General features: G+C 67.1%; 56 protein-coding genes (2 of these 56 cut by a window edge). 25 read left to right on the top strand and 31 right to left on the bottom strand.

What is annotated here, in order from left to right:
* The 3 genes in view from ureC to ATI53_RS06640 are tightly spaced (each overlapping or abutting the next) and all read left to right on the top strand, a layout consistent with a single transcriptional unit that may run on beyond the window.
* On the top strand, positions 1–1242 hold the 3' portion of the coding sequence (ureC, locus tag ATI53_RS06650; RefSeq protein ID WP_009504114.1) for an urease subunit alpha. 462 nt of this gene lie to the left of the window's left edge; the window shows 1242 of its 1704 coding nt (coding positions 463–1704); the start codon falls outside the window, past its left edge; its stop codon occupies positions 1240–1242.
* On the top strand, positions 1239–1844 hold the full coding sequence (gene ureG, locus ATI53_RS06645; RefSeq protein WP_111550001.1) for an urease accessory protein UreG: 606 nt from the start codon (positions 1239–1241) through the stop codon (positions 1842–1844). Before ureC ends, ureG begins: the two co-directional genes overlap by 4 nt.
* On the top strand, positions 1841–2614 hold the full coding sequence (locus tag ATI53_RS06640) for an urease accessory protein UreD (RefSeq protein WP_111550000.1): 774 nt from the start codon (positions 1841–1843) through the stop codon (positions 2612–2614). The genes ureG and ATI53_RS06640 overlap by 4 nt, the downstream gene beginning before the upstream one ends.
* On the opposite strand, the gene ATI53_RS06635 is transcribed toward ATI53_RS06640, so the two are convergent.
* Positions 2607–4052 (bottom strand): amidase, encoded by a 1446-nt coding sequence (locus ATI53_RS06635; RefSeq protein ID WP_009504117.1) that lies wholly within the window; start codon positions 4050–4052, stop codon positions 2607–2609. The two genes, ATI53_RS06640 and ATI53_RS06635, sit on opposite strands and share 8 nt — an antisense overlap.
* Positions 4053–4256: 204 nt before the next feature.
* On the opposite strand from ATI53_RS06635, the gene ATI53_RS06630 reads away from it, so the two are divergent.
* Both ATI53_RS06630 and ATI53_RS06625 read left to right on the top strand, forming a co-directional pair.
* Positions 4257–5294 (top strand): substrate-binding domain-containing protein, encoded by a 1038-nt coding sequence (locus ATI53_RS06630; protein WP_034452182.1) that lies wholly within the window; start codon positions 4257–4259, stop codon positions 5292–5294.
* 129 nt (positions 5295–5423) lie between these two features.
* Positions 5424–5843 carry a MarR family winged helix-turn-helix transcriptional regulator gene (locus ATI53_RS06625; protein ID WP_009504120.1) on the top strand — a complete coding sequence of 140 codons (420 nt, stop codon included), beginning with the start codon at positions 5424–5426 and terminating at the stop codon, positions 5841–5843.
* Positions 5844–5870: 27 nt separating this feature from the next.
* Here the strand turns inward: ATI53_RS06625 and ATI53_RS06620 are convergent, their stop codons facing one another.
* From ATI53_RS06620 to ATI53_RS06605, 4 genes are all read right to left on the bottom strand, one after another.
* Positions 5871–6734 (bottom strand): helix-turn-helix domain-containing protein, encoded by an 864-nt coding sequence (locus ATI53_RS06620; RefSeq protein WP_009504121.1) that lies wholly within the window; start codon positions 6732–6734, stop codon positions 5871–5873.
* Between the two features lie 27 nt (positions 6735–6761).
* Positions 6762–7547 carry a DeoR/GlpR family DNA-binding transcription regulator gene (locus tag ATI53_RS06615; RefSeq protein WP_009504123.1) on the bottom strand — a complete coding sequence of 262 codons (786 nt, stop codon included), beginning with the start codon at positions 7545–7547 and terminating at the stop codon, positions 6762–6764.
* A 145-nt stretch (positions 7548–7692) separates the two neighbouring features.
* Positions 7693–8643 (bottom strand): choline/ethanolamine kinase family protein, encoded by a 951-nt coding sequence (locus ATI53_RS06610; RefSeq protein ID WP_111549999.1) that lies wholly within the window; start codon positions 8641–8643, stop codon positions 7693–7695.
* On the bottom strand, positions 8640–9590 hold the full coding sequence (locus ATI53_RS06605) for a phosphotransferase (protein WP_111549998.1): 951 nt from the start codon (positions 9588–9590) through the stop codon (positions 8640–8642). Before ATI53_RS06605 ends, ATI53_RS06610 begins: the two co-directional genes overlap by 4 nt.
* Before the next feature lie 175 nt (positions 9591–9765).
* Here ATI53_RS06605 and ATI53_RS06600 point away from each other — a divergent pair, with 175 nt between their 5' ends.
* The 3 genes from ATI53_RS06600 to ATI53_RS06590 all read left to right on the top strand — a co-directional run bounded on the left by ATI53_RS06600 (position 9766) and on the right by ATI53_RS06590 (position 14493).
* On the top strand, positions 9766–11025 hold the full coding sequence (locus ATI53_RS06600) for an allantoate amidohydrolase (RefSeq protein WP_009504127.1): 1260 nt from the start codon (positions 9766–9768) through the stop codon (positions 11023–11025).
* A 460-nt stretch (positions 11026–11485) separates the two neighbouring features.
* Positions 11486–12643 (top strand): OpgC domain-containing protein, encoded by a 1158-nt coding sequence (opgC, locus tag ATI53_RS06595; protein WP_009504128.1) that lies wholly within the window; start codon positions 11486–11488, stop codon positions 12641–12643.
* A gap of 605 nt (positions 12644–13248) precedes the next feature.
* Entirely contained in the window at positions 13249–14493 is a 1245-nt protein-coding gene (locus ATI53_RS06590; RefSeq protein WP_111549997.1) for an AGE family epimerase/isomerase, read from the top strand.
* 661 nt (positions 14494–15154) lie between these two features.
* Here ATI53_RS06590 and ATI53_RS23215 read toward each other — a convergent pair.
* Entirely contained in the window at positions 15155–15382 is a 228-nt protein-coding gene (locus tag ATI53_RS23215; protein ID WP_009504131.1) for a hypothetical protein, read from the bottom strand.
* A 28-nt stretch (positions 15383–15410) separates the two neighbouring features.
* Here ATI53_RS23215 and ATI53_RS06580 point away from each other — a divergent pair, with 28 nt between their 5' ends.
* Positions 15411–15743: a hypothetical protein gene (locus ATI53_RS06580; RefSeq protein WP_375342729.1), complete on the top strand. Its 333-nt coding sequence runs from the start codon at positions 15411–15413 to the stop codon at positions 15741–15743.
* Between the two features lie 19 nt (positions 15744–15762).
* Positions 15763–16551, top strand: coding sequence for an SDR family oxidoreductase (locus ATI53_RS06575; protein WP_009504133.1), 789 nt, complete (start codon positions 15763–15765; stop codon positions 16549–16551).
* A 35-nt stretch (positions 16552–16586) separates the two neighbouring features.
* Here the strand turns inward: ATI53_RS06575 and ATI53_RS06570 are convergent, their stop codons facing one another.
* Entirely contained in the window at positions 16587–17909 is a 1323-nt protein-coding gene (locus ATI53_RS06570; protein ID WP_111549996.1) for a formimidoylglutamate deiminase, read from the bottom strand.
* 89 nt (positions 17910–17998) lie between these two features.
* Between ATI53_RS06570 and hutI the strand changes: the two genes are divergently transcribed.
* The 3 genes from hutI to hutU are packed head-to-tail and all read left to right on the top strand — an operon-like array spanning position 17999 to position 22387.
* Entirely contained in the window at positions 17999–19171 is a 1173-nt protein-coding gene (hutI, locus tag ATI53_RS06565; protein WP_009504135.1) for an imidazolonepropionase, read from the top strand.
* Positions 19168–20688 carry a histidine ammonia-lyase gene (gene hutH, locus ATI53_RS06560; protein ID WP_111549995.1) on the top strand — a complete coding sequence of 507 codons (1521 nt, stop codon included), beginning with the start codon at positions 19168–19170 and terminating at the stop codon, positions 20686–20688. The genes hutI and hutH overlap by 4 nt, the downstream gene beginning before the upstream one ends.
* 4 nt (positions 20689–20692) lie before the next feature.
* Complete coding sequence (hutU, locus tag ATI53_RS06555; RefSeq protein ID WP_009504137.1) at positions 20693–22387, top strand: urocanate hydratase; 1695 nt, start codon at positions 20693–20695, stop codon at positions 22385–22387.
* A gap of 58 nt (positions 22388–22445) precedes the next feature.
* On the opposite strand, the gene hutC is transcribed toward hutU, so the two are convergent.
* The 11 genes from hutC to ATI53_RS06500 form a co-directional block, all read right to left on the bottom strand.
* The gene (gene hutC, locus ATI53_RS06550) at positions 22446–23123 is read right to left on the bottom strand and encodes a histidine utilization transcriptional repressor HutC (RefSeq protein WP_009504138.1); all 678 of its coding nucleotides are present in this window, start codon (positions 23121–23123) and stop codon (positions 22446–22448) included.
* Between the two features lie 8 nt (positions 23124–23131).
* Positions 23132–23917 carry an amino acid ABC transporter ATP-binding protein gene (locus ATI53_RS06545; RefSeq protein WP_009504139.1) on the bottom strand — a complete coding sequence of 262 codons (786 nt, stop codon included), beginning with the start codon at positions 23915–23917 and terminating at the stop codon, positions 23132–23134.
* 1 nt (position 23918) lies between these two features.
* On the bottom strand, positions 23919–24578 hold the full coding sequence (locus ATI53_RS06540; protein WP_009504140.1) for an amino acid ABC transporter permease: 660 nt from the start codon (positions 24576–24578) through the stop codon (positions 23919–23921).
* Complete coding sequence (locus tag ATI53_RS06535; RefSeq protein ID WP_111549993.1) at positions 24575–25219, bottom strand: amino acid ABC transporter permease; 645 nt, start codon at positions 25217–25219, stop codon at positions 24575–24577. The genes ATI53_RS06540 and ATI53_RS06535 overlap by 4 nt, the downstream gene beginning before the upstream one ends.
* A gap of 52 nt (positions 25220–25271) precedes the next feature.
* On the bottom strand, positions 25272–26093 hold the full coding sequence (locus tag ATI53_RS06530; protein ID WP_111550013.1) for a transporter substrate-binding domain-containing protein: 822 nt from the start codon (positions 26091–26093) through the stop codon (positions 25272–25274).
* Positions 26094–26274: 181 nt separating this feature from the next.
* Positions 26275–27348, bottom strand: a complete 1074-nt coding sequence (locus ATI53_RS06525) for an ABC transporter ATP-binding protein (RefSeq protein ID WP_111549992.1) — start codon at positions 27346–27348, stop codon at positions 26275–26277.
* Positions 27345–28259: a carbohydrate kinase family protein gene (locus ATI53_RS06520; RefSeq protein WP_205912126.1), complete on the bottom strand. Its 915-nt coding sequence runs from the start codon at positions 28257–28259 to the stop codon at positions 27345–27347. The genes ATI53_RS06525 and ATI53_RS06520 overlap by 4 nt, the downstream gene beginning before the upstream one ends.
* Positions 28256–29275 (bottom strand): SIS domain-containing protein, encoded by a 1020-nt coding sequence (locus ATI53_RS06515; RefSeq protein ID WP_009504799.1) that lies wholly within the window; start codon positions 29273–29275, stop codon positions 28256–28258. The genes ATI53_RS06520 and ATI53_RS06515 overlap by 4 nt, the downstream gene beginning before the upstream one ends.
* Complete coding sequence (locus tag ATI53_RS06510; protein WP_009504798.1) at positions 29272–30108, bottom strand: carbohydrate ABC transporter permease; 837 nt, start codon at positions 30106–30108, stop codon at positions 29272–29274. Before ATI53_RS06510 ends, ATI53_RS06515 begins: the two co-directional genes overlap by 4 nt.
* A 3-nt stretch (positions 30109–30111) precedes the next feature.
* Positions 30112–30996: a carbohydrate ABC transporter permease gene (locus tag ATI53_RS06505; protein ID WP_111549991.1), complete on the bottom strand. Its 885-nt coding sequence runs from the start codon at positions 30994–30996 to the stop codon at positions 30112–30114.
* A gap of 58 nt (positions 30997–31054) precedes the next feature.
* The gene (locus ATI53_RS06500) at positions 31055–32284 is read right to left on the bottom strand and encodes an extracellular solute-binding protein (RefSeq protein ID WP_009504796.1); all 1230 of its coding nucleotides are present in this window, start codon (positions 32282–32284) and stop codon (positions 31055–31057) included.
* An 89-nt stretch (positions 32285–32373) separates the two neighbouring features.
* Between ATI53_RS06500 and ATI53_RS06495 the strand changes: the two genes are divergently transcribed.
* The gene (locus ATI53_RS06495) at positions 32374–33573 is read left to right on the top strand and encodes an ROK family transcriptional regulator (RefSeq protein ID WP_009504795.1); all 1200 of its coding nucleotides are present in this window, start codon (positions 32374–32376) and stop codon (positions 33571–33573) included.
* A 52-nt stretch (positions 33574–33625) separates the two neighbouring features.
* On the opposite strand, the gene ATI53_RS06490 is transcribed toward ATI53_RS06495, so the two are convergent.
* From ATI53_RS06490 to ATI53_RS06465, 6 genes are all read right to left on the bottom strand, one after another.
* Positions 33626–33964, bottom strand: coding sequence for a hypothetical protein (locus ATI53_RS06490; protein ID WP_009504794.1), 339 nt, complete (start codon positions 33962–33964; stop codon positions 33626–33628).
* A 175-nt stretch (positions 33965–34139) separates the two neighbouring features.
* A complete protein-coding gene (locus tag ATI53_RS06485; RefSeq protein ID WP_111549990.1) occupies positions 34140–35258 on the bottom strand; it encodes a DUF3618 domain-containing protein in 1119 nt (372 codons plus the stop codon).
* Positions 35251–35679, bottom strand: coding sequence for a phage holin family protein (locus ATI53_RS06480; RefSeq protein ID WP_111549989.1), 429 nt, complete (start codon positions 35677–35679; stop codon positions 35251–35253). Before ATI53_RS06480 ends, ATI53_RS06485 begins: the two co-directional genes overlap by 8 nt.
* The gene (locus tag ATI53_RS06475) at positions 35679–36254 is read right to left on the bottom strand and encodes a hypothetical protein (protein ID WP_111549988.1); all 576 of its coding nucleotides are present in this window, start codon (positions 36252–36254) and stop codon (positions 35679–35681) included. Before ATI53_RS06475 ends, ATI53_RS06480 begins: the two co-directional genes overlap by 1 nt.
* Positions 36255–36514: 260 nt before the next feature.
* A complete protein-coding gene (locus tag ATI53_RS06470) occupies positions 36515–36784 on the bottom strand; it encodes a hypothetical protein (RefSeq protein ID WP_009504790.1) in 270 nt (89 codons plus the stop codon).
* A complete protein-coding gene (locus tag ATI53_RS06465; protein ID WP_009504789.1) occupies positions 36781–37032 on the bottom strand; it encodes a hypothetical protein in 252 nt (83 codons plus the stop codon). Before ATI53_RS06465 ends, ATI53_RS06470 begins: the two co-directional genes overlap by 4 nt.
* Before the next feature lie 420 nt (positions 37033–37452).
* Here ATI53_RS06465 and ATI53_RS06460 point away from each other — a divergent pair, with 420 nt between their 5' ends.
* Positions 37453–37956 carry a superoxide dismutase family protein gene (locus ATI53_RS06460; RefSeq protein WP_009504788.1) on the top strand — a complete coding sequence of 168 codons (504 nt, stop codon included), beginning with the start codon at positions 37453–37455 and terminating at the stop codon, positions 37954–37956.
* A gap of 161 nt (positions 37957–38117) precedes the next feature.
* On the opposite strand, the gene ATI53_RS06455 is transcribed toward ATI53_RS06460, so the two are convergent.
* The 4 genes from ATI53_RS06455 to ATI53_RS06440 form a co-directional block, all read right to left on the bottom strand.
* The gene (locus ATI53_RS06455; protein ID WP_009504787.1) at positions 38118–38315 is read right to left on the bottom strand and encodes a hypothetical protein; all 198 of its coding nucleotides are present in this window, start codon (positions 38313–38315) and stop codon (positions 38118–38120) included.
* Between the two features lie 167 nt (positions 38316–38482).
* Positions 38483–39865, bottom strand: coding sequence for an NAD-dependent succinate-semialdehyde dehydrogenase (locus tag ATI53_RS06450; RefSeq protein ID WP_009504786.1), 1383 nt, complete (start codon positions 39863–39865; stop codon positions 38483–38485).
* Positions 39866–39996: 131 nt separating this feature from the next.
* Positions 39997–41976 (bottom strand): pyrroloquinoline quinone-dependent dehydrogenase, encoded by a 1980-nt coding sequence (locus tag ATI53_RS06445; protein ID WP_111549987.1) that lies wholly within the window; start codon positions 41974–41976, stop codon positions 39997–39999.
* Positions 41973–42329 (bottom strand): hypothetical protein, encoded by a 357-nt coding sequence (locus tag ATI53_RS06440; protein WP_009504783.1) that lies wholly within the window; start codon positions 42327–42329, stop codon positions 41973–41975. The genes ATI53_RS06445 and ATI53_RS06440 overlap by 4 nt, the downstream gene beginning before the upstream one ends.
* A gap of 405 nt (positions 42330–42734) precedes the next feature.
* Here ATI53_RS06440 and ATI53_RS06435 point away from each other — a divergent pair, with 405 nt between their 5' ends.
* The 6 genes from ATI53_RS06435 (at position 42735) to ATI53_RS06410 (ending at position 48489) form a co-directional block, all read left to right on the top strand.
* Positions 42735–42935 (top strand): hypothetical protein, encoded by a 201-nt coding sequence (locus ATI53_RS06435; protein WP_111549986.1) that lies wholly within the window; start codon positions 42735–42737, stop codon positions 42933–42935.
* Positions 42936–43214: 279 nt separating this feature from the next.
* Entirely contained in the window at positions 43215–43994 is a 780-nt protein-coding gene (locus ATI53_RS06430; RefSeq protein ID WP_205912127.1) for a MauE/DoxX family redox-associated membrane protein, read from the top strand.
* Between the two features lie 175 nt (positions 43995–44169).
* Complete coding sequence (locus ATI53_RS06425; protein ID WP_009504777.1) at positions 44170–46275, top strand: catalase; 2106 nt, start codon at positions 44170–44172, stop codon at positions 46273–46275.
* A gap of 91 nt (positions 46276–46366) precedes the next feature.
* The gene (locus ATI53_RS06420; protein ID WP_009504776.1) at positions 46367–46684 is read left to right on the top strand and encodes a hypothetical protein; all 318 of its coding nucleotides are present in this window, start codon (positions 46367–46369) and stop codon (positions 46682–46684) included.
* A 176-nt stretch (positions 46685–46860) separates the two neighbouring features.
* Positions 46861–47964: a histidine kinase dimerization/phosphoacceptor domain -containing protein gene (locus ATI53_RS06415; protein WP_034452584.1), complete on the top strand. Its 1104-nt coding sequence runs from the start codon at positions 46861–46863 to the stop codon at positions 47962–47964.
* A gap of 24 nt (positions 47965–47988) precedes the next feature.
* On the top strand, positions 47989–48489 hold the full coding sequence (locus tag ATI53_RS06410) for a DUF421 domain-containing protein (protein WP_111549985.1): 501 nt from the start codon (positions 47989–47991) through the stop codon (positions 48487–48489).
* A 22-nt stretch (positions 48490–48511) separates the two neighbouring features.
* Here ATI53_RS06410 and ATI53_RS06405 read toward each other — a convergent pair whose 3' ends face one another.
* The 3 genes from ATI53_RS06405 to ATI53_RS06395 form a co-directional block, all read right to left on the bottom strand.
* Positions 48512–50194, bottom strand: coding sequence for a glycoside hydrolase family 13 protein (locus ATI53_RS06405; protein ID WP_111549984.1), 1683 nt, complete (start codon positions 50192–50194; stop codon positions 48512–48514).
* Positions 50195–50226: 32 nt separating this feature from the next.
* Entirely contained in the window at positions 50227–51915 is a 1689-nt protein-coding gene (locus tag ATI53_RS06400; RefSeq protein ID WP_111549983.1) for an alpha-amylase family glycosyl hydrolase, read from the bottom strand.
* Positions 51916–51978: 63 nt separating this feature from the next.
* Positions 51979–52473, bottom strand: coding sequence for a BON domain-containing protein (locus tag ATI53_RS06395; RefSeq protein ID WP_009504771.1), 495 nt, complete (start codon positions 52471–52473; stop codon positions 51979–51981).
* Positions 52474–52773: 300 nt separating this feature from the next.
* Between ATI53_RS06395 and osmF the strand changes: the two genes are divergently transcribed.
* The 4 genes in view from osmF to ATI53_RS06375 are tightly spaced (at most 29 nt apart) and all read left to right on the top strand, a layout consistent with a single transcriptional unit that may run on beyond the window.
* Positions 52774–53676, top strand: a complete 903-nt coding sequence (osmF, locus tag ATI53_RS06390; RefSeq protein ID WP_009504770.1) for a glycine betaine ABC transporter substrate-binding protein OsmF — start codon at positions 52774–52776, stop codon at positions 53674–53676.
* A 29-nt stretch (positions 53677–53705) separates the two neighbouring features.
* The gene (locus ATI53_RS06385; RefSeq protein WP_211315391.1) at positions 53706–54845 is read left to right on the top strand and encodes an ABC transporter permease; all 1140 of its coding nucleotides are present in this window, start codon (positions 53706–53708) and stop codon (positions 54843–54845) included.
* Complete coding sequence (locus tag ATI53_RS06380; RefSeq protein ID WP_009506185.1) at positions 54842–55771, top strand: ABC transporter ATP-binding protein; 930 nt, start codon at positions 54842–54844, stop codon at positions 55769–55771. Before ATI53_RS06385 ends, ATI53_RS06380 begins: the two co-directional genes overlap by 4 nt.
* Positions 55768–55927 carry the 5' end (the start) of an ABC transporter permease gene (locus tag ATI53_RS06375; protein WP_111549981.1) on the top strand. It continues 566 nt past the right edge of the window, so the window shows 160 of its 726 coding nt (coding positions 1–160); it begins with the start codon at positions 55768–55770; its stop codon lies off the right edge, out of view. The genes ATI53_RS06380 and ATI53_RS06375 overlap by 4 nt, the downstream gene beginning before the upstream one ends.

Genomic DNA, 55927 nt, shown 5'->3' with positions numbered 1-55927 from the left:
TGTACGACAATGATCGGCATGTCTCCGGGGCCGAATTTCGATGTGTCCTGTTCGGGGCCGAACGTGCTTGGGCGGCTCATTCAGGCGGCGGATGAATATCCGCTGAATTTCGGCTTTCTGGGGCGCGGAAACAGCAACCCCGACGCGGTGGCCGAAAGCGTGTCGGGCGGTGCACTTGGGGTGAAGATTCACGAAGATTTCGGCGCGTCCCCCGCGGTGCTGGACGGCACGCTGACCGCCGCGGACAAGTCGGATTTCTCGGTGCATCTGCACACCGATACCATCAACGAATTCGGGTTCTATGAAACCACGATGACCGCCATCGCCGGGCGGTCCATCCACATGTACCACACCGAAGGCGCGGGCGGCGGCCATGCCCCCGACATTTTGGTGGTGAACGGCTATCCCAACGTGCTGCCGTCCTCGACCAACCCCACCAACCCCTACACGCTGCCCGCTTTGGAAGAGGGCGTGCCGATGACCATGCTCGCCCACATGATGAGCTTTGATCTGATCGAAGATGTCGCTTTTGCCGAGGCCCGCATCCGGCCCCAGTCCATGGCCGCCGAGGATCTGCTGCACGACATGGGGGCGATCTCGATCTTTGCCACCGACACCCAGGGCATGGGGCGGCTTGCCGAAAACCTTGCGAAATGCTGGCAGCTGGCCTCGGTGATGAAAGACCGCGCGGGGCGCCTGCCCGATGAGACGACCGCAAGCGCCGACAATCAGCGCATCCTGCGTTACGTCGCCAAATACACCATCAACCCGGCGATTGCGGCGGGGATCGACGATGAGGTCGGCAGCATCGCGCCGGGCAAGATGGCCGATCTCGTGCTGTGGCCGTTCGCCTCTTTCGGGGCCAAACCGACCACGGTGATCAAATCGGGCACCATCGTCTGGGCCACCATGGGCGATGGCAACGGCAGCTTTTCTGGGTCCGAACCGATGATCCACCGGCCGATGTGGGGCGCGCTGGGGACCGCCAGACATCGCCTTGGGGTGACTTTCGTGTCCGAACTGGCGATCAAGGCGGGGACCGCGGCCAGGCTGGGCGTGCAAAAACCCTTTGTCCAGATCCGCGACACCCGAAAGCTGGGAAAACAGGACATGATCCGCAACACCGCGCTGCCGAATATCAGCGTCGATCCACAGACCTTCGAGGTCGAGGCCGACGGCATTCCCCTGACGGCGGAACCCGCCCGCACCGTCCCCCTTGCAAGAAAGTACTTTCTAAGATGACCGCCGCCCGCGTCGGCATCGGCGGCCCCGTCGGCTCCGGCAAGACCGCCCTGATCGAAGCCATCCTGCCGCGCCTGGCCGAATCGGGGATCGACACCGCCGTCATCACCAACGATCTGGTGACGGATGAAGACGCCGAGCGTCTGCGCAGAGGCGGCCGGTTGCCCCCCGACCGGGTGCGCGCGGTGCAGGCCGGGGCCTGCCCGCATACGGTGATCCGCGAAGACCCCACGCTGAACATGGCCGCCGCCGACCGGCTTGAAGCCGATTTTCCGGGGCTGGATCTGATCCTGATCGAATCCGGCGGCGACAACCTGGCCTCGACCTTTTCGCCCGATCTGGTGGATTTCTGGATGTTCGTGATCGACGTGGCCGGGGGCGACGACATCCCGCGCAAAAAGGGGCCGGGCATCTTGCAGGCCAATCTGCTCGTCATCAACAAGGCCGATCTGGCGCCGCATGTGGGTGTCGATTTCCCCAGAATGCTGGCCGAGGCCACCGCGGTGCGCGGCGGCGGCACGGTTCTTCCGACGGTCTGCCGCAAGGGGACCGGCATCGCCGGGGTTGTCGAACACCTGCGCCGTGAGGTGCTGTTCAAGTGAAGGATGCCGAACCGGACCGCGCCCAGGTTTCGCTGATCTGCGGCATCGCGCCGGATGGCGGTACGTCGCTGCTGGACCGGCATGTGGAATGGCCGTGGTCGCTGCCGCGCGGCTATCGGCGGGCCGGGCTGCATGGCCCGCTGACGGTGTTGCCGCAATGCGCCGGGGCGGCCCTGCTGCCCGGCGATCACTGGCGGCACGAGGTGACGGCCAAGGCAGGCGCCGGCGTCGATCTGACCAGCGCCGGGGCGCTGATGATCCACGCCGATGCGCGGCGCGGGCGCGAATGCCGGTCCGACTGGACCCTGCGCGCCGATGCGGGCGCCACGCTCCGTCACCTCGCCGATCCAAACGTGCTGATGACCGGGGCAAAGATGCGCCAGCGGATTTCGGTCACGCTTGGCGCGGGCGCCAAGGCGGTGCTGTTCGACGGTTTCTGCCGCCGCGATCCCGCAGCGCCGGACGTCGGGGGGCGCTGGCGGTCCGATCTGCACATAATGAACGACAGGCGCGAAACCCTGCTGCGCGAACGCCAGCATGTGACCGAGGCCGATCTGATCGCGCTCAGGGCCCTGAAGGGCGGCATGACCGCCTTTGGCACCGTGACGGTCATCGGCAGCGCGCCGTTCGACGACGGTCCGCTGGACCTGCCCGACGCTTATGTCGCCGCGGGGGCCGCGCGCGGTGGGGCAGGGCAGATCATCCGCATCGCCGCAGTGACCGGAGGCGCGCTTGACCGCGCCTTCCGGCAAATCCGCGCGCTTATCTGAACGGCGTCAGATCGGGGCGTCTGGTGTGAAAATCCGTCACCCGCTGGAACCCGGCGCCCAGCTTGAACAGCTTGTCCTCGGTCAGCGCGGGCCCCATCAGCTGAAAGCCGATCGGAGCGCCCCGGCTGTCGAACCCGCCCGGCAGGGTCAGCGACGGGCAGCCGGTGAAATCCGCCGGCGCGGTGAATTTCAGCATATCGCCCAGGTTTTCGTTCTTGCCCGCCGACGGCGCGCCATAGATGTTGTCCAGCTCGGGCATCGGCCCGCCGGTGATCGGCAACAGCACCGCATCCAGCCCATGCATCGCCCGCGCGACCGACCCGTTATAGACCAGCCGCCATTGCATCGCCGCGCCGACCTCCCGCGCGGTCAGGCCGAGACCGTAATCCAGCAGTTCGGTCAGATGCGGCCCGTAGCCGTCGCGCTGTTCGGGGAACCGGCCCTGATGCGCCAACGCCACCTCGACTGCGCAAAGCACCGTCCATTGATCCACCGCGTCGGCGGGGAAGGGAAAGGACATCGGCACGATCTCGGCGCCCAGCGATTCATAGACAGCGACAGCCTCGGTGATGACCGCAGCCGTTTCGGGGGCGGCAGCGTCGATCACCGCCGCGCGGTCCAGGCCGATCCGCATCCCCCGGATCGGCCCGCTGCAGGCGGCAAGGTAGTCCGGCACCGGGGCCATCAGCGCCGTTGGGTCGTTCACATCCGGTCCCGCGATGGCGGTCATGATCGCGGCGCAATCGGTTGCGGCGCGTGCCATAGGACCGACGTGATCCAGACTGTCGGCCAGCGCGAACACGCCGTGACGGCTGACCCGGCCCCAGGTGCCCTTCATCCCGGTGATACCGTTGCACCCCGAGGGAAAGCGGATCGACCCGCCGGTGTCCGACCCGGTTGCGCCAAAGGCCATGCCCGCCGCCACCGACACGCCCGACCCGGACGAAGACGACCCGGCCCAGCATGCCGGGTTCCACGGGTTTTTCGGAACGGGCATCTGGTCGTTGTGACCCGAATAGGCGCCCTCTGTCATGCCCAGCTTGCCGATGGTGATGCAGCCCGCCTGTTCCAGCCGCGCGGTCACGGTGGCGTTGCGCCCCGTGGCGTTGTCCCTGAGCAACGCCAGCCCTGCCGAGGTGGGCGCGAAATCGGTTTCGCACAGATCCTTGAAAGCAACCGGAATGCCGTGCAGCGGCCCCCGGTCCAGCCCGGCGGCGCGTTCACGCGTCGCGATTTCGGCCTGTTCCAGCGCGCGCTCGGCGGTAAGCGTGATATAGGCGGTGAGCGCGCCGTCAACCTCGGACACGCGGGCAAGAACGGCCTGTGTGACATCCAGCGGGGTGGCCTGACGGGACGCGACAAGCGCGCTGACTTCCATCAGAGACAGGTCGGGAATGTCGCGCGTCGACAGGGTCGCGGACTGAGTGCGGGCGTTCATGGGCGTCTCCTTGATTTGATTTCCAATATTTGAAATGGAAAATACCTTGGATGCAAACGCCGCGTGACGCGATACTCGTTTTGTCGCGTTTGTGGGGGCTGCGGGCCCGAGGCTGCACAGAAATCGGGCACTCGGGGCGCCACATGGGCCGCTTACCTCCACAGGATTTGTGGGAAGATGCAACCTGCGCTACCGATTCACGGTATGAAAATCGGTTTGATCCTCTCTCATGACGGGCTCGCGGGCATCTGGACATCCGGTTGCCAGGGGGCCGCGCTGCTGGCCGCCGCAGAGCTGAACGCCGCGGGCGGTGTGCTTGGCCAGGAAATCGAGCTGGTCGAGGTAGATTCGGGCGAAACCCAGGACAGCGCCTTTCAGGCGGCGCAGCGGCTGGCCATCGACGAAAACATCGACGCCGCGATCGGGCTTCAATCCAGCGATCTGCGTCCCGCCGTCCGGCGTGGGCTGTGTGGGCTTGCGCCCTATATCTACACCCCGCATTACGAGGGCGGTTTCTGCGGCCCCGGCACCGCGCAGCTTGGCATCACCGATGCCGAGGTGCTGAACCCAAGTCTTGACTGGATGGTCAGCCACCGCAAGGCACGCCGCTTTTTCTTTGTCGGCAACGACTATATCTGGCCGCGCGCCGCCCACGGCACCACCATGGATGCGGTGAGGCGGGTCGGCGGGCACTTCATCGGCGATGCGCTTCTGCCGTTTGGCAGCCGCGACTATGCCGAGATTCTGGACCGAATCCGCAAGGCGCGCGCCGATGTTGTGGTGATTGCCATGCTGGGCGAGGATTCCATCTGTTTCAACCGCGCCTTTGCCGAGGCGGGTCTGAGCAGCACCATCACCCGCCTGAACCTGGCCTTTGACGAAATGCAGCTGCTGGCGCTGGCCGATGGCGGCACGGAAAACCTGTTCGCCGCCCAGGCCTATTTCGACACCAGCCGGGGCCACGGGCGCGACGCACTGGTGGAACGCTATGACGCCTGTTTCTCGGGGCGACGACCGTCGATGACGGCCAATTCGGTGCAATGCTACGACGCGATCTTCCTTGTGGCGGCGATCGCGAGGCAGGTCGGGCGAATTGATGGCTGCCGCATGGCGCATTTCCTGCGCCCGCGCCTGCAACGCGATCTGGCCTACCGGATGATTGGGCGCGAGGCCGATGCCAACGTGCGGCTGGCCGAGGCGGACGGGGTGGATTTCGTGGTCAGGCGCGCCTTTGTCAGCTGACGGGCCGATCTGCGACATTTGCGCCGCCAGCTATCTGCGCATCGGTATTGGATTTTTCAAATGTTGTGGCATAGTGCAACCATGAGTGCTACATCCGGAGCAGTGTTCAGCTTGTCCAGGGAAAGCGCCATGGCAGATCCTAAGTTTACCGAGCAGCTTGGCTATCTTATCGCGCGGGCGAACCGGCTGATCGAGGATGACCTGGCCAGGCGGCTGTCGGCCAATGGCATCGCCATCGAACAGTACCGCGTGCTCAAATCCCTGGAAGAAGAAGGCCCGCTGCCCATGGGGCGCCTGGCCGAGCGGGTGCTGGTCGAACCCGCCACCCTGACCAAGATCATCGACAGGATGGTGCGCGAGACCCTGGTGTTCCGCGTGCCCGACGAAAAGGATCGCCGCAAGGTGCGCGTCGCCCTGTCGACCGCCGGCGTGGCGATGTGCCGCCAACTTGAAGAAATCGGCGACGATCATGAACGGCACATCTCGGACACGCTGGGCGCCGATCATCTGGGCGACGTGCGGCGCATCCTGTCCGATCTGGGCGCCTGAGCCGAGCAGGCGTTCCGCAAGGCGCGCCTATCGGTCCAGCGGCGCCAGCCCGGCGCGGATGTCGCGCGGTGTGGCCTGGAAATGCCGCGAAAAGCTGCGCGAAAAATGCGACACGCTGCGAAACCCGGTCCGGTAGGCGACCTCGGAAATCGCGACGCCCCCACGGGCGTCCGCCACCAGTATCTCATAGGCCGCTTGCAGGCGCCGGTTGCGAATAAAGCCCGCCACCGTCTCGTTTCCTTCGGCGAACAGCGCATAAAGATAGCTGCGCGACACGCCGACCGCGCTGGCCACGCCGCCCGGATCAAGCGCCGGGTCGGACAGGTGCGTTTCGATATGATCCATGATGCGCTGCCGGGTGCGGCTGCGGCCGGTGCGCGACAGGTTGTCGTCGCAGTCCTCTTCGGCGCCGATCATCAGCGCGGTCAGGGCGACGATTTCGGCCGCCAGCGCCTCGGGGCGGGGGGGCGGCGCGGCGCTGCGGAACACCTGCGCGGTGGCCGACAGGGTGCGCGACACCAGCGCGGACATCTGCGGATTGGGGCGGAACCGCCCGCCGACATGGGCCTCGGCGCCCGCCAGCCGGTCCCGCAGCGCGCGGGCGGGCAGCACCGCCGCCCATTGCGCCAGATCCGTGGCCGCGCGCAGGTCATAAAACCGGTCGGCGCGCAGCAGAACATAGGCCCCGGGGCGCGCCTCGCCCGTCAGGCCGGACTGGCAGAAGCGGACCGGCGCGTGCGTTGGAAAGATCAGGTGATAGCCGGGTGCGGCTCCGGGGGCCGCCGCGTTGACGTGATGCGACCGCCCCTGGCCCCGGTGCAGGATTTGCAGGCTGCCAAGCGTGACGCGCAGCGGGTCTGTCAGGGTCAGCGAAGGCGACCGAAGTATCATGGGGGCGTGTCCGTCCAGGGCGCGCGTTCAGGCGGCGCGGGATTGAATGACGCCGACGCGGCTTGCCGCGAGGGTCAGCGCAAGCGGCCCCTCGGGGGCGGTGTCGGTAATCAGCAGATCGACATCGGCCCAATCCGCGATGCGGGCGAGCGCGGGCTGGTCGAATTTGGAATGATCGGCAAGGATGGCGACCCGGCGGGCCTGGCGGATCATCCTTCGGCAGATCCCGGCGGCGTGATCGTCGATGTCATGCGCGCCAAGCGCGTCGATCCCCGACGCGCCGAGAATGGCCCAGTTGGCGCGATAGCGGGTCAGTTCCTCGATGGCCTGCGGCCCCCAGACATAGCGCTCGCCCGGATGCAGCCGCCCGCCAAGCGCAATGATCTGGGAACTTGCGCCGCCGCACAGCGCCTCGGCCACGGCGTGGTCATTGGTGATCGCCGTGATCTGCGGGCAGGCGGCGGCGATCTGGCGGGCGGCATGCCAGCAGGTCGCCCCGCTGCCCAGCATCACCACATGGCCGGGGGCCAGCAACGTCGCCGCCCTGGCGCCGATCCGTTCGCGCGCGCCCACATGCATGGTCCGGCGTTCCGCGATCGGCGCCTCGAAGCGCAGCGGGCGTTCGGCGCCGCCATAAGTGCGGCGCAGCAGCCCGCGCCGGTCCAGGTCGATCAGGTCGCGACGGATGGTTTCATGCGACACGCCCAGCATCCGCGCCAGCTGCGACGCGCGCAGCGAGGGTTGCGCGCGCAACTCGGCCAGGATCCGGTCCTGCCGGTCGGCACGAGGGCGCCGCGGGCGCGTGGAAGGCATTGTTCGTTCGGCCATTCGTACCCGGCAAGGTGAAAGATCCGCGCCCCGGCGCGGCCGGTTCACTCTCAGGTTCTAAAATTGAACATTCAAGTAAATCTGCGGCAAAAAACCGGTCAGCCGGGGCCGATTGCCTGTTTTCCAGGCGTCAGACCCGCCGCAGCCAGGTATCGAACCGCGGGTCGGTCATCATCGCCCGCCCCCGCATGTATTTCCACAGCCCGTATTTCTGGAAATCGAAATCCCAGTCGGTCAGCTTGCGGTTCACCACCGCCCAACCGCCCCATTTCAGATCCGCGAGCACCCGGCACAGCGCCACCCGCGCCTGCATCTGCGGCGTGACGGTGCCGAAATAGGTTTCGATCAGCGCATCGGTGTCGTCCTCTTCCAGGAACATCTCGCAGGCGAACACGCCGATGTCGTAGCTGCGTTCATTGGCCGAGGCGAATTCGTAGTCGATCAGCTTCAGCGCGCCATCCGGGGCGAACAGGAAATTGCCCGGCATCGGATCGTTGTAGCAGGTCACAAGATCCATCCCCGACGCGGTGAACGCGGCACGGATTTTTTCGTAGTGGTGCAGCAGCCACGGCAGATCCTGCGGCATTGACGAGCCAAGCTCCGCCGCCTGTTCCAGATGCTCGTCGACCAGATCGAAGATCGTCTTGACCTGGCTTAGCACCGGGCCGGAATGCAGGGTGCGAAACAGCCGGATCACCTGGTTGCGCACGTCGGCGCGCATGAAATCCGCTGTGGTGCAGGTGGTGTGATTGTCGAGAAACTCATGCACCTCGATGCCGGTTTCTGGGTCGTGAAACACCACTTCGGGCGCGATGCCAAGGCCATGCGCATGGCGCGCGGCCTCATGGGATGTACTGCGATTGATGAACATCTCGGTGCCCTCGCCGGGGATCTTCAGGAAATAGCTGCGCGCATCCCCCGCCACCTCGATCCGCCAGTTGCGGTTGTTCAGCCCGCCGACCATCATCCTGTAGGACACATGCGCCGCGCGGCCCCGCCAGTCGGGCACCAGCCGGATGGCGGCCTCGGCGTTGCGTTCATCGGTGGTGCGGGCCTCGCCCATGCGACGTTTTTCGATCATGCGCCGACCCTCAGTCTTTCGCCGAAGCGGGGATCGCGAAGGGCGGCGCGCAAACGTACAAGGCGCCACAGGCCGAACTTGTAGAATTCCTCGGTACGGCGCGGGCTGAGGTGTCCCATCAGCATCCCGATCATCGTCCAGCGCAGATCGTCGGCGATGCCGCACAGGCGCACGCGGTCAAACACCGCGTCTTCGTCGGGCAGGCCAAAGGCGGCGGAAGCCCGCGAAAACGCAGCGCGGGCGAGGGGGTCGAACGCGTACATTTCCACCAGCGCGCTGCCCAGCTCGGCGCAGGCGGTGCCCATGCCGGCACGGTCGAAATCGACCAACCGGATGTCGCCCTGGGCGTTGAACATCACATTGGACAGGTTGCCATCGCCGTGAATCGGCACCGGTGGCCCGGCGCCGGCGCGCTCGGACGCGAGCATGACGGTGTCATAGGCATAGCCCAGATCCGGCGCGACCGGCGCGCCGGTTTCCTCGATCAGCGCGTGAAACCGGCGCAGATCGGCGAACACATCGGCGCGACCGGGCAGGGGGGCGCCCGCCGCCAGCCGCGCCCGCGCGTCCAGCACCCGGTCGACGAACCCCGGATCGTCCGCGTGTTCCAGCCCGGCGGTGCGCCAGCCCTCGCCCAGATATTCCGTCACCAGCACCCCGGCCCGCGCATCCGATGCCAGCACGCGCGGGCCCACACCCGCCTCGCCGGCGATGCGCGCGGCGGCAAAGGCATGTTCGGGCGCGATGTAGAATGCGGTATCCGGGTGCAGGTGTTTCACGAACAAACGCGCGCCGGTCTGCGGGTCGCGCGCGACCAGCGGCGCACCGTCCACCCCGCGCCAGGACGGCGAGGCAAGCACCGGGATCGCCGCCTCGATTTCGACCGGGCGGTCCTGCCAGCCGGGAATGCCGGTGATCACGGAACGGATGACTGGGCTGCGGTCCATGGCGTCCTCGTTGTTGCGCGGCCCATGATGGCACGGGGGATTGCCGGAGTCGCGGGGCGATGGCGGGCCGGTTTGTCCCTGCGTCCACCATGTCGTGCCTGTGGGGCGCGGGGGCTGTTCGCGGCGCGGTGCAGGGCGCAGGATGCAGGGCAGCCCAACCCCACAGGACCCCCGGATGCCCGACAGGATTCCCGACGACCTGATCGCCCTTATCGACCGTTTCGCGCGCATCGGCGCAACGCCGGGGGGCGGTGTGCGCCGCCTGACCGGCAGCGCCGAAGACGGCGCCGCGCGCGCCCTGTTCGCCGACCTTGCGCAGGCCCGCGGTGCCCGCGTCGCGGTGGACCCCGTGGGCAACATGTTCGCCACCTTTCTAACAGCGCCGGATGCGACAACCACGGTGCTGTGCGGCTCGCATCTGGACAGCCAGCCCACGGGCGGGCGGTTCGACGGCGCGCTCGGGGTGCTGGCGGCGCTGGACGGCGCGGCGGCACTTTTCGCGCAAGGCATTGATGCCGAGCATAATCTGACGGTGGTGAACTGGACCAACGAGGAAGGCGCGCGTTTCCAGCCAAGCCTGACCGGAAGCTCGGTCTTTTGCGGCAAGTACAGCGCCGATTTCGCGCTGGGGCTGACCGACCGTGCGGGCGTGACAATGGGCGACGCGCTGGGGCAGATCGGCTGGCTGGGCACCGGCACACCGGGGCTGACCCCGGTGCACCATCTGGAGCTGCACGTCGAACAGGGCAGCGTTCTGGAAGACAGCGGCGTGCAGATCGGTGCGGTCACCGCATCCTGGGGCGTGCGCAAGCTGACGCTGGCCTTTACCGGCGCGCCGTCGCACACCGGCCCCACCGCGATGCACAAACGGCGCGACGCGCTGCGCGCGGCGGCGCTGGCCATCACCCGCTTTCACGACCGGATGCAGGGCGAAACCGCGCAGCTGCACTGGTCTGCCGCCAGGATCGTCGCCGAACCCGACAGCCCCAACGTCGTCGCCGCGCGCGTCACCGTCTGGTTCGAAATTCGCAACCCCGATCAACAGATCTGCACCGAGGTCGGGGACAGGTTCCTGCGGGCCATCGCTGCGGACATCGACGCGCTTGGCTGCGGCATCGAGGTGGTCACCGACGAGGCCCGCCCCGGAACCGCGCTGGACCCCGCCGGCGTGCGCCTGACGTTGGAGGTCTGCGAAACCCTCGGGCTGCGCGCGACCGAGATGCGCACGATCACCGGCCATGACGCGCTGGCGCTGGCCGCCGTCATGCCCAGCACGCTGGTCTTTGTGCCCAGCGTCGGCGGGCTGAGCCATTGCGAGGACGAACTGACCCTGCCGGACGATCTGCGCAACGGCGGCGCGGTGATCCGCGAAACGCTGCGCCGTCTTGCCTGTCCGGCAGAGGACGCCGCCCGCGCCCGGACCGACAGTGGCTAAGAGGCCGGACAGAGAGTATCGGCCGCGGCTTGCCGTCACAAACCGCCGGGCGGAGCCTGGGACAAGGCGCGGGAGCGCAGGCGCCGCTGGAAAGACCAAAGCCTGACCGCGCGTCTCCGGGGCGTTTGTTCGGTCGGTGGCAGGGTCCCGCCGGATCGTGCCCCGCAGGGGGCCGGACATGTTTCTCCGGCGGCGGGCGGCGGCGCGCATCCGGCTCGATGTCCGGACCAAAGCCGGCCTTCCCAGGTTGCGCCGCCCTTTTCGATATCTGCCCAAGCGGCGATAACGCGCCGACGCAGGGTCATCCCGCGCGCCAGACCATCACCGCGATTGAGCAGCGGCGACGGCGCGGCTATGGACCACAAGCCCCCCCGTCCCGCGATTCGCGCGAACCGGCGCGGGCGGCGCCCTCAGGGCGTGACAGATCTGGCCGCACCGCCCCGTTGACGAATGGACAATCATGAAACGCCTCGATTTTCTGGATGGGCTTCGGGGGTTCTTTGTCCTGACGATGACGCTGTCGCATCTCGTGCTGCAAAACGGGGTCTGGCTGCAACGTCTGCATTTCCGTGAGGTGATGTTCGTCGAAAGCACCCAGGGGTTCGTGTTCGTCTCGGGGCTGATGTTCGGGCTGATGCAGACCAGACGCATGCTGCGCAGCGGCCCCCGCGCCATGCACCGCGCGGTGGCGTCGCGCATGGTCGAGCTGTGGCTCTGGACCGTCGGGCTGATCTTTCTGGGCCTGCTGGCCCGAGACCTTATGCCGGGCGGCGTTCTGGCCTGGCGCAACTGGCTGGGCACCGCGCCGATCGACGATCCCATGCGGATCTTCGCGATCGTCAGCCTGACCTTCCAGCCGACGTTTCTGGACATCCTGCCGATGTACATCCTGTTCATGGCGGTGGCGCCGGTGATGATCCACTGGGTCGTCTCGGGGCGGTGGATGCTGGCCGCCGGGGCGTCGGCACTGATGTGGACGGCATGCCAGATCGACCTGGCCAGCCTGTGGTCGGGCTGGCTGGACGGGGTGCTGGAAGCGCCGGACACGCAGGGGCTGCGACTCGCATTCGATCCGATGGGCTGGCAGGTGCCGTTTATGGCGGGGCTGATTCTGGGGGCGCTCTGGGCCATGGACCGCCTGCGCTGGGATCGCATCTTTGGACCCGGCACACGGGATCTGGCGCTGGTCGCGCTGCTGTTTCTGGCGCTGTTCGTCCCCGTGCGCATCGCTTCGGCGCATGGGGCGATGCCCCGAGACATGTTCGCGGCGTTTCGCCCGCTGGAATATCGCAGCAACTTCGGGCTGGTCTACCTGCTGAATTTCGCCGCCGCCGGGTTCCTGTTTACCTGGATCGCCATTGCCGGGCAAAGCGACCCCCTGCGCGCGGTGCGCGCCCTGTCGCGCGCGATCACATGGGTGTTCACCCGCCCGCTGCTGTGCCTGCTCGGGCGGCACGCTCTGCACGTCTACATCTGGCACGTCGTGCTGGTTTACGCGGTGCGCTATATCGACAACGCATGGGGACCGGGGGGGCAGGGCGTGAACACGGCGCTGGCCCTGGGCAGCATCGCGTTGCTCTGGCTGGTGCCGATCATCCGCGAGAGACCAAAGCGGTAGGGCCGATTGGCACGGTCAGCGGGCACGCCGGGACTGGTGCTGCCCAGATTACATAATGCGCCTTATCCGACGCGCCGCCACGCGAGAATTGATGTGATGGAAGCTCGACCCGATGATCGCTGGCTGTTCATGCGCGCTTCCCGCCTTTGCTATTCTCAACCGTCCCGTCACAACCTGACCGCTAAAGACAATGATGTCGTCTCGATTGCGCGGGCATGTCGGATTTTGCTGTCAGGCAGTTCCGGTGTCCGCTGCCAACCTGGGATGTTTTTGCTGTCGATCAGCGGTGGGCCATCCATCCACCATCGACGTTCCGCGCTGTGCCGGGGATAAGCGCCCGACGAACCCCTCGCGGGCCGCCACTGAACCGGCGGTTTCAATCAGTCTGCCGCCGACGCGCATTTGCAGCATTCGTGCTCCCGGGGGCCGCACCGGATCGGCAGCGTTTCGGGGGGCCGCTATGGGCGGCGGATAATGCCGCTGCGACCGCCCCCCGGTGTACCATCTCTGTCAGACCTGCTAGCGCTGTGGCCGGAGGCGTTTCCTTCGGATGCGCCTGGCCGCGCGCCCTTTCTCTGCCCTGCCTGTCGCGTTACGGAGTTTCCATGACCACCACCGCATCCCCCCATATCGGCGCCACCGACGCACCGGGTTTCTGGCTTGACGATCCGCAGCACCGCGACTGGTTGCGCCAGGATGCGCGGCGGCAGCTGGATTTCTTTCATGCCAGCCTCGGGGCGGACGGCTGGATCGAACAGCTTGACCGCGCCGGCCAGCCCCGGCCAGGCGCCCCGCAAGAGCTGCATGCCGTCACCCGGCTGGTGCATTCCTACGCGCTGGGAAAACAGGTCGGCGACACGCAGGCCGACGCCATGATCGACGCGGGCATGCAGGCGCTTTGGACCCGGCACCGCGACACGATCCATGGCGGCTATCTTTGGGCGGTCGATCGCAGCGGCGTCGTCGATGACGTCAAGCTGGCCTATGGCCATGTCTTCGTGCTGCTGGCCGCGGCCTCGGCAAAGCAGGTGGGCCATCCGGATGCCGACCGTCTGCTGGCCGACATCCGCGACGTGCTCGACACCCGCTACTGGGACGACAAGGCGGGCCTGCTGCGCGATGAATTCGCGCGCGACTGGACGCCGTTTTCCACCTATCGCGGCATGAATGCCAACATGCATGGCGTCGAGGCGCTGCTGACCGCCTACGAGGCGACGGGACAGGCAGAGTTCCTGCACCGCGCCGGACGCATTCTGGATTTTTTCACGGCCCGAATGGCCCCGGCCCACGGCTGGCGTCTGCCGGAACACTATACCCAGGACTGGCGGGTGGATCCGACCTATGCGGGCAACCCGATGTTTCGCCCCGCAGGCACCACACCGGGCCATTCGCTGGAACTTGGCCGCCTTCTGATCCAGCATTGGGATCTGGACGGGCGGCGCGACCAACACGCGCCGTCCCGCGCACGTCGGCTGATCGAACAGGCGCTGGCGGATGCCTGGCGCGAGGATGGCGGGTTTGTCTACACCCTGGACGCCGAAGGCGGACACGCGATCCGCGACCGCTACTGGTGGCCCGTCTGCGAAGGAATCGGTGCGATGGCGGCCCTGATAAAGCTGGATCGCCAGCCCAGTGACGAACAATGGTACCGCCGGCTGTGGCTTCACGCGGCGCTGCGCCATGTCGATGTGCGGCGGGGTGGTTGGTTCCCGGAAATCGACGAAAGCGGCGCGCCCTGTGAAATTCAGTTCACCGGCAAACCCGATATCTACCATTCGCTTCAGGCAGCGCTGTTCCCGCTGGAGCCCGGCCTGTCGCGGATTGCCCCAAAGCGGTTTGACCGAGGCTGAGGCTGGCCCTGTCCCGCTTTCGTGCCGCCCCGGGTGCGCGTTCAGGCCGTCTTTCGTTCGAAGGCAACAGCGCGTTTCCAGCCCGGTGCTGAATGGCGGCGCGGATCCGGGGCCAGGATCACCGCGAGCGATAACCATCCATCACGCGCCCGGACATAGCCGATGCCCACTGCCCGGCGCTGCATCGCGAAACAATGTCACGACAGCGGTCTGCCCATTTCTGGCTTGGTGCATCTGCTGCGCAGTCCCGATCCGGCGATGTCGAACCTGTGGCCACTGTCCGCCGTAGCCTCCCGCGTGGACTTCGATGAACCGAAACCTCATGGCTTTTGGCCCGCAAAGACCTGCGGTGCTTTTTGTGATCTCAGGTAATCCTTCCCGAAAACTGAGAGATGCTGAAGTCGAATTTTGTCGGCGGGATGAACGGGCATATCGCCGGTCTGCTCGTCGGGCTGACGACCGCACAGAAGATCGGGGGGTTGGCCTCTGCCTCCTGCATCTGCGCAACGTCCAGGGTCATGTCTGGAACGACAAGCGCGGTTGCAGCATGACCGCGGTCCGGAGCTGAATCCCAGCATAAGGCCCTGCAAGCGGCGGAGGCGGAAAAAGCCCGTCGAACTGGTGGTTCCGGAGGTCCCCGACGATGCTGGGTCGATGGATTTCAGGGCGGATCGCCTTCGGCCAGCCAATCTTCCCCCAGGACCCGTTCAAGCATCTGCTCGACGCCTTCGCCGCGACGGGTGAAGCGCGGGTCGGTCGCGGCGGTGCGACGTTCAGCATCACGCCGAAGACGCCCCCGGCGTGGTCCGCAACTCCGGCCTTGGCGCGCGGCGGCGCTGGATCCATCATCGACCACCGCCTGAAGGCTTTCCGGAAACCGCGTATCCACAAGAGTTTCTTTCGCGCAGGGGCAGATATTGTCGGTTTTCCTTTTTCTTCCGATTGGCTATCCCAAGGCAACCCCAACCCCGGAAACCCCGATGAAATCCGCCTTTCACCTTGCGCTGCATGTCACCGACCTTGACGAAACCCGCCGGTTCCATGGCGATGTGCTGGGCTGGACCGAGGGGCGGTCGACCGAGACCTCGGCCGCGCGGTTGCAGGGCGGCGGCATTGACTTTGCCATCCCGCCGGTGTTCCGCTTTAACGGCCAACCGGGCGAAGAATGCACCGCGTTTTTCCGCGACCTCTCTGGAAATCCCCCCGAAATCAAGGGCCTTGCCGACACCAGCGGCATCCTTGCAAGCTGACCCAAACAGGAGATACCCCATGGATCTTGGACTGACAGACCGCCGCGCGCTGGTGCTTGCCTCGTCGCGCGGCCTTGGGCGCGGTATCGCCGAAGCCCTTGCCGCCGAAGGCGCGCGTGTGATGCTGACCGGGCGCGACGCCGCCACGCTGGAAGCCGTCGCCGCGCAGATCAACGCCCGCGGCGCGGGGCAGGCGGACTGGATGCAGGTCGATCTGACCGCGCCCGATTTCGCCGCGCGGACGGCCGAACATGTGCGCGACCGATTTGGCGGCGTCGATATTCTGGTCAACAACACCGGCGGGCCAAAGCCCGGCGCGGCGCGCGACATTGATGTCGCGGTGCTGATGGCGCAGGCGCAGGCGATGGTTGCGTCGGTCATCGACCTGACGGGCCGCCTGATCCCCGGCATGTGCGCCCAGGGCTGGGGGCGGGTGCTGACGGTTGCCTCGTCGGGCGTTGAACAGCCCATTCCCAATCTTGCGCTGTCCAACACCCTGCGCGGGGCGCTGGCGGGCTGGAACAAGACCCTGGCGACCGAGGTCGCGGGCGAGGGCGTGACCTGCAACATGCTGCTTCCCGGTCGGATTCACACCGACCGCCTCGATCAGCTGGATGGCGCGGTGGCCGAGACGCAGGGCAAACCGCTGGATGAGGTCCGGGCCGCCTCGCGCCGCGCCATCCCGGCAAAACGCTACGGGCGGGTCGATGAATTCGGCGCGGTCGGCGCCTTTTTGTGCAGCGAACCCGCCGGGTACGTCACCGGCTCCATGGTGCGCTGCGACGGTGGGATGATCAGCAGCGTCTGACGCGCGCCCTGCGGGCCGAACCCGGACCTGCGGCGTCAGCCCGCCGCAAGCACCCGGCGGACCGCCCGGGCAAAGCGGGCCGCGATGCGGTCGCGGTCGGCGTGGCGCCCGTCACGCACCAGATGGCGCCCCGCGACCCAGACGTCGCTGACCGCCCCGTCGCTGCCGAAAATCCAGCGGTCGGCCAGCGCGTCGCCGATGCCCAGCGGATCGCTCAGCCCGACCAGATCCGCCGGAGCTCCCGGGGCGATCGCCGGGGCGGGCGCACCAAGCGCCCGCGCGCCCCCGTCAAGCACGCGGCGGTATAGCTGCGTTCCGGTCGATCCCGCACCGGCCAGCACGTTGCGCGCCCGCGCAGTCAGGCGCTGGCCGTACTCCAGCATCCGCAATTCCTCGGCCAGCCGGATGCGGATGTTGCTGTCCGTGCCGATGCCGAATACGCCGCCTTCGGCCATAAAGGCCGGCGCGGCAAAGATCCCGTCACCGAGGTTGGCCTCGGTCACCGGGCACAGTCCGACCACCGCGCCCGACCCCGCGATCCGCGCGCCCTCGGACGGGGCCAGATGCGTGGCGTGGATCAGGCACCAGCCGGGGCCGACCGCAGCGATGTCGAACAACCGCTCGACGGGGCGGCGACCATAGGCGGCAAGGCAGTCGTCCACCTCTTTCGCCTGCTCGGCAACGTGAATATGCACCTGGCGTCCGGGCAGCGCCTGCGCCAGCGCCGCCAGATCCGACGCATCGGCGGCGCGCAGCGAATGGGGCGCGTAGCCCACCACGTCGCCGGGCCGCGCCATGGCGTCGCAGCGCGCGACCAGCCCGGCAAAGGCATCGGGATCATGCAGGAAGCGCCGCTGCCCCCGGCTTGCGGGCGCGCGCCCGAACCCGCCATGGGCGTAGAACACCGGCAGATGCGTCAGCGCGATGCCTGTCGCTCTGGCAGCGGCAAAGATCCGCGCGGACATCTCGGCCGGGTCGTCATAGGGCGCCCCGTCAGGACGGTGATGCAGGTAGTGAAATTCTCCGACACGCGTGTACCCGGCTTCGAGCATCTCGGCATAGGCCATTTCCGCGATGGCCTGCGCGTCGTCCGGATCGAGGATCAGCGCAAAGCGATACATCATGTCGCGCCATGTCCAAAAGCTGTCCTGCCCCGGTCCACGCGTTTCGGCAAGCCCTGCAAACCCGCGCTGAAAGGCGTGGGAATGCAGGTTCTGGCCGCCGGGCAGAAGCGCATCGACGCCGCCGCCATGCCCCACCCCGACTCCGACCGACGCGATGACCCCGTGCTGCACCGTGACACAAATGTCCTTGGCCCAGCCATCGGGCAAAAGCGCCCGTTTCGCGTGTATCAGCATCGCGCTACCCTTCCCCCTCGCGGTCCGGGCTTTCCGTGCCCGCGATAATATGTATATACTTATAAAGCCGATGAGGAAAGAGAGGACAGATGCAGACGCTCTGGGCAAACGCGCGCGTGATAACCGGGACGCTGGGCGTGGCGCCACATCCGCTGGATGTGCTGACCGAAGACGGACGGATCGCCGACATCGGCGTCGGGCTGCGCGGCGACCGGGTTGTCGATTGCGGCGGGGCGCTGATGACCCCCGGTCTGGTGGACTGCCACACGCATCTGGTGTTCGGCGGCGACCGGGCGCGCGAATTCGAACTGCGGCTCGAAGGCGCGGGTTATGAACAGATCGCGCGCGAGGGTGGCGGCATCGCGTCCACCGTCACCGCAACCCGCGCCCTGTCCGAGGATGACATGGTCGCACAGGCGCTGCCCCGGCTTGATGCGCTGCTGGCCGAAGGTGTGACGACCATCGAAGTCAAATCCGGCTACGGGCTTGAGATCGAAACCGAATTGCGGATGCTGCGCGCCGCCCGCCGCCTGGCGCGTGCGCGGCGCGTGCGGGTGGTCACCACATGGCTTGCCGCCCATGCCCTGCCCGCCGGAACCACCGACCGCGCCGCCTATATCGACGACATCTGCATCGAAGGGTTGAATCGCGCCCATGCCGAAGGGCTGGTCGACGCGGTGGATGCGTTTTGCGAGGGCATCGCCTTTTCCACCGACGAGCTTGAGCCGCTGTTCGACCGCGCCGCCGACCTTGGCCTGCCGGTCAAGCTGCATGCCGAGCAGCTGTCGCGTCAGGGCGGCTGCCGGTTGGCGGCGCGGCATGGGGCGCTGTCGGCCGATCACGTCGAATACGCCGCCGCCTCCGATGCCGCCGCCATGGCGCGCGCGGGCACGGTGGCGGTGCTGCTGCCCGGCGCGTTCTACACGCTGCGCGAAACCCGCCTGCCCCCGGTCGAGGCCTTCCGCGAGGCGGGCGTGCCGATGGCGTTGGCCACCGATTGCAATCCCGGCACGTCTCCCCTGACCTCGCTGTTGCTGACCATGAACATGGGCGCAACGCTGTTTCGCATGACTGTGCCGGAATGCCTGGCAGGGGTGACGAGCGTCGCCGCGCAGGCGCTTGGGCTGGCGGATGTGGGGGTGATCGCGCCCGGCAAGACCGCCGATTTTTGCCTGTGGAACGCAGACAGCGCCGCGCAACTGGTGGCGCGCATCGGCTTCAACCCGTTGAAATATCGTGTCTTTGCCGGAGAAATCGCATGATTCTCAGCCCCGGCGCCGTGACGCTCGACACCCTGCGCGCGGTTTATCGCGATGAGGTGGCGGTCACGCTCGACGCCTCGTCCCTGCCCGGCATAAAAGCCGCGCGCGCCCGCGTGGCCGAGGTCGCCCGACGGGGCGAGGCGGTCTATGGCATCAACACCGGCTTTGGCAAGCTGGCCTCGGTGCGCATCGCGCCGGGCGATGTGGCGACGCTTCAGCGCAACCTGATCCTGTCGCATTGCTGCGGCGTCGGCGCGCCGCTGCCCGCGCCGATCACCCGGCTGGTGATGGCGCTCAAGCTGCTGTCCCTGGGGCGCGGCGCGTCCGGCGTGCGTCCCGAGCTGATCGCGCTGATGGACGCCATGCTGGCCAAAGGCGTGCTGCCGGTGATCCCGGAAAAGGGATCGGTCGGTGCGTCGGGCGACCTTGCGCCGCTCGCCCACATGGCCGCCGCGATGATCGGCGAGGGCGAGGCCTTCCATGACGGCACCCGCCTGCCAGCGGCGCAGGCGCTGGCGCGCGCCGGGCTGACGCCAATCGAACTGGTCGCCAAGGAAGGGCTTGCCCTCATCAACGGCACCCAGGTGTCGACCGCGCTGGCGCTGGCGGGGCTGTTCGCCGCCGAACGCTGTTTTCAGACCTCGTTGGTCACAGGCGCGATGGCAACCGATGCGGCCATGGGATCGACCGCGCCCTTTGCCCCCGACATCCACGCCCTGCGCGGCCAGCCCGGCCAGATCGCCGTGGCGGATGCCTTGCGGGTGCTGCTGGACCGCAGCGCCATCCGCGACAGCCACCTTGCCGGCGATGACCGCGTGCAGGACCCGTACTGCCTGCGCTGCCAGCCGCAGGTCGCCGGCGCCTGCCTCGACCTGCTGCGCCAGGCCGGCCGCACGCTGGAGATCGAGGCAAACGCCGCCACCGACAACCCGCTTGTCCTGTCTGATGGCAGCATCGTGTCAGGCGGCAATTTCCATGCGGAACCGGTGGCCTTTGCCGCCGATATCATCGCGCTGGCGGTGGCCGAAACCGGCGCGATCGCGCAGCGTCGCGTGGCGATGCTGGTCGACCCGGCGATGAATTTCGGCCTGCCCGCGTTCCTGTCGCCCCGGCCGGGGCTGAACTCTGGCCTGATGATCGCCGAGGTCACCACCGCCGCGCTGATGAGCGAGAACAAGCAGCTTGCGCATCCCGCCTCGGTCGATTCGACCCCGACCAGCGCCAACCAGGAAGACCACGTCAGCATGGCCTGCCACGGCGCGCGCCGCCTGCTGCAAATGACCGAAAATCTGGCCCATATCGTTGGAATCGAAGCGATCTGTGCCGCCCAGGGCATCGCCCTGCGCGCGCCGCTGACCACCTCGCCCATGCTCGCGCGGGCCATCGCGCGCCTGCGCGAAGACATCCCCGAACTGGCCGAAGACCGCCTGCTGGCCCCCGACCTTGGCGCCGCCGCGCGCCTTGTCGCGACCGGCGCGCTCAGCGCCCCCTTTGCCCTGCCCGGACTGAAAGGCTGACCCGATGACCGACCCCCGCCACAACCTGCGCGACATCTTTCCGCCCACCGGCCCAAAGCTGACGGCCAAATCATGGCTGACCGAAGCGCCGCTCAGGATGCTGATGAACAACCTGCACCCGGATGTGGCGGAAAACCCGGCAGAGCTGGTGGTGTACGGCGGCATCGGGCGCGCGGCGCGGACGTGGGAGGATTTCGACACCATCGTCGCATCGCTGCGCGATCTGGAAGCCGACGAGACGCTGATCGTGCAATCCGGCAAGCCCATCGCCATCATCCAGACCCATCCCGATGCGCCTCGCGTGCTGATCGCCAACAGCAACCTCGTACCCGAATGGGCCACATGGGAACATTTCAACGAATTGGATAAAAAAGGCCTGATGATGTATGGTCAGATGACCGCCGGGTCGTGGATTTACATCGGCGCGCAGGGCATCGTGCAGGGCACCTATGAAACCTTTGCCGAGGCGGGCCGCCAGCATTACGGCGGCGATCTGACCGGCAAATGGATCCTGACCGGCGGGCTTGGCGGCATGGGCGGCGCGCAGCCTCTGGCCGCGGTGATGGCGGGGGCGTGTTGCCTTGCGGTGGAATGCGACGAGACCCGTGCCGATTTCCGCATCCGCACCCGCTATTGCGACGAGAAAACCCATTCCATCGACGACGCTCTGGCGATGATCGACCGATGGACAAAGGCGGGCGAGGCGAAATCCGTGGCGCTGATCGGCAACGCCGCCGAGGTGTTCCCCGAGCTTCTCGCCCGGATGCAGGCGGGCGGCCAGCTTCCAAACGGGCGCCCCGACATGGTCACCGATCAGACCTCGGCGCATGATCCCTATCGCGGCTATCTGCCTGCCGGCTGGACCGTGGCGCATTGGCGCGAGACGCAGGAAACCGACCCCGATGCCGTTAACCGCGCTGCGCGCGCGGCGATGAAAACCCATGTGGCGGCGATGGTCGGCTTCTGGAACGCGGGCGTGCCGGTGCTGGATTACGGCAACAATATCCGCCAGATGGCCAAGGAAGAAGGGCTGACCGATGCCTTTGCCTTTCCCGGTTTCGTCCCCGCCTATATCCGCCCCCTGTTCTGCAAAGGCATCGGCCCGTTCCGCTGGGCCGCGCTGTCGGGCGACCCCGAGGATATCTACAAGACCGATCAGGCGATGAAAGAGCTGTTCCCCGACAATGCGCATCTGCACCGCTGGCTCGACATGGCGCGCGAACGGATCGCGTTTCAGGGTCTGCCGGCGCGGATCTGCTGGATCGGCCTTGGGGATCGCCACCGCGCCGGGTTGAAGTTCAACGAGATGGTGGCCAGCGGGGAGCTGAGCGCGCCGGTGGTGATCGGGCGCGACCATCTGGATTCCGGCTCGGTCGCGTCGCCCAACCGCGAAACCGAAGCGATGCGCGACGGGTCGGATGCGGTGTCGGACTGGCCGCTGCTGAACGCGCTGGTCAATACCGCAAGCGGTGCGACGTGGGTGTCGATCCACCATGGCGGCGGCGTCGGCATGGGGTTTTCGCAACACGCGGGCGTGGTGATCTGCGCCGACGGCACGCCAGAGGCGGCAAAGCGGCTGAAGCGGGTGCTGTGGAACGATCCCGCTTCGGGCGTCTGGCGCCATGCGGATGCGGGCTACCCCGAGGCAATCGCCTGCGCCCGCGCCAACAAGCTGCGCCTGCCGCGTATCCTGGGCTGACCGCCGGCCACGGGGCGGCCCAAAATTTCTGGCTGAAAATTTCAGGCGACCGTCGCGCCTAGTTTTGCGACGGGGTGAACCGGGCGGTCAGCCGATGCGCGCCGCCGGGATAGGCAAAGCGGGCCTCGGTCACCGGCTCGCCGTTCTTCCAGGTGCGCCGGGTCATCACCAGCAACGGCGTGCCCCCCGCGATGCCGAGATGGGCGGCGGCATCACCGCTGGCCGCCTCGGCGGTGATTTGGTTTTCCGCTTCGGACCACGGCACATGCGCCAGCAGCCAGGCGCCGGGGGGCTCGTCGATGAACGGTTCATCCCCCGCCCCGGGCACCGCATCCAGATAGATCACCCGCTGTTCCAGACAGAAGGGCGCGTCGTCCTTGCGATGCAGGCAGGCGACCGACACGCGCCCGCCCGCCACATCGCGCGACAGGATGTCGTGGGAATACCAGCCGCCCGCGGCCAGCACCTCGTCCTTGACGTTGTGAATTTCCAGCACCGCATTCTGCGACCGCTGCGGCAGCACAACCGATCCGGCGCGGCGGCGGCGCAGCACCAGCCCGGCGCCGGCAAGCTGCGTCATCACCTTGTTCACGGTCATCCGAGAACAGCCGTAAACGCCCGCCAGTTCCAGTTCCGACGGCACGCGGTGTCCGGGCGGCCAGTCGCCCGACAGGATGCGCGTTTCCAGATCCTCGCGGATCTGGTCGTGCAATGATCGTGCGCTGTCCTCACCCATGCGACAGCTCATTTCAGCATGGACGCGCCGCGGTCAAGGTAAGTGTCGAGGAATTGCTCCAGCCGCGGCTCGCGCGGGGCGGCGAAAACCGCCTGCGGGGTGTCGTGAAACAGCAGCCTGCCGCCATCCAGAAACGCGATCCGGTTGCCGACCGATGCGGCAAAACCGATTTCATGCGTGACCACGACCATGGTCATGCCCTCGGACGCAAGCTGGCGCATCACATTCAGCACCTCGCCCGTCAACTCGGGGTCAAGCGCGGATGTGGGCTCGTCGAACAGCATGATCGTCGGGTCCAGCGCCAGAGCGCGCGCGATGGCGACGCGCTGCTGCTGGCCGCCCGAAAGCTGCGCGGGGTAGTGATGCGCGCGCTCCTTCAGGCCGACCTTGTCCAGTTGCGCCATGGCGCGGTCTTCGGCGTCGGAGCGTGACATGCCGCGCACCTTGCGCAGGGCGATGGCGACATTCCCCAGCGCGGTCATATGCGGCCACAGGTTGAACTGCTGGAACACCATGCCGATCCTGGACCGCACGCGGCGCAGCTCGGCCGGGGACTGGCGGCGGCGCTGGGGCCCGTCGGTGAACCCGAGCGGTTCGCCCTCGATATGGATGCTGCCAGAGGTCGCCTGTTCCAGAAACGCCATGCAACGCAGCAGCGTCGACTTGCCCGACCCGGACGGGCCGATCAGGCAGGACACCTTGCCCGCCTCGACCTGCATGGAGATGTCGCGCAGCACCTGCGTTTCGCCGAACTGCTTGGAAACGTGAGATACGTTGATGGCGGGGTCGGTCATGTCAGGCGCTCAATTTCGAAAGGTTGCGTTCGGCGTACCGGCCCAGCCAGTTGGCCAGCTCGACCAGCGCCCAATAGACCAGCGCCAAAATCACCAGAGATTCCACAAAGGCATATTGCTGAGAGCCGATGGCCTGCACGGTCATCGTCAGTTCGGGCACGGTGATCAGCGACAAAAGCGCGGTTTCCTTCAGCAGGATCACCGACATGTTCAGCGCCGGGGGCAGCACCAGCAGCGCCATTTCCGGCAGCAGGATCGCGGTGATGATCTGGTTGCGCGACAGCCCGGCGCATTCGGCGGCCTCGACATGGCCCACGGGGACCGATTGAAACCCGGCGCGAAAGATCTCGGCGTAATAGGCCGCCCCGTAGATTGAAATGCCCAGCAGACCGGCCAGCCACGGGTCCAGCCGCAGCCCGATATAGGGGCCGCCGAAATACAGCAGGAAGATCTGCACCAGAAACGGCGTGCCGCGCAGGATCTCGATCGGCGCGCGCAGGATCACCTCGATGCCCCGGCCCCCGAAACGACGCAGCGTGGCGACGACAAAGCCCAGCACCACGGCGGCAAACGTGCCCCCGACCCAGATCAGGATGGTGACGCCAAGCCCCGACAGGATCTGCGGCAGCTTGGCGAGGATGACGGCGAAATCGAAGCTCATTTGCCGGGCAACCCCGGAAGCGCGTTTTCCGCGCGTTGACCGATGGCGGCGACCACGAGGTTGATCGCCAGATAGATCACCCCGGCGGCCGCAAAGATCGGCAGCGGCCGGTAGGTCGAGGCCGACAGGTTCTGCGCCATCTTGGTCAACTCGATCAGCCCCACAACCGACACCAGCGAGGACGCCTTCAGGATCAGGATCGCCTCGTTCACCAGCGCCGGAAAGGTCATGCGCAGCGCGATGGGGGTGCGGATATAGATGAAACTCTGCATGCGGGTAAACCCGGCCATCTCGGCGGATTCGATCAGACCGGGGGCGACACCCTCGAACCCGCCGCGCAGGTTTTCCGCCTGATAGGCGGCGGTGCACAGCGACAGGCCGATGATCGCGGTGGCAAGGCTGGGCAGGGTGATGCCGATGACGGGCAGCAGGTTGAAGATCAGCAAAAGCTGGACCAGCAGCGGCACCCCCCGGAAAAAGCTGATGAACACCCCCGCCCCGGCATCGGCCACCCGGCTGCCCGACATGCGCAGCCCCGACAGCACGATGGCCATGACGAGTCCCATCAGGATCGACACCGCGCTGACCAGAATCGTCATCAACGACGCCTCCAGCAGCAGTGAAAACAGTTTCCAGGTCATGCGCGGCCTTGGCCTTGGTCAGGCGGGACGGCACGGGGCCGCCCCGCGGCTATCAGATCTTGGGCTCGATGATGTAGTCGGGCATGTCGAAGGTCGTGCCGAACCATTTTTCCTGCAACGTCGCCATGCGGCCGTCGGCCTTCATTGCCAGCAGGATCTCGTCGATCTTGTCCATCAGCGTGGCGTACTCCGGCTCGATCCGGCCCGGATAGCCGAAATAGGCCGGCGTGCCGAAGGCCGGTTTCACGACCTTGAACACTTCGGGGCGCTGCTGGGCGACAAAGGCGATGTTGGGCAGAGAATTGGCCACGGCGACGATGCGTCCCGCGGCGATGTCGGCGTAGCTTTCGTTGAACGACACATATTCGCCGATGCTGGTGGGCGGGGTATCCAGCGTTGCGGCGAATTCCCGCAGCTGAGCCAGCTGCGCGGTGCCGGTCGCGCCACCGACGGGTTTGCCCGCGATGTCTTCGGGGGTTTCGATGTCGCAATCGGCGCAGGCCAGGATCGCCACGGTCGCCTCGGCAATGGGCGACGAAAAGCGGTAACGCTGCATGCGATCGGCGGTGATGGTGGCGGGGCCTGCGACCACATCGAAACGGCCCGCTTCAAGGCCGGGCAGAACGCCGGTCCAGTCAAGGGTGATCCATTCGATCTCGACACCCATGTCCTTGCCGATTTCCTCGAACACATCCAGGTTCAGGCCGGTGTGTTCCCCTGCGTCGATGAAATCGAACGGGGCAAAGGCGGTTTCGGTGCCGACCTTCAGCACGCCCGCGTCCATGACGCGGTCCAGCGCGTCCTGGGCGTTGGCGGCCATGGCCGAAGCAAAGAGGGCCGCGCCGGTGGCGGCGGCGATAAGCTGTCTGCGCATGTCAAACTCCCTGTGCGGCCCTTCGGGGGCCTTGGCTTGCGACGTATCGACCCGGCCATAGGCGCCCCGGTCCATTTGCATATACAATTGAAACGGGGCGCTTTGGACAGCGCGGATGCGTGCTGACACGGGGGATTTGGGCAGGCGACCGGTGTGATTGCCTATTTGCTGTGCAATTCGATCAGCCCGTCACAACCGGGGCGAGCGTGACGCGCCGCCCGCTGTCGGGATCGAACGCCGATGCCCGCGCCGGATCGGTGTACAGCGTCACCGGCTGCCCCCGCCCGACGCGCTGATCGGCGGGAAGGGTGGCGGCGATGGTGCGGGCGCCCAGATCGACCGTCACGATGCGTTCGGGTCCGGTCAGTTCCACCAGATCCACGGTGCCCGACACAGCCATGGCACCCGCCGCCGGCGCCAGCTTCAGCGCCTCGGGGCGCAGGCCGATCAGCAGCGGCGCGGCGGAGGTGCAGGGCAGCACCGCATCGGTCCCGTCCAGCGCAAGCCCCCCCGGCACCGGCGTCGCGGGCAGCATGTTCATCGGCGGCGCGCCCATGAACTCGGCCACGAAGCGCGTGGCGGGCCGGTCGTAGATGTCTTCGGGCGTGCCCAGTTGTTCGATGCGCCCGCCCTGCATCACAGCGATGCGGCTTGCCAGCGTCATCGCCTCGATCTGGTCATGGGTGACGTACACCACCGTGACCCCCAGCGTCTGATGCAGACGCTTCAGCTCGCTGCGCATTTCCATGCGCAGCTTGGCATCCAGATTGCTCAGCGGCTCGTCGAACAGGAACAGCCGGGGCTTGCGGACCAGCGCGCGCCCGATGGCAACCCGCTGACGCTGCCCGCCCGAAAGATCGCCCGGCTTGCGATCCAGCAGGTGGTCGATCTTGAGAACCCGCGCCGTGTCCTGCACCGCTGCCTCGCGCGCCGCCCGTGGCGCGCCGCGCATTTCCAGCCCAAAGCCGATGTTGCGCGCAACGGACAGGTTGGGATACAGGGCATAGCTCTGGAACACCATCGCGATGTCGCGGTCCTTGGGGTGGACGCCGTTCAGGGACCGCCCGTCCAGCACGATGTCGCCCGACGTCGGCGTGCCCAGCCCCGAGATCATGCCGAGCAAGGTGGACTTGCCGCAGCCGGACGCCCCCAGCAGCACCAGAAATTCGCCCTGCTCCAGCGTCAGGTCGATGCCTTTCAGCGTTTGCGTCGTGCCGAAGGATTTGGTGATGCCGCGAATGTCCAGCGTGCTCATGCCGGTGTCTCCTGTCGCAGGTACTGGCGGGGGTGGGTCGATACGGCGCGCGACGCGATGCGGGTGGCCCGCGCCAGCGCCGTCGCCACGTCGCCCTGTGCCAGTTCAGCCAGAAACGCGGCGTTGAAGATGTCGCCCGCGCCGATCGTGTCGATCACCGTCACGGGAGGGGCAGCCGCGCCGTACCGCCGCCCCCGGTGCATCGCGATGGCGCCCAGGGGTCCGCGCTTGATCGCCGCGATGCCGCCGTCGGGCATGTGCGCGGCGAGGGCCTCAAGCGCGGTATCGACATCCGCGGCACCGCTGAGATGCATCGCCTCGATCTCGTTGAGCAGCAGGATTTCGCTGCGCGCGACCCAGGTCAGGGTGGTCAGGCGGGTCGGGGCGCTCCAGCCGTCCAGCGGCCAGCCGGTGTCCAGCGCCACGCCGATGCCGTGGGCGGCGCAGCGGTCGAACAGCGCGTCGTAGCCGGCGGCAAGTCCGGGCGACAGAAAACAGCCGCACAGCAGCAACCGCCCCCCCGCCAACGCGGGCCAGTCGATCTGCCGCTCCACATCTCGCCAGGACAATCCGGGCAGGTGGCCAGCGGTCGTCAGGAACGTGCGCTCGCCGTCCGGGTGCGTCACCCCGACCGACAGCGTGGTGCGCCCCGGCGCGCGGGGCCAGCGCGCGGCCATGTCGCCGAACCCGGCGCGCAGCCAGTCGCCATACATGTCGCTGCCGGTAGAGGCCCCGATCTGGAACGGCACGCCCATCGCCTGCCAGGCCAGCGCCGCATTGCCCGCGGCCCCTCCGATTCGGGTGTCATCCTGCGGGCACAGCGCCTCGGTCCCCGGTTGGGGCCAGGGCGCAAGCGGTCCCAGGATCAGGTCGACGTTGACGTTTCCGACGGTGGCAAGCGGGCGCATCATTCGACCGTCGTGACCTTGGTGCAGCGGATCGGCGTGCCCGCATCCGGCAGGCGCGCGGCGGCGAAATCCACCATGAACCTTTGCGCGGCGGGCAACAGCGCCACCGCGCCCGCAAGACCGCCCGCCTGCGGGCAGGACACCGTGGCAGCGCCGGGGATCGGCGCCAGCCCCGAGGCATCGAACACCACCACCGGCGAGGCGCTGGAGCTTAGCACGAATTGCGCAAGGCTGGTGACATGGCGGGCCGATGCGTCCGCGTCGCGGAACATGATGACCCCCACATCCGCGCCCAGCATTTCCACGGGACCGTGGCGCAACTGCCCGCCTTCCAGCGCAAAGCACGGCAGGCGCGACAGTTCGGTCAGCCCCAGCGCGATGGCCTCGGCCACGCCCTGCGCGGTGCGCCCCGACGCGACAAGGCAACGCGCCATGGCCAGGTGTTGCACCGCCGCGCCGATGTCGGGTACGGGGGCGTCCATCACCGCCAGCACCTCGCCCAGATCCGCGCCCAGTTCGGCCAGCACCGCGGCGTGCAGCGCCAGTGTCACGGTCAGCGAGCGCGTCGCGGCGAATGGCTTTTCCGACCCGCCCGCCCCGATCAGGCAGGGCGCGAGACCGGCCAGCGTCGAGTCGCTCTCCATCGTCAGGGCAAAGGCATCCGCGGGGGCCAGACCTTCGCGGAACCAGCGCAGCACCTCGGCGCTTTCACCGCTTTGCGAGGTGACGATAACGCTGCGCCCGTCCAGCGGCAGCGGCTTGTCCAGCTGTTCGGACAACGGCAGCGCCACCGCGTCGATGCCGAGCGCCCGGTAGCACGGTTCAAGAATGCGCCCCACCGCGTGCGAGCCGCCCATCCCCAGCAGCACCAGCCGCCCGTTGGCGCGGATCGTGTCGGCGATCTGCGCGGCGCGGTCGGCGTTGCCGGCAATGCTGTCGCGGCTGTCGCGCATCTGCCGGGCCATTTCATCGTACAGCGGTTGCAGCTTTTCGGGCGGGGTGGACAGTACAAGCGTCATCCCTTGACACCTCCGTTGGTCAGCCCCGAAATCAGGGCGCGTTGCATGAGCAGGCCAACCGCGACCGGCGGCAGGGCGGCAATCACCCCGGCGGTCGCGATCAGCCCATAGTCGGACACCCGCCCCCCCGCGAGATCCGCGATGGCGACGGACAGCGTCTTGGCGTCCTGGTTGGACGTGAAGAGCAGCCCGTAGAAAAATTCATCCCAGGCCAGCAGAAAGGCGAATATCAGCGCCGTCGCAACCACCGGCAACGCCAGCGGCAGGATGACGATGCGCAGCAACTGCCACAGGTTGGCCCCGTCGATGGCCGCCGCCTGTTCCAGGTCGCGCGGGATCGGGTCGAACCCGGCCTTGAGCAGCCATGTCACGAACGGCGCAAGGATGCTGAGATACACCAGCGCCAGCCCGAAAACGTTGTTCAGCAGGCCCAGTTTCGCCAGGATCAGGTACAGCGGCACCGAAAGCGCCACGGGCGGCAGCATGTAGGTCGCGATGACCGCGCCCAGCGTCCAGCCCAGTTTCGGGTTGCGCGACGCGGCCCAACCCGCCGGGATGCCCACCAGCAGCGCGCCCAGCGTCGCCATGGCCGCCACTTCGATGCTGTTGCGCAGCGATGCCAGAAACGCCGCCCCGGTTTCGGGGGTCAGCAACTGGCGATAGCGCGACAGGTCGATGCTGTCGGGCCACCAGTGCAGCGGCTTGGCCGACAGGTCTGCGGGGGATGAGACGCTCATCACGAACAGCCAGCCCAGCGGCGCCAGCACCGTCAGCGCGACACCCAGCGCGGCGACGTGCACGAAGATCGCGAACCCGAGGGATCGGTGTTCCATGGCTCAGCCCCCCTGCCCGGCCGCGCGGCGCATCAACGCAAGATAGGCCCCCGCCAGCACGGTGATGATAAGCGTTATGACAAGCGCCAGCGACGCCCCCGACCCGGCGCGCTGAAAGGCGAACGCCTCCTGATAGACCAGCAGCGACAGCGACCGGGTGGAATTGGCCGGCCCGCCGCGCGTCATGATCCAGATCAGGTCGAACACCTTGAACGCCTCGATCGTGCGCAGCACCAGCGCCACCATCAGCGGACCGACAAGATAGGGCAGCGTCACATGGCGGAACCGTTGCCAGGCGTTCGCCCCGTCCGATGTCGCCGCCGCCTGAATGTCGCGCGGCACCGCCTGCAACGCCGCCAGCGCGATCAGCGCCACCAGCGGGAAATTCTTCCACACATCCGCCACGATCAGCGCGCCCATCGCGGTGCCCGGCTGGCCCAGCCAGCTTTGATAACTGTCCGCAAGGCCCAGTTGCGTCAGCGCCGCGTTCAGCGCGCCGTATTCGGGGTTGTAGATCAGCCGCCACAGCGTCGCGTTCACCACCGTTGGCAGCGCCCAGGGCAGGATCATCAGCGCCCGCAACAGCGCCCTCCCGTAGAACCGCTGGTTGAGCAACAGCCCCACCAGCACGCCAAGGCACAGTTCCGCCGCGACCGACCAGACCGAAAAGGTCAGCGTCGCCACCAGCGCCTTGCGAAAGTTCCGGCTGCCCAGCATCCCGGTGTAATTCTCGACCCCGACAAAGGCGCCGCCGGTGCCGACCAGCCGCGCATCGGTGAACGACAGGCGCACCGTATCGGCCAGCGGCCAGCCGATGACGGCCAGCATCACAACGAGCAGCGGCAGCATGAGAACCCATGCCCGCAAGGTAAGGCGGTCGGTGAACATCGTGACGGTCCCGGGGGCTTGGGCGAGGCGGGGCCACACCGGCACCGCCCCGCGCGGTTTACAGGCCGCTGTTTTCAGCCGCGCCTTCCAGCGCTTCGGCGGGCGAGGCCATGCCCAGCAGCGCCTCTTGAATGCCTTGTTGCAGCGCCATCGACATTTCCTGATAGTTCGCTGTCATCGGGCGCGGATACATCACCGCAAGACCCTTGCCCGCCGCCTCGATCAGCTCTTCCTGGCCTTCGGTGACGGCCGGGTCGCTGTAGGAGGATGCCCAGATCGGCAGGCTGAGCCTGGCATAGGCGTTCTGCACCGGCTGCGAGGTCATGTGGACGATGTAGTCCCACGCCTCGTCGGGGTGTTCGGATGTGCTGGTGATACCCAGGCCCATCGACCCGTTGACGGCGCTGTGTTCGGACACGCCCGACACGCCCGGCGCGGCCACAACGCCGACCTTGCCCGCGACGGCGCTGTCTTCGCCCATGTTGGCAAGATTGTACATATAGGTCCAGTTCAGTGCAAAAGCGGCATCGCCATTCTGGAACACCGCGCGCACGTCTTCTTCGAGAAATTCGCGCGAGTTGGGGTTGGTGAGGCCGTCTTCGATGCTGGCGGTCATGTATTCCAGCGCCTCAAGCCCGCCGCCGGTCTGAAAGGCGGGCTGGCCGTCGGTGATGAAATCACCGCCATAAGCGGACAGCAGGGTGGTGTAATCGCACACGGCGGCCTCGGCCTGCGCCCAGCTCATGGCGATGGGGTATTCCACAAGGCCCGCATCCTTGACCTTTTGCGCGGCGGCGCGCAGATCGTCCCAGGTGGCGGGGGGCGCATCGACGCCCGCCTCGGCCAGCATTTCCTTGTTGTAGAACAGGTATTTCGTGTCCAGGATCCACGGCAGCCCGTAGCTGGCGCCATCAAAATCCACCGTGGTCCAGGCGCCGGGCAGGATGCCGGATGTCATCTCGTCGGTGATCTTGTCGCTGACATCCACCAGCACGCCATTCCGGGCGTATTCGGCGGGCCAGATCACGTCGAACAGCACCACGTCATAGGCGCCGCCCGATCCCATGGACAGCACCGTCTTGTCGTGCAGCCCCTCATAGGGGACGAATTCCAGCGTCACGGAAACGTCGGGGTTGGCCGCTTCGAAGGACGCGGTCATGGCGCGAATGTCTTCCTCGCTATAGGCGGCCTGGGCCATGAACAACGCATTCAGTTCGGTATCGGCAAAGGCTGCCGTGCCGGTCAGCGCGGTGGCGGCCATCAGGGCCGCGATGCGGGTCGGTTTCATTCCATCTCTCCTGTCGGGCGCGCCCGCGGGGGCGCCGGGTCTGCCTTCCGAACCTGTTCTGATTATTAGTCCAGTAGGTGGACTTAATCATGGACGAGGCGCTTTCCGCCTGTCAATATGTTTTGATGAACGATGCCGCGAACCCCATCAAAGCCGTGCTCGGCGCGGGCCTAGGCGCTGCCGCCGCGCACAATCGGCGGGCGGTGATCGACGCGATCCGCGTCAACGGCCCGCTGTCGCGCGCCGATCTGGCCCGCGCGACCCGGCTGGCCAAGCAGACCCTGTCCAACATCGTCGAAGAGCTGGAAACCAGCGGCCTGCTGGTCGCCTGCGATCCGGTCACCGAAGGCCGGGGCAAGCCCGCCACCCCCTATGACCTTGCGCCGATGGGCGCGCTGTCGGTGGGGGTGCAGATCGACCGGACCGTGGCGCGCACCGTGGTGATGGACCTGCGCGGCGCGGTGCTGTCACGCCGGGATGCCCCGCTGCGCAGCCGCGATCCCGAAGCGGGGCTGAAGCTCGTCACCCGGCTTCTGGCCGACACGCGCGCCGCCCTCGCCCCCGACGTGCGGGGCCGCATCGTCGGCCTTGGCATTGCCATGCCCGGCCCCTTCGGGCCGGACGCGCCGGCAACGCGGGACGATTACACCATGGCCCACTGGCGCGGCGCCGGACTTGCCGCGCAACTGCACGCGGCAACCGGGCTGGAGGTCGCGCTGCAAAACGACGCCGCCGCAGCCGCCACCGCCGAACGGCTGACCGGGCGCGCCCACGGGCTGCGGGACGTGGTGTGCCTGTACCTTGGCTACGGCCTGGGCGCCGGGCTGATCCTGAACGGCGAACTTTACGGAGGCCGCCACGGCGACGCTGGCGAAATCGGCATGATCCCCCTGCCCGGCAGCGACACCCTGCTGGAACATCAGGTGGCGCTGGCGGGGTTCTGCGAAACCTTTGCCGTGCCGATGGCCGACCCCCGCATGTTTGCCCGGATCGAGGCGGTTCTGACGCGCGGCGGCCCGGCGCTGGACGCCTGGATCGACCGGGCGGCGGCAGGGCTGGGCTGGGTCGCGCAAATGCTGGCGCTGGTCACCGACCCGCAGGCGGTCATCCTGTGCGGCACCGCGCCCCGCCCCCTGCTGGAACGGCTGACGCAGGCGGTGAACGCCGCCGCCCCGCGCGTGGCGCTGCAACTGGGGCACGCCGATCCGTGGGTGGTCGCCATGGGCGCCGCCGCCGAGCCGATCGCGCGCAATTTCGATCCGAAATACGCCGCCCTTCTGAAAAGCTGAGCGCGGCCCCGGAACGGCGGTTTACAGCCCGGATCAGGCAACGCCCGCCCGGCTACATCCCCGCCCAGAGCAGGACAAGCCCGAACAGCAGCGCGCCCCCCAGAACGACCATGCTGACGATGCCGGGCCGCGCGGTTCGTTGCAACTGCGCCGGGGTTTTCTTGGGGTGGTGCGCCGCCTGCGCCGCGCTTTCCGCCTTGCGCGCGGTTGCCATGGCGGCGGCGCTTGTCGGGGTGCCCCCCGCTTCGGCATCGGTGCCAAGAGGGGCCGCGGCGGGGTCGGAAAAGGCGACCTTTTCACCCGTCGCGCCCGCGTCTATATCCTCGCGAAGCCGCGCCGCTTCCGCCCCGCCGGTATCCCCCGCCGCCTGCGTGTCGTTCTGGCCAGTCATTGCAAGTCCTCCGTTCCACATGACGATCCCTTTGCCAACCGCCATTGGCCGCGATTGTTCCGCCACAGGACCGCGGCGCGCAGCCCACCGACACCGTGAACCCTGGGCGGATCGACGCGGAAAAGCCCCCGCAACAGGGCTGCGGGGGCGTCATCGGATCGCACTGGTGCGAATGTCAGCTGCGCTGCGGCTCGGAGCCTTCCTTGGCTGCCTGCGCGCGGACGGCATCGGACACCCGTCGCACCGCATCTTCGGCCCGGTCGACGGCGGCATCCGCGGCCGACCCCTCGCCCGGCGTTTCGCGATCCGCCGCGTCTTTCAGCTGACGGCTCGCCGCATCGACATCTTCGCGCAGCTCGCCACCGATGGCGCGCGCCTCGTCAAGAGCGGCCCCGGCCACGCGTTCGGCCTTGGCACGTTCCTGTTCGAACAGGGCCTCGGCCTCGTCATAAAGCCGGTCGCTGTGCTCGCCGAAATGCTCGTCTTCGAACCGGGTGTTCGGCAAGGTGCCCGCCGCAAGCGCCCCGGCGGCAAGCGCAAGGGCACCGGCAACCAGCGGGTTTTCCTCAAAGAAGTCCTTGGCCCTTGTGGCACCGTCGCGAGCCGTGGCGCGGGCTTTGCGGTTGGCGTCGCCGCCGGCGCGGCGCAGGGTTTCGCCCGCCAGGATCGCGCGTTCGCGGGCGGCAATGACGCGTTCGCGGGCGTCTGCGCCCAGCCTTTCGGTCCCTTCCGACAGCTGAGCGGCGATTTCGGACGACCGGTCGCGCACCCGCGTTCCGGCGCGCGACACGCCATCCCTTGCCGCCCCGGCATGGTCCGCCGCGGACTGCGCGCCGTACTGGACGTAGTTTTCGGTGCGGTACCACTTGGCACGCGCCTTTTGCGTGGCCGACAGGCCCTGCGACCTGGGGCCGATCTCGCCAGCCGGAACGGGACCGCGCGGGGGCGAAAAGCTGGCCGGCCCATCCGCGCCGTGGCGGCTGTCAGTGTCGGTGTCCGCGGCGTTGCGCGCGGAACTGGCGGTGTCGGCGATCTTGTCCGCCGACGGCCCCTTGCCGAACATCAGCCAGCCAAGGCCAACCGCCGTCACACCAAGCGCGAGCGGGTTGGCGCGGGCCGCATCCATGGTCGACCGCCCGAAGTCGCCGCCGTGGCGCCCGACATTGTCGGCGATGCTGCGAAACAGGGTGTCGGGGGTAAAGGTCGCCTCAAGCGAGCGGACCGTGTCTTGCAGCGCGGCGCGGTTGCGTTCCAGTTCGCGCTCGATCTCGTCGGGGGTGCGGATATCACTCATGGGTCATTTCCTTTGCGACAACATCGCGGTCCCGCTCAAGGTTGCGACGGGTCCGGGTCGGGGCGAGGGAGGCGAGCTTCAGGTTGCTCTGGCCCGATTTCACCAGGATCAGCGCGACGACAAGCAGGACGCCACCGACGATCAGCGCGGACCACAATGGCGCAAGTCCGGTGGCGACGATGGCGGTCACGGCGGCCCCGGCAAGCACGTTCAGCGCCACGAGAAGCAGAACAATGCCCCCCACGACCATGCCCACGGCGGCCCCGGCCTTTTTCACGTTCTGGTCAAGTTCGGCGCGGAACAGGTCTATTTCGCCGCGCATCAGCGCGATGACCTGCTGTATCGCCTGGCTGAGCAGGCTGCCGGTCTCGCGGATCTGGGGGCGCACGCCTTCGGGCGGGCGGGTGTCGGTGCTGGACATCAGTGGTCTCCCGGCGTCAGGTGGCTGGCGGGGATCACGGCGGGTGCCGTGACATCCCCGGGGCGGGTTTCCGGCGTGGTGGCAGAGGCCGAGGCGGGCGCGCCGGACTGTGCCGACGGCGCGTTATAGGACGCATCGGCGGGCGTGCGCGGGGTGCCAGACGCCTTGGCGAACCGCGTCGCGGCAAAACCGGCAAGCGCGGCACCACCGAGAAAGCCCAGCGGATTGCGCCGCGCAAAGGCGCTTACCTCGCTGGCGAGGTCGGCCAGATCCCGGTCGCGGATGGCGTCGGAAACGCCGGAAAGACCGTTGGCAACCTGCCCGAAGACCTGTTCCTGCGGCGAGCCTTCGCGCAGTTCGCCGGCAGCCGTGTCAAGCGCGCGGGCGATGCCCGACAGTTCGGACGCAACGCCCGTACGGGCGCGGTCCGCCTGCTGGCCCGCTTCGTCGCGGGCGCGGGCGGCGACGGATTCGGCGGCGGCGCGGGCATCGTCGTGCAGACGTTCGGCAGACTGCTTGACGTCTTCGCCTGCCTCCTGCCCGACGTCGCGGGTGCTGTGATCGAGATCTTGCATGTCACTCTCTTTTTTCTGGTCTCGTCTCTTGGGACGAGAACCGAGGTGGCGGGTCCTGAAACAGATCGCGGCATGGTCGCGCAGGCACAGAACGACCGGGTCCATCGAAAACATTTCGACGGGACAAAGCTTTGACGCCTGTGTGCGGCCATGCCGCGATCCGTTTCGTTGATGCTTCGATAACACCCGGCGCGAACTGCGGTTCCCGCCGGGTATCATTTTTCCGTCGCGCGGCGCCCGGATCGCCGGCGCGCGGTGCGTCAATCGGCGCTGTCGCCGCCCCAGCGGTCGCGGCCGGTCTGCGCAATTTTCCGAAATTCCTCTGCAATGCTCAGCGGCAGCATTTCCACGCCGGTGGGGACGGCGCCGGGGTCTTCCTGACCGTCGCGCAGTACCTCGCGGTCCGCCACCCATCGCAGCAGCTCGTCGCGCGTCCTCGGATCCAGGCTTTCCAGCAGGCGGATCAGCAGGCGGCGGTGGGCGATAAGGCCGGCTTCAAGCTCGATCAGGCGGTCTTCGACGTCCTTCATGGGGTCGCGCCTTCCGGCAGCCGCTGGACCCGGTCGGGAGGCAGGTCCGGCGGAATGTCGGGTTGCGGCATGTCGCCCGGCCCCGGAGGATCGGATTCCGGCACGTCGGGCGGTTCGGGCACCTGCGGCGGGACGGGCGACGGGACATGGTCGGGGGCCGGGCCGGGCGGAACCTCGGCCGGGGGTTGCTGGGCGTCCGCGCGGCGGTGCCCCCCCGGGAAAAGGGTTGAAACGGGGGTATCGGCCATGATGTGTCCTTTCCGTATCTGCAACAGGGGCGGGTGGCTGGCGGTCCGCGCTGCCGTGGGATGACGCTGTTTGGCCCGCCTTGGCCCGCCTTGGCCCGCCTTGGCCAGTGTTGAGCAGGGTTGGCCAGTGCGCGACAAGGCGCGTCAGATGAAACGGCGCAAGCGGTCACCCGGACCTGCGCCTGTTCGACCAACCGGCAAGGGCCGCCGAATGTTCCCGCACGGGGGCGCCTTGACGGGGGGTCTTGCCGGGGGAATCCTGCGGCCCAGCCCCGGCCCCGGTTTTTCCGTCGCGACGTGACGATGCCGGGCTTGTGCCCGCGGGTCGGGAACCCGGCGTGGCTCCGGCCCGTTTCCCCCATGGCCCGGCACGCTGGCGGCTCTGCCGCCGGACCGGGCATTCGCAAGCAGGAGACCATCATGAAAAAACTCACCCTGACGGCGACGGCGCTGTGCATGCTCGCCCCCGCGCTTCACGCGGCCGAAACCTCGGCCGGCATCTCGGGGCGCGACGGCGCCGACCTTGGCACGGTCAGCGTGCGCGACACCCCCTCCGGCGCGGCGCTGGCGACTGTGACGCTAAAGAACCTGCCGGCGGGCACCCACGCCATTCACCTGCACGAAACCGGTGATTGCGAGGCCGAAGATTTCAGCTCTGCCGGCGGGCACATCGCCGGGGACCGCGCCCACGGCGTTCTGGTCGAAGGCGGGCCGCATCCGGGCGACATGCCCAACCTGACAGTGCGGGACGACGGCATCGGAGAGGTCGAGGTGTTCTTGCCGTACCTGCAAGTCGAACGCGATCTGATGGACGGCGACGGCGCCGCATTCGTGATGCACGCCGACAGCGACGACTACGAAAGCCAGCCCTCTGGCGATGCGGGCGAGCGGATCGCCTGCGGAGCGTTCTCCGCCAGCGAGTGACACGCGGCGACAGCGCGCGACGCCGTCCCCGGCCCTGCGGTCATCGCCGCGGGGCCGGGGCCAGATCAGGGGCACGCGCCAAAAGACCCGGCAGCGTCACCGCGCTGCCGGGTCTTTTTCTGCGTGCCTTCGGCGCGATCGCCGCCGGTCGCAGGTGCCGGTCAGTAGGTGCCGGGCGGATCGCTGGCGGGGAAGGATTCGTCGTTCGCCTCGTCCGTGCGATCCCAGGTCGGCGGCGGGTTGCGCATTTGCGACGGCCCCGCGTCGCGGATCCGGAGCGGTGGCGGCGTCCGCCGGGATTTTCGAAAGACAGCGATGGCGCCAAGCGCCGCTGCCCCCAGGATAAGCCTTGCGATCATCTTCGTGCCCTTTCAGGTTTCATCATTGCCGTATTGCAGTGCATGAGCGCGCAGAGGCGGGTTTGGTTCCACCGCGCGGGGACTGATCATCCCCGCGAGAGGCGGGCAGAGAGCGCATATGCCGCCCCCGGCGCCCTAGCCCGCGCCGCGCCCAGGATCGGGCGGCATCAGGCGGCCACGGCAATCGCCTTGGCGTTCACGAACTCGCGCATGCCAAAGCCGCCGTGTTCGCGACCGAAACCGGAATCCTTGACGCCGCCGAACGGCATTTCGGGCGTGGCGAGGTTGAAGTGGTTGATGAACACCATGCCCGTGTCGAAATGCTTGCGCGCAAGGTCCACCGCGCGGCTTTCGTCTTTTGAAAAGATACCGCCGCCCAGCCCGAAGCGGCTGTCGTTGGCGATGCGCATGGCGTCCTCGTCATCGCGCGCCCGGATGACCGATGCGACCGGGCCGAACAGTTCCTCTTCATAGGCCGGTTGCCCCGGCGCGACATCGGTCAGAACGGTCGCTGGATAGAAATACCCCGTCCCCTCGGGCAGGGTGCCGCCGCAGGCGATGCTGGCGCCCCTGTCGACACTGGCGCGCACCTGGTCGTGCAGCGTCTGGCGCAGGTCGTCGCGCGCCATCGGGCCCAGCCCGGTGCCGTCCTCGGTCGGGTCGCCGGTCGTCACCTTTGACATGGCGTCGATGTAGCCCCTGACGAAATCGTCATAGACAGCGTCCGTCACGACAAACCGTTTGGCGTTCACGCAGGTTTCGCCGTTGTTGTAGATCCGCCCTGCCACGCAGGTCTTGATCGCAAGATCGAGATCCGCGTCTTCGAGCACGAGATAGGCGTCGTTGGACCCCAGCTCCAGCACGGCTTTCTTGAGATGCTCACCGGCCTTTTTGCCGATGGCCGACCCGACCCCGGCGCTGCCAGTCATGGTCACCCCGCGCACAAGATCATGCGCGATCACCTTGTCGGACTGGTCGTGGTCGATGGTCAGTACGGTGAACAGATCCCCGGGCAGGCCCGCCGCCTCGTATATCTCGCGCAGCATCATGCCGCTGCCGGTGCAGTTGGCCGCGTGTTTGAGCAGCACGCCATTGCCCGCCATCAGGTTGGCGATGGAATAGCGCACCGCCTGATAGGCGGGAAAATTCCACGGCTGGATGCCGTAGATCACCCCGATGGGGGAATAGGTGATGATGCCCTGCCGCCCGCCCTGCAACGCGCGATGCTCGTCGGCCAGAACCTCGGGACCCTGGCTGGCGGTCCAGGCGCAGATACCGGCGCACAGGTCGATCTCATCGCGGCTGTCGCCGATCAGCTTGCCGACCTCGGCGGTCATCAGCTGGGCGAATTCCTCTTTGCGGGCGGTCAGTTCCTTGCCGATGCGCGCGATGATCGCGGCGCGGTCTTCCACCGGGGTCAGGCGCCATTGGTCAAACGCGGCATGGCAGGATTTCACCGCATCGAACATCTGATCGTCGCTCATCAGATCGTAGCGTGCCAGTTCGGTTTCGGTGAACGGGTTGACCGTGGTGATGGATCGCTCGGTCATGGGATATCCTTTCGCGGGCATGTGTCGAAGGTGTCGATCCCTCAACACATGCGGCAGGCACCTGTTCCGGGGCCTCGCGGTTTCGTGGCCGCGCCGCAAACGACCGTCGCGAGGCCCCCGGTGGGCGCCGGTCAGTCCGGCAGCCGGTAGACCGACACCATGTCGCCGACCGACGGTTTCAGGATCGAATTGCCGCCCGAGACAAAGGCCACATATTGCGCACCCTCGTGTTCGAACACCGCCGGGTTGGCGACCGAGGGCGCTTCGGTCAGGTCGCGCCACAGCTCTTCGCCGGTTTCCAGATCGTAGGCGCGCACCATGCCGTCCATCGTCGCGCCGATAAAGATCAGCCCGCCCGCGGTGATCGCGGGCCCGCCGATGGTGGGCGACCCCCAGCTTTCGGGCATGTAGAACCCGTATCGCTGCGACATCCCGAACGGCTTGCGCCAGAGCGTTTCGCCGCTGGTCATGTCAATCGCCATGATCTCGCCAAAGGGCGGTTCCCAGCAGGGCATCCCCCAGCGGTTGAGGGCGGTTTTCAGCGACATGCCATAGGGGGCGCCGGTCTGCGGGTGAAACCCCGACTCGCCGATGCCCGCCGCGCCGTTGATCTCGTCATAACGGCTTCGGTCGTAAAGCTGGATATGCTGCACGACGTGGGACAGGTTCACCACCGCGATCTGTCTTTCGGGATCAAAGCCGACCCCGCCCCATTGCACCACACCGGCCGAATTGGGATAGGCCCCGGCGCCGGCGCCTTCGGTGGTGGGGGCAGTGTACATGCCGTCATACCGCATGTCCTCCCACAGGGCCGAGCATTCGCCAAAGGACGCGATGTCGGCCAGCGTCCAGACGTCCGGCAGTCTGGACTGGTCCAGCAGGGGGGCGGGAACGGTGGGAAACGGCTGGGTTTCGGCATAGCGTTCGCCGGGAATGTCGCCGGCGGGAACCGGGCGTTCCTCGATCGGCCAGATGTCTTCGCCGGTCTCGCGGTTGACCACGAACAGGAACCCCATCTTGGTGGGCTGCATCAGGGCCGGAACATTTTCACCGTCGACGGTGATGTCCATCAGGGTGGGCGCGGCGTTGATGTCGTAATCCCAGATGTCGTGGTGTACCCACTGGCGCGACCAGATGACTTCGCCCGTGTCGACATCCAGCGCGGTGGTCGAGGTGGCATAGGGGATGTCTTCGGTGCGGTTGCCCCCCCAGTAATTGGGCGATGGTGACGCCACCGGAAGGTAGACGATGCCGCGGTCTTCATCCGCGCTCATCGCGGTCCAGACGTTGGCGGTGCCGGTGCGCGCGCGGATGTCTTCGGGGAGGGTGTCAAAGGTCCATTCCAGCGCGCCGCTCTGCGCGTTCACCGAAAACACCGACCCCGGAGGCGCCTCGGCCCAGTCCCAGTCATTGCCCGCCCAGCCGATGATGACGTGATCGCCCACGATGGTCGGGGGTTGCAGCAAGGACAGCGGCCAGCGGTCGTTGAGCGTGTTCCACTGGTTTACATCCAGCACGCCGCCGTTGGCGAAATCCTCGCAGGGCACGCCGCTGTCGGCGTCGATGGCGAAAAGCTGCGCGTCCATGGTGCCAAGATAGACGATCTTCTGGCAGGCCGCGCCGTCCTGCGGGTCGTCCGCCTGCCAATAGGCGACACCCCGGTTCTTGAGCGCGGGCTGGGTCAGCGCCTTCAGCGTGGACTGGGTGTCAAAGCTCCAGACCTGTTCGCCGGTGGCGGGATCGTAGGCGATGACGCGATAGAACGGCGTGCCGATATAAAGCAGCCCGTTGGCATAGATCGGCGTGGCCGACCAGACGGTCGCGGGCAGATCGCCCGACCCGTCCGACACATCCCCGGTTTGCGCCCGCCAGGCCAGTTCAAGCTGCGCGACATTGTCCGGCGTGATCTGGTCGAGCGGCGAAAATTTCGCGCCTGACACCTGGCCGTGAAAGCTTTGCCAGTCGGGACCGGCGGCGGGCACGCGCGCATCCGACGGCGCGCGGAACTGCGCCTGCGCCTGCGTGTCGGGGGCCGGGGCCGTGCCGTCCTGGGCAAGCGCGGGACCGGCCAGCAGCGCCAGAATGGCGGCGGATCGCGTCAGCATGGTCATGCGGGGTCTCCTTTCGGGCCAGACAGTTTCGGGCCAGACAGCGCGCCGATCCAGCCGATGGCGCAGATGGCAAGCGCGGCCAGCATCACCCATTGGTGCAACAGCCACGCGGCAAAGGCCGTCAGAACGATGCCGAGCGCCAGCAGCACCAGCAGCCCCGCCCTTGATCCGCGCCGGCGCGCGCGGGCCAGCAAGGCGCCGCCGATCAGCAGGCACACTGCTCCGAAGGTGGCGGCAAGCGGCCCCCAGACCCCCGTGACCCCGGTCAGCGGGGCGAAATAGGCGTAAAGGCCACTCGCGATGGCGACCAGAGACGCCCCCATCAGGATGGTAAGGGAAACGCGGTAAGGCATGATCGGCTCCGTTTCTGACGTTTCAGGCTGGGCGGGCGACGGGGTGCGCGCCATCGCCCGGCGCCAAGTCAAGGGATAGGGCAGAGCGGCGATCGGGCAAGGCTTCGGGCGGCGGTGCGCCGTCATCCGCGCGGGACGATGCTGGGGCGATGCTGGGGAGAGACTGGGGAGCGACTGGGGAAAGGGCGCCGGACAACAGGGGAGTGCCGCGCGCATCGCCGGGGTGTCCGGCAGGGTATCCGCCGGGCAGGCATGGCCGTTCCCGGACGCCACGCCGCCAATTCGCGGCAGTTCGGAACCTTCCCGCGCTGGAATGTCGTTGGAGAGCCAAAGACACGGAGACAACCTTGGCCCACACATGTTTCGCACTGATGATCGCCACCTCGCACGCGGGATGTCCGGGGGATGTTCGGCCTGATGCATCTCAACACCGATCTGGCGTCCCATGTGTTCCGGTCCGAGACGCGCGTGCACATGGGGGCCGCGATGGCGGTCGCCATGCTGGCGTTCATGCCGGGGAAGTCCCCGGACCGCAGGCCGACAATTGCGAACCTTGTCGAGACCGTGGCGGTTTGTTCCGGGGCCTGTGCCGGGGCCTGGGGCTGACGCGGTCCCAGGTCACGGCACGGAACAGCGCCTGCCTGCGCGCGGTGACACTGGCTGCGCTGTCGGCGCGCGACGGCGGCGTTGCCGCAGGCCGGCTGCGCATGGCGATCCGCGACGCCCAAGCCGGCGGGCCGCCCGATTTCGCCACGTCGGCGGCGCCGGACTGTCAGGCCAGATCACCGGGCCAAATCACCGGGCCAAATCATCGGGCCGGATTTCGCGGCCAGTACACTTGCACAAACCGAACACACCCTAGCACGAACTGGGAAAGGAGCCCCAATGCCCAAGGATACCAAGGATACCAAGGATACCGCCAAAACCGCCGCCCTGTACCGCATGGTCATGCCCGGCCACATCTGCCCCTTCGGCCTGAAATCCAAGGACCTGCTGGAACGGCGCGGCTATACGGTCGAGGATCACCCCCTTGAAACCCGCGAACAGACCGATGCCTTCATGCAAGAGCACGGGGTCGATACCACGCCGCAGACCTTCATCGGCGGCGCACGAATCGGGGGCTATGACGATCTGCGTGTGCATTTCGACATCGACCCGCCCAAGGAAGAACAAAGCGACACGTCGTACCGCCCGGTCATCGCGATCTTTTCCGTCGCGGCGCTGCTGGCGCTGGGGCTAAGCTGGCACCAATACGGTACCGTCTTCACGCTGCGGGCGTTCGAATGGTTCGTCACCCTGTCGATGACGATCCTTGCGGTGCAGAAATTGCAGGACGTCGAACAGTTCTCGACCATGTTCCTGAATTACGACCTGCTGGCCCGGCGCTGGGTGCCCTATGGCAAGATCTACCCCTATGGCGAGGCGCTTGCGGGCATCCTGATGACAGCGGGCGTGCTGACATGGGTGTCCGCGCCCGTCGCGCTGTTCATCGGCCTTGTCGGCGCGATCAGCGTGTTCAAGGCGGTCTATATCGACAAGCGCGAGCTTAAATGCGCCTGCGTGGGGGGGTCGTCGAACGTGCCACTGGGGTTCGTGTCGCTGACCGAAAACCTGATGATGATCTTCATGGCGATCTGGATGGGCGCGCGGATGTTTGCCGGCTGACCCCCGCCCGGCCCCGTGAAATTTCATGCGACCGGGAACAAGTTGCGGCGCATCTTCGTTGCCAATCCGACCGCCCGACCGTCTGCGATGCGCCGCCCCGCCCCACCCCGCCCCGCGCGCGGGGCGTCTCGCCAGGACGATCTTCGTGCCGATACCAAGCCCAAGGACAGTTTCCATGCCAGACAAGACAAAGCTATACCCCAGCACCGCCGATACCCAGAAAGGCGCCGACGTCGCCGCCCATCCGGTCGAAGTCGGGCAGGGCGGGGAATGGCATCAGACCGACGCCGACGCCCCCCGCATGACCACCGCGCAGGGCACGCCGGTTTCGGACGATCAGAACACGCTGACGGGGGGCGAACGCGGCCCGGCGCTGATGGAAGATTTCCATTTCCGCGAAAAGATCTTTCACTTCGACCATGAACGCATCCCCGAGCGGGTCGTGCATGCCCGTGGCTACGGCGCGCACGGCTATTTCGAATGCACCGACGCCATTCCCGAGCTGACCAGCGCCAGCCTGTTCCAGGAAGCCGGCAAGCGCGTGCCGGCCTTTGTGCGGTTTTCCACCGTGGCGGGCAACAAGGGGTCGTTCGACCTGGCGCGTGACGTGCGCGGCTTTGCGGTCAAGATGTACACCGAAGACGGCAACTGGGATCTGGTCGGCAACAACATCCCCGTGTTCTTCATTCAGGACGCAATGAAATTCCCCGACCTGATTCATTCGGTCAAGGAAGCGCCCGACCGTGCCTTTCCGCAGGCTCAGTCGGCGCATGACAATTTCTGGGATTTCATCTCGCTGATGCCCGAGTCGATGAACATGGTGCTGTGGATCATGTCCGACCGCGCCATCCCGCGGTCTTTCCGGTTCATGGAAGGGTTCGGCGTGCATACCTTCCGGCTGGTGAACGCCGAGGGCAAGAGCCACTATGTCAAATTCCACTGGAAGCCCAAGCAGGGCCTGCAATCGGTGGTCTGGGACGAGGCTGTCAAGATCAACGGCGCCGACCCCGATTTCCACCGCCGCGACCTGTGGGACGCCATCCGCACCGGCGATTTCCCCGAGTGGGAGCTGGGGATGCAGATCTTTGACGACGCGTTCGCCGACAAGTTCGATTTCGACGTGCTGGATTCCACCAAGCTGATTCCCGAAGAAGACCTGCCGATCCGCGTCGTGGGCCGCCTTGTGCTGGACCGCACCGTCGACAATTTCTTTGCCGAAACCGAACAGGTCGCGTTCTGCACTCAGAACATCGTGCCGGGCATCGACTTTACCAACGACCCGCTGCTTCAGGGGCGCAACTTCTCGTATCTGGATACGCAGACCAAGCGTCTTGGCGGGCCGAACTTCACCCATATCCCGATCAACGCGCCCAAATGCCCGTTCCACCATTTCCAGCAGGACGGTCACATGGCGATGCACAACCCCACCGGGCGTGCCAACTATGAGCCCAACAGCTGGTCGCAGGGCGGCCCGCGTCCCGACCCCAGGGCCGGGTTCAAAACCCACCCCGAGGACATGTCCGGCGCCAAACGCCGTCTGCGCCCCGAAAGCTTTGCCGACCATTACAGCCAGGCGCGGCAGTTCTACCTGTCGCAAACCCCGGTCGAACAGGACCACATCGTCAACGGCTTTGGCTTTGAGCTGTCGAAATGCGTGGCGCCGGACATTCGCAACCGCGTCCTGTCGCACCTGCGCGTGATCGACGAAGGGCTGGCGACGAAGGTCGCGGAGGCGCTTGGCCACGATCTGCCCGAGGCGGCGACCCCGGCGCGCGCTCCGGTGGACCTGAAGGTGTCGGACAAGCTGTCGATCCTCAAGAACGCACCTGACAGCTTCAAGGGCCGCAAGCTGGGCATCCTCGTGACCGATGGCGCCGACCGCGCGATGTTCGACGCGCTGACCGAGGCCGTGAAGGCCGAAGGCGGCATGGTCGAGGTGGTCGCCCCCAAGGTCGGTGGCGTCACCGCATCCGACGGCAGCACGATCGAGGCGAACCAGAAGATCGACGGCGGCCCGTCGGTCCTGTACGACGCGGTGGCCCTGGTGCTCAGCACCGACGGCGCGGAAAAGCTGGGCGGAATGCTGCCGGGCAAGGATTTCGTGTCGAACGCCTTTGGCCATTGCAAGTTCATGGCCATGACCCCCGAAGCCGACGCGCTGCTCAAGGCGTCGGGCGTGAACCAGACCGACGCCGGCATGATGACGCTGGGCGCGCCCACGGATGCTCCGGCGTTCATCAAGGCCTGCCGCGCTGTCCGCTTCTGGGACCGCGCCGCCTGATCGCGCCGCCCTGCCCCGCGGCAACGAATGCCGCGGGGGTCTTTGCCGATTTTGTCATTCCCCAGAGGCCCCTGCCCGCGAAAGGTGACCCATGTACGGACCGCTGTTTTCCACCGCGCTGCTTTGGCAGAAATGGGCCTTTGGCGCCGCCCAGATGATGATGGCCTCGTCCAGCGTCATCCAGATTCGGGTGCTTCAGATGTCGCTCGGGACCATGCGTCCCGAAGAGGCGACGCGCATGGTGTTTGAAAAATCCTCGGCGCTGGCCAAGGCGACCGAGATGGCCGGGCGCGCGCTGGCCGCCAACAAGGGCCCCGCCGAGGCGTCGCTGGCGGGCCTTGCCCCCTACACCCGCGCCACGCGGGCCAATGCGAAACGCCTGTCGCGCCGGTCTTCACGCCCAAAATAACCTTTCATCGGCGCCACCGGCCAACCCCCGTCCCGGTGCCGCAAAACCACCCCGAATTGCGCAAAAACACCCGCCCAAGGCTTGAAACCGCACCGCTATCGGCTAAAAGCCAGAGGGTGGCAGTGCCCGGCATGCATGCCATTTCGACGCAGCGCAGCGATTTTCAAGGGCTTGATATGAAAGCGCAGGTTCATCCGCTTCAGGAGGCGCGCCTTGCCGCGCTTCATGACTACGGCATCCTCGATTCAGATTTCGAAGACGATTTCGATGCCATCGTGGATCTTGCTGCGGCGATCTGCGAGACCGAGATTTCGGTGGTGAATTTCATCGACGCCGAACGGCAGTGGTTCAAGGCCGAGGTCGGGCTTGGGGTGCGGGAAACGCCGCTGGAAACCTCGATCTGTTCGCATGCGATCCTGGAAAGCGAATTCGTCGAAATCGAAGACACGCTTCAGGACAGCCGGATGAAGGACAACCCACTGTGCACCTCGGATCCGGGGTTGCGGTTTTACGCCGGGGCGCTTTTGAAAACCCCGAACGGGCTGCCGCTTGGCACCCTGTGCGTGCTCGACCCCAACCCGCGCAGCCTGACCGATCTTCAGCGCAAGACGCTGCGCGTGCTGGCGCGCCAGGTTATGGCCCTGCTGGAAACCCGCCGGGCCTTTGCCATGGGCGAGGTGTTCCGCCGCGAAGCCGATCACCGCATCAAGAACTCGTTGCAATCGCTCATGTCCTTTGTGCGCGTTCAAAGCCGCCGGATCGGAACGGACACCTCGGCCGAAACCGTGCTGTCGGGCGTCAATGCCCGCATTCAGGCGATGATGAAGGTGCACGAACAGATCTATGCCGAGGACGGGTCCGGCTGGGTCGATCTGCGCGACACCGTGGCCCCGATCTGCGACGGGCTTTCGCAGATGGCGCCCGGCGGCATCCGGCTGGTCACGGTGCTGGCCGCGCCGCGGGTGCAGGCCAAGGTGGCGGTTGCCGTGGGAACCTTTGTCAGCGAATTCGTGACCAATTCGTTCAAGCACGCTTTTCCCGGCCGGGACAGCGGCGAGATCCGGGTCGAGATCGCCGAAGACATCTCCGAGGAGGGCGCGCGGATTTTGCTGCGTTGCAGCGACGATGGCGTCGGGCTGCCCCCGGACGCTTCGCCCTCTACCGGCCTTGGGTCGAACCTGATGGATCTTCTGGCGTCAGAGCTGGGCACCGAGATCGTGCGCGACACCACGGGGCCCGGGGTCGCGGTAACGCTGACCTTCAACAGCCGGGGGAGCTGAGCCCCCACCGCCACGGAGCATGCGATGAACTGGTCCGAAATGTTCTTTCAAAGCTGGAACGGGATCGTGCGCACCCTGATCGTGGGAACGCTGGCCTACGGCTTTCTGGTCATGTCGCTGCGGGTCTCGGGCAAGCGCACGCTGGCCAAGCTGAACGCGTTCGACCTGGTGATAACGGTTGCGTTCGGCTCGACGCTGGCGTCGATCCTGCTGAGCGAAAGCGTGGCGCTGGCCGAAGGCGCCACCGCGCTGGCGCTGCTGATTGCGCTGCAATACGCGGTGACGGCGCTGTCGGTGCGCTCGGCCCGCTTTGCCCGCGCGATGCGCGCCGAACCATCGCTGTTGCTGCGCGACGGCACGCCGTTGCCCGAGGCCATGCGGCGCGCACGCGTCACGCACGAAGAACTGGACGCCGTGGTGCGCACCGAAGGACGCGGGGGGCTGCACGACATTTCGGCGGTGATCCTGGAATCCGACGGATCTTTTTCGGTGATCGCCGGGCCGCAGGGCGCCAGCACCCCCTAGGCTGGCGGGTGGGACGCCGGCGCTACAGCGTCCAGGCAAGGCTTTCGTAAGGCGCGAGCGTCAGGCGAGGCGGAATGGCGTTGTACGGCGCATGGGTACACAGCAGGCAACTTGCCGGCCCGGTCAGATCGTCCGGCAGCGCGCGCTCTTGCGGGCGGGCGGTGAAATTGGCGATGACCAACAACCGTTCCTCGCCGAGACGGCGTTCAAAGGCGAGGATGTCGGGATCGTCATCGAACCGCTGCACCGTATGGCCAAAGGTCACCAGGTCGCTGTCCTTGCGCAACGCGATCAACCGGCGGTAATGCGCGAAGATGCTGTCGGGATGGGCCATGTCGCGTTCGACGTTCACCTGTGCGAAATTCGGGTTGGCCTCGATCCACGGCGTGCCGGTGGTGAACCCGCCATGCGGGGCCGCGCTCCACTGCATCGGGGTGCGGGAATGGTCGCGGCTGTTGCGGTTGGCGCCCGCAAGGAACACGTCGGGCGACACGCCTTGCGCGATCTGCTCTTCGAAATGGTTCAGCGTTTCCAGGTCGCGATACTGGTCGATGCGTTCGAACCGGGCGTTGGTCATGCCGATTTCCTCGCCCTGATAGACAAAGGGCGTGCCCTTGAGCAGATGCAGCACCGTGGCCAGCGTCTTGGCGGCGGGGCGGCGGTGGGTGCGATCGTCGGCATAGAACGACACCTGACGCGGCAGATCGTGGTTGGACAGGAACAGCGCGTGCCAGCCGTCGTCGCGGGTCAGGTCCTGCCACGAGAACAGCGCGCGCTTGAATGCCACAAGGTCAAACGGCTTGGGGGCGAATTTCCCAAGCTCGGGGTGCCAGCCTTCGCGGATGTGGGAAAATTCGAACACCATGTCCAGCTCGTCGCGGTCGCGGCCGCAATACAGCAGGCCGGTGTCGGTGGACACCGACCAGCTTTCGCCGATGGTCAGCACGTCGCGCCCCGCCAGCACCTCGCGGTGCATTTCCTGCAAAAAGGGGTGCAGATAGGGGCCTTCTTCGTAGATGCGGCCATCGACATCCTTGCCGATCAGGCTGATGACATCCATGCGGAACCCCGCGATGCCCCGATCGAGCCACCAGCGCATCATGTCGTGGATCTCGGCGCGCAGCGCGGGGTTCTGCCAGTTCAGATCGGGCTGGGCTGGGCTGAAGAAGTGGAAATAATACTGCCCCACCTCGGGTACAAACGTCCAGGCCGGGCCGCCGAACGCGGCGCGCGCATCGTCGGGCGGGCCGCCGTCCGGGGCCGGGTCGCGCCAGATGTAATAATCGTGCTCGGGGCAGTCGCGCGCGGCGCGCGCCGCCTGGAACCAATGGTGCAGCGACGACGAATGGTTGACCACCAGGTCCATCACGATACCGATGCCGCGTTCGCGGGCTTCGGCGATCAGGCGGTCCATGTCGTCCAGCGTGCCGAATTCCGGGGCGATATTACGATAATCCGCGATGTCATAGCCGTTGTCGATCATCGGCGAGGCATAGACCGGCGACAGCCAGATGAACCCGATGCCAAGGTCCGACAGGTGCCCGAGTTTGGAAATAACGCCGGGAATGTCGCCCATCCCGTCGCCGTTGCTGTCGGCGAAACTGCGCGGGTAAACCTGATAGCCGGTGGCGCGATGCCACCAGCGTTCGGTGCGTTCGGATGCGGTATCGGGCGCCGGTTGGGGGGATGCGGCAAGAGCGGTCATGCTGTCTGCTCCTTTTGTGTCGAAGAGGGCGCTCAGGCGAGCGCGATCAGGGCGAGCGGACCAAGGGCCAGGCGGTCTTGTTGCAAAGTGATGTCGCCGGATGAAAACTGCGGTTGCAGCGACGATCTGGGCAGCGTCACCTGCGCCGGGGTCATGTCGAAATTCACCGCACAGATCAGGCTGTCGCCCGCCTTTTCCCGCTCGAAGGCGATCACCTTGCTGGGCGTGTCCGCAAGGATCCGCTCGGAGGCAGTTCTGAACATCGGCAGCGTGCGCCGCCAGCGCAGCAGCTTGCGGGTGAAATGCAGCACGGAATCGGGATCATTTTCCTGCACGTCGACCGCCATATCGCGGTGCGCGTCGGGCACCTTCAGCCAGGGATCGTCGGCGGTGGAAAAGCCGCAATTGGGCGCATCGCGCGTCCAGGGCAGCGGGCAGCGCACGCCATCGCGGCCTTCGAAATCCGGCCAGAGCGCCTTGGCCCAGGGGTCCTGGATTTCATCGAACGGGATGTGCGGCTGTTGCAGGCCCAGCTCTTCGCCCTGGAACAGGATGGCGCCGCCCATCAGCGTGGCTTGCAGGAACAACAGCACCTTTGCCGCCTCTGCCGCGCGCCCGGCTTTGCATGCCTTGGGCATCAGGTTGGACACCGCGCGCGGCGAGTCGTGGTTGGTGAACACGTTCAGGCTGGACCCCGGCATCAGGTAGCGCGAGCGCAGGTTCAGCATCGACGTCCAGTCGCGCAAGGTATCGGCGCGGTTTATCAGATCGAAGTCATAAACCGCGTGCAGCCGATCGTTGTCGACGGTATATTTCGGCGCGAGGCGCGAGCTGTCGACATCGGCCAGTTCCCCGATCAGCACGCGCGGCGGATCGTATTCATTGGCCACCCGGCGCAGCTCATGCAGGATGGGAATGGCTTCGGGCACGTCCCGGTCGAACAGGTGGATCTGTTGCTTGAACGGGTTGTTGGGACCACCGCCGACCGACGGGTTTTCGGTCGCGCGCGCGGGCGGGTTCGACCGCAGGTCGCTGTCATGGCTCAGGCACTGGATCGCGTCCAGGCGGAACCCGTCCAGCCCCATGTCCAGCCAGAACCGCATGTTGTCCAGCACTTCGGCCATCACCTGCTGGTTGCGCAGGTTCAGCGCCGGCTGGCTGTCCAGGAACGGTCGGTAGCAATATTGCGCCCGCTGCGGCACCCAGCGCCAGGCCCGTCCGCCGAACGAGCTTATCCAGTTGTTGGGGGGGCCGCCATCCGGGGCCGGATCGGCCCAGACGTACCAGTCGGCCTTGTCATTGTCGCGCGACGCCGCGCTTTCGGCGAACCACGGGTGTTGGTCCGACGTGTGCCCGGCGATGAAATCGAACATGATCTTGAGATCAAGCGCATGCGCGGAGTCGATCAGGGCCTGCACATGTTCGACCTTGCCCAGTGGCGGATGGACGCCCTGGAAATCGCTGACATCGTAGCCGTTGTCGTTCTGCGGCGACGGATAGAACGGCGTCAGCCACAACCCGTCCACCCCCAGATCCCGGATATAGGGCAGCTTTTCGGTGACACCCCGTATGTCGCCGCAGCCATTGCCCGAGGTGTCGTTGAACGAATGGGTGTAGACTTCGTAGAACACCGCTCCGCGCCACCATTCGGGCGGTTCGGGAACGGTGCCGCGATGGGTGATGGCATAGACGAGTTCGGCGTCTCGTTCCGTCACGGACATGGGCTGTCTCCTCCAGGCGGGGGCTGTGGCGCGATATGATCCGCGCAGCGTTGCGCCGCCGGGCTATCGGTCGGAAGGTCCGGATTTACGGGCGGAGGCAGTCGGCGCGCCGGGAGGGAGCGCATCGTCCGACGGCCGCGTGCCGGGCACCTCGGCGGCGACCTCGCGCGCGCGCAGCCGGTTTTCGACCAGCAGCACCTGGGGCAGAGCCTCTACCACAGCCGCCGCCAGCGTGCGTTGAAATTCCAGAGCGACCTCGCCGGACAGGGTGACGACGCCGCGGGCACACGCGACGCGTATCGCCTGATCCGCCAGCCGTCCGTCCGATTTCAAGGCCCCGGACACGAGACTGGCAAGCGCATCGTCGCTTGCGGGCCCGTCGCCAGAGGTTGCTGGCGGGTCCGCTTCGATGGGCTGGCGCACCCCGTGGTATCCGTGGGGACGGCTGGGTTCGGCAAGATCAGAGCGGACCGCGCGGACCGGGTCTGCCTGGTCCTGATCCTTCTCGACCTGATCGTCTTTGGCCCGGTCGTTCGGACCGTCTGCTTGGCGAGACATTGCGCGCCTCCTTCGTTGTCGTGCCGCCCGGATGACGGTTTCGGGCAGATCCTGCGGCCACGTCGGCCACCTTATGCACCAAACCATGTCCTTGCCCGATGGTTCCGAAACTCCTGTGGCCGGCGCCGTGGGGGGCCGGGGGCAACCGGCATCCGACCGGTCGGCGCACGGGGCGCCCCGGCTTGCGGAGGCGGGGGCGGAAAAGTTCTTTCCGCACGCGCCAGCCCACCTATACTCTTGTCCACGTATCGCCCCATGACCGCGAAATCACCGCGACCTGACAGGAAAGCAGACCGTTCCATGACCAGATTCATTCTCGCCACTGGCACCCTTCTCGCAGCGATGGCCGGCACCGCGCAGGCCGACATCGTCGTCTCGTCCAAGATCGATACCGAAGGCGGGCTGCTGGGCAACATCATCGCGCTGTCGCTGGAAAACGCCGGTCTGCCCGTGGAACGGCGCCTGCAACTGGGCGGCACCCAGGTGGTGCGCGAGGCGATCCTGGCCGGGCAGATCGACATCTATCCAGAATACACCGGCAACGCCGCATTCTTTTTCAACGAGGCCGATAGCGACGTCTGGAAGGATGCCGCCGCCGCGCATGCGCGCGCCGCCGAACTTGACGCGGAAAACGGCATCACCTGGCTGGACTCCGCCCCGGCGAACAACACCTGGGCGATCGCCGTCACCGGGCCGGTCGCGACCGAAAACGACCTGACCACCATGACCGATTTCGGTACCTGGGTGGCGGCGGGGGGCGATGTCAAACTGGCCGCTTCGACGGAATTCGTGTCGTCGCCCGCGGTGCTGCCCGCGATGGAGACCGCCTACGGCTTTGTCCTTGCGCAGAACCAGACGGTGATCCTGTCGGGCGGCGACACGGCGGCCACCATTCAGGCCGCCGCGCGCGGCACGTCGGGCGTGAACGCCGCGATGGTCTATGGCACCGACGGCGGCGTCGGCGCGACGGGCCTTGTGGTGATGCAAGACGACAAGGGCGTGCAGCCGGTCTATGAACCCGCCCCCATCATCCGCGCCGACGTGCTTGAGCAATACCCGTCGGTGCCCGACATCCTGAACCCGATCTTCGCGAACCTCGACATGCAGACGCTTCAGGCGCTGAACGGGCGCATCCAGGTGGGCGGCGAACCCGCCGAGGCGGTCGCCCGCGATTACCTGACAACCGCCGGGGTGCTGGACTGATCGACCTCGCGGCGGACAGGACGGCCGCGGTGTCGGCGCCGGGGGTCGCGTTTGCCCTGACCGGGCTGGCGCTTCTGCTGGCGCCGTTCATGACGCTCGCGGCCAATCGCATCGTGGCCGGCGAGGGCGTCGCGCCCTGGGCGGTTGCCCCGATGGCGGCCGGTCTGCCGGGGCTGCTGGCCATCGGCGTGGGGCTGATGCTGGGGCTGGTGCGCGCGCTGCCCCGGCTGCGCCTTGGTGGCGCGGTTCTGGGCCTGGCGGGGGCGGTCTGGCTGCTGGCCGCCGGCGGGCCGTCGCTGCTGGAGGGCGCGGACCAATATGCGCGGGTGTCGCCCGGCGCCGGATTCTGGGGGCTGCTGGCGGTGTTCGTGCTGCTGATGGCCGATGCTCTGGCGCAGCTGAACCCCGGCCCCGCCGCGCGGGCGGGCCTGCTTGGGCTGGGGCTGGGCGGGCTTGCGATCCTGCTTGGGTCCGGCGCGCTGGCGGATCTGTCGGTCGCGCAGGAATTCGCGGGCCGCAGCGACGCCTTCGTGGCGGCGACGCTGCGCCATCTTGCGCTGGCCTTTGGCTCTTTGGCGACCGCCGCGCTGATCGGGTTTCCTCTGGGCCTTTTGTGCCACCGCCGGGCGGGTCTGCGCGGCGCGATATTGCCGCTGCTGAGCTTTTTGCAGACCGTTCCGTCGCTTGCGATGTTCGGCATCATGATCCCGCTTCTGTCCTGGCTTGCGGCCACGCTGCCCGCCGCACGGGCCATCGGCATCGCGGGCATCGGGTTCGCCCCCGCCTTCATCGCGCTGGTGCTGTATTCACTGCTGCCCGTGGTGGGCAATACCGTGGCAGGACTGGCGTCAGTCCCGCCGCCCGCCAATGAGGCCGCACGCGGCATGGGCATGACGCCGCCGCAGCGGCTCTACCGGGTCGAACTGCCGCTGGGCCTGCCGATCCTGCTGACGGGGCTGCGCATCGTGCTGGTGCAGAACATCGGGCTGGCGGTGATCGCCGGGCTGATCGGCGGCGGTGGCTATGGCAGTTTCGTCTTTCAGGGGCTGAACCAGACCGCCACGGATCTGATCCTGCTGGGCGCGCTGCCCACGGTGCTTTTGGCGATGGTCGCCGCCATCGTGATGGATATCCTGGTCGACCTGTCCCGCCCGAAAGGCCGCGCATGATAGAAATTGACGGCATAACAAAACGCTACGGCGACACCACCGCCGTGGACGCCGTGTCGATGACCGCGCAGACCGGGACCATCACCGCCATTGTCGGCACCTCCGGGTCCGGCAAGACCACCCTGTTGCGGATGATAAACCGACTGGTCGAGCCCAGCAAAGGCGAGGTCCGCATCAACGGCACCCCGACCAGCGCGATCAAGCCGCACCTGCTGCGCCGCCGGATCGGCTATGCGATCCAGGGTCATGGGCTGTTTCCCCACCACAGCGTGGCGCGCAACATCGGCGCGGTGCCGCAGTTGCTGGGCTGGTCGCCGGACAAGATCCGCGCCCGCGTCGACGAATTGCTGGATCTGTTCTCGATGGCCCCCGACGAGTTTCGCGACCGTTATCCGTCGGACCTGTCGGGGGGTCAGCAACAGCGTGTCGGGGTGGCCCGCGCGCTGGCCTCGCGCCCCGATCTGTTGCTGATGGACGAACCCTTCGGCGCGCTCGATCCGATCATTCGCGCCCGTGCGCAGGACGATCTGCGGCGCATTCAGCGCGCGCTGGGGTCCACGATCATGCTTGTCACCCACGACATGGAAGAAGCGATCCGCCTTGCCGACCGTATCGCGGTGATGGATGCGGGCAAGCTGGTGCAACACGGCCCCCCCGCGGACATCATCGCCACCCCCGCCACGCCGTTTGTCGCGGAAATGGTCGGAGAGGCCGACCGACCGCTGCGCCTACTGTCGCTGATCCCCGTGACCGAAATCGCCGAGGACGGAGCCGCCGACGGCCCTCCCCTTCCCGCCGATGCCACCCTGCGCGACGCGCTGTCCGCCTGTCTTTGGACCGGGCGCAGCGCGTTGCCGGTGGTCGGCGCGTCGCCTGCACATGTCACGCTGGATGCCATCCGCGCGCGCGTCGGGGGCCACGGATGAAAGCCGCGACACTGCTTCGCGCCGGGCTGGTCGTGCTGTTGCTGACGCTGGTGCTGCGCCCGGAACTGGCGACGCCCCTGCTGGCGCCGCTCGCCCCCCCGGACGGTCCGGTGATCTATGAACGCGCCTCGCTGCTGTCGCTGTCGCTCAGCCATC

Origin of the sequence: Salipiger aestuarii (genome assembly GCF_003259905.1) — a bacterium.
Lineage (GTDB): Bacteria > Pseudomonadota > Alphaproteobacteria > Rhodobacterales > Rhodobacteraceae > Salipiger > Salipiger aestuarii.
Note: the sequence above shows the minus strand (reverse complement) of the source record. Positions and strands in the feature narration are given on the sequence as shown.

Bases quoted from the DNA above. Each gene is read 5' to 3' on its own strand.
- ureG (WP_111550001.1), top strand. From the start codon at position 1,239: ATGACCGCCGCCCGCGTCGGCATCGGCGGCCCCGTCGGCTCCGGCAAG.
- ATI53_RS06635 (WP_009504117.1), bottom strand. From the start codon at position 4,052: ATGAACGCCCGCACTCAGTCCGCGACCCTGTCGACGCGCGACATTCCC.
- ATI53_RS06630 (WP_034452182.1), top strand. From the start codon at position 4,257: ATGAAAATCGGTTTGATCCTCTCTCATGACGGGCTCGCGGGCATCTGG.
- ATI53_RS06625 (WP_009504120.1), top strand. From the start codon at position 5,424: ATGGCAGATCCTAAGTTTACCGAGCAGCTTGGCTATCTTATCGCGCGG.
- ATI53_RS06620 (WP_009504121.1), bottom strand. From the start codon at position 6,734: ATGATACTTCGGTCGCCTTCGCTGACCCTGACAGACCCGCTGCGCGTC.
- ATI53_RS06615 (WP_009504123.1), bottom strand. From the start codon at position 7,547: ATGCCTTCCACGCGCCCGCGGCGCCCTCGTGCCGACCGGCAGGACCGG.
- ATI53_RS06610 (WP_111549999.1), bottom strand. From the start codon at position 8,643: ATGATCGAAAAACGTCGCATGGGCGAGGCCCGCACCACCGATGAACGC.
- ATI53_RS06605 (WP_111549998.1), bottom strand. From the start codon at position 9,590: ATGGACCGCAGCCCAGTCATCCGTTCCGTGATCACCGGCATTCCCGGC.
- ATI53_RS06600 (WP_009504127.1), top strand. From the start codon at position 9,766: ATGCCCGACAGGATTCCCGACGACCTGATCGCCCTTATCGACCGTTTC.
- opgC (WP_009504128.1), top strand. From the start codon at position 11,486: ATGAAACGCCTCGATTTTCTGGATGGGCTTCGGGGGTTCTTTGTCCTG.
- ATI53_RS06590 (WP_111549997.1), top strand. From the start codon at position 13,249: ATGACCACCACCGCATCCCCCCATATCGGCGCCACCGACGCACCGGGT.
- ATI53_RS06575 (WP_009504133.1), top strand. From the start codon at position 15,763: ATGGATCTTGGACTGACAGACCGCCGCGCGCTGGTGCTTGCCTCGTCG.
- ATI53_RS06570 (WP_111549996.1), bottom strand. From the start codon at position 17,909: ATGCTGATACACGCGAAACGGGCGCTTTTGCCCGATGGCTGGGCCAAG.
- hutI (WP_009504135.1), top strand. From the start codon at position 17,999: ATGCAGACGCTCTGGGCAAACGCGCGCGTGATAACCGGGACGCTGGGC.
- hutH (WP_111549995.1), top strand. From the start codon at position 19,168: ATGATTCTCAGCCCCGGCGCCGTGACGCTCGACACCCTGCGCGCGGTT.
- hutU (WP_009504137.1), top strand. From the start codon at position 20,693: ATGACCGACCCCCGCCACAACCTGCGCGACATCTTTCCGCCCACCGGC.
- hutC (WP_009504138.1), bottom strand. From the start codon at position 23,123: ATGGGTGAGGACAGCGCACGATCATTGCACGACCAGATCCGCGAGGAT.
- ATI53_RS06545 (WP_009504139.1), bottom strand. From the start codon at position 23,917: ATGACCGACCCCGCCATCAACGTATCTCACGTTTCCAAGCAGTTCGGC.
- ATI53_RS06540 (WP_009504140.1), bottom strand. From the start codon at position 24,578: ATGAGCTTCGATTTCGCCGTCATCCTCGCCAAGCTGCCGCAGATCCTG.
- ATI53_RS06535 (WP_111549993.1), bottom strand. From the start codon at position 25,219: ATGACCTGGAAACTGTTTTCACTGCTGCTGGAGGCGTCGTTGATGACG.
- ATI53_RS06530 (WP_111550013.1), bottom strand. From the start codon at position 26,093: ATGCGCAGACAGCTTATCGCCGCCGCCACCGGCGCGGCCCTCTTTGCT.
- ATI53_RS06525 (WP_111549992.1), bottom strand. From the start codon at position 27,348: ATGAGCACGCTGGACATTCGCGGCATCACCAAATCCTTCGGCACGACG.
- ATI53_RS06520 (WP_205912126.1), bottom strand. From the start codon at position 28,259: ATGATGCGCCCGCTTGCCACCGTCGGAAACGTCAACGTCGACCTGATC.
- ATI53_RS06515 (WP_009504799.1), bottom strand. From the start codon at position 29,275: ATGACGCTTGTACTGTCCACCCCGCCCGAAAAGCTGCAACCGCTGTAC.
- ATI53_RS06510 (WP_009504798.1), bottom strand. From the start codon at position 30,108: ATGGAACACCGATCCCTCGGGTTCGCGATCTTCGTGCACGTCGCCGCG.
- ATI53_RS06505 (WP_111549991.1), bottom strand. From the start codon at position 30,996: ATGTTCACCGACCGCCTTACCTTGCGGGCATGGGTTCTCATGCTGCCG.
- ATI53_RS06500 (WP_009504796.1), bottom strand. From the start codon at position 32,284: ATGAAACCGACCCGCATCGCGGCCCTGATGGCCGCCACCGCGCTGACC.
- ATI53_RS06495 (WP_009504795.1), top strand. From the start codon at position 32,374: ATGGACGAGGCGCTTTCCGCCTGTCAATATGTTTTGATGAACGATGCC.
- ATI53_RS06490 (WP_009504794.1), bottom strand. From the start codon at position 33,964: ATGACTGGCCAGAACGACACGCAGGCGGCGGGGGATACCGGCGGGGCG.
- ATI53_RS06485 (WP_111549990.1), bottom strand. From the start codon at position 35,258: ATGAGTGATATCCGCACCCCCGACGAGATCGAGCGCGAACTGGAACGC.
- ATI53_RS06480 (WP_111549989.1), bottom strand. From the start codon at position 35,679: ATGTCCAGCACCGACACCCGCCCGCCCGAAGGCGTGCGCCCCCAGATC.
- ATI53_RS06475 (WP_111549988.1), bottom strand. From the start codon at position 36,254: ATGCAAGATCTCGATCACAGCACCCGCGACGTCGGGCAGGAGGCAGGC.
- ATI53_RS06470 (WP_009504790.1), bottom strand. From the start codon at position 36,784: ATGAAGGACGTCGAAGACCGCCTGATCGAGCTTGAAGCCGGCCTTATC.
- ATI53_RS06465 (WP_009504789.1), bottom strand. From the start codon at position 37,032: ATGGCCGATACCCCCGTTTCAACCCTTTTCCCGGGGGGGCACCGCCGC.
- ATI53_RS06460 (WP_009504788.1), top strand. From the start codon at position 37,453: ATGAAAAAACTCACCCTGACGGCGACGGCGCTGTGCATGCTCGCCCCC.
- ATI53_RS06455 (WP_009504787.1), bottom strand. From the start codon at position 38,315: ATGATCGCAAGGCTTATCCTGGGGGCAGCGGCGCTTGGCGCCATCGCT.
- ATI53_RS06450 (WP_009504786.1), bottom strand. From the start codon at position 39,865: ATGACCGAGCGATCCATCACCACGGTCAACCCGTTCACCGAAACCGAA.
- ATI53_RS06445 (WP_111549987.1), bottom strand. From the start codon at position 41,976: ATGACCATGCTGACGCGATCCGCCGCCATTCTGGCGCTGCTGGCCGGT.
- ATI53_RS06440 (WP_009504783.1), bottom strand. From the start codon at position 42,329: ATGCCTTACCGCGTTTCCCTTACCATCCTGATGGGGGCGTCTCTGGTC.
- ATI53_RS06435 (WP_111549986.1), top strand. From the start codon at position 42,735: ATGTTCGGCCTGATGCATCTCAACACCGATCTGGCGTCCCATGTGTTC.
- ATI53_RS06430 (WP_205912127.1), top strand. From the start codon at position 43,215: ATGCCCAAGGATACCAAGGATACCAAGGATACCGCCAAAACCGCCGCC.
- ATI53_RS06425 (WP_009504777.1), top strand. From the start codon at position 44,170: ATGCCAGACAAGACAAAGCTATACCCCAGCACCGCCGATACCCAGAAA.
- ATI53_RS06420 (WP_009504776.1), top strand. From the start codon at position 46,367: ATGTACGGACCGCTGTTTTCCACCGCGCTGCTTTGGCAGAAATGGGCC.
- ATI53_RS06415 (WP_034452584.1), top strand. From the start codon at position 46,861: ATGAAAGCGCAGGTTCATCCGCTTCAGGAGGCGCGCCTTGCCGCGCTT.
- ATI53_RS06410 (WP_111549985.1), top strand. From the start codon at position 47,989: ATGAACTGGTCCGAAATGTTCTTTCAAAGCTGGAACGGGATCGTGCGC.
- ATI53_RS06405 (WP_111549984.1), bottom strand. From the start codon at position 50,194: ATGACCGCTCTTGCCGCATCCCCCCAACCGGCGCCCGATACCGCATCC.
- ATI53_RS06400 (WP_111549983.1), bottom strand. From the start codon at position 51,915: ATGTCCGTGACGGAACGAGACGCCGAACTCGTCTATGCCATCACCCAT.
- ATI53_RS06395 (WP_009504771.1), bottom strand. From the start codon at position 52,473: ATGTCTCGCCAAGCAGACGGTCCGAACGACCGGGCCAAAGACGATCAG.
- osmF (WP_009504770.1), top strand. From the start codon at position 52,774: ATGACCAGATTCATTCTCGCCACTGGCACCCTTCTCGCAGCGATGGCC.
- ATI53_RS06380 (WP_009506185.1), top strand. From the start codon at position 54,842: ATGATAGAAATTGACGGCATAACAAAACGCTACGGCGACACCACCGCC.